The organism is Pseudomonas sp. R1-15, from assembly GCF_051132085.1.
Classification (GTDB): Bacteria; Pseudomonadota; Gammaproteobacteria; order Pseudomonadales; family Pseudomonadaceae; genus Aquipseudomonas.
This window is the reverse complement of sequence record NZ_CP071660.1, coordinates 5,726,546-5,781,317: the sequence shown is the minus strand read 5'-3', so window position 1 is coordinate 5,781,317 and position 54,772 is coordinate 5,726,546. Positions and strand designations below refer to the sequence as shown.

The window sequence follows — 54,772 nt, the reverse complement described above, 5'->3', positions numbered from 1 at the left end:
AGTGGCGTGTTTGGTGGACATGGGCGTTCGGGTTCCTATTGGACAGTTGCAGCAAAGCCGCGATGCAGACGCTTCGGCGTCCCGGCTTGTTGTGCAAAAGAATAGTCCCGACCTTATGGACCGTTGGGCCACTACCCGACCAATGCGTTTCCAATTCTTGCCTGCGCCCCCCTCAACCGGCCGCCAGAACCCGTCCGGCCCGCGTGATATCGGCGTCCTGCAGGTCCACAGAGCACATGCTGATCAGGTTACGTAATTTTTCAGCAATGACCTGGGCACGGTGCCAGCTTAGCCCATCCAGGACAATGTCCAGCTTCAGCAGGTCGTCTTGACGCTCGACGTGGACCTGCTGTGGCGTCAGGCCCTGCAAGGCGAACAGATTCAATGCTCGACACAGCACGTCCGGCTCGGCTTCGGCCTGCATCTGATAATGCACGCGGCAATGGGCGTTGGCGGCGAGCCAGGCGTCGGCGCGGGTCGGGGCGGCGGATACGGTTGCGAGTGGATGCATGTTCGGTCTCCTGGAGGTCGGGAGAAATATTTACATGCGCCGGAGGGTATTTCTTACCTAAGATGAGCTATTTCGAACCTATGTTGAATAAACTGATTCGCATATCGGAAAACTACAGGTTTATTTATGCACAATGAGCTGGATAGCTTCGACCGCAGGATACTGGCGTTGCTGCAAGAGGATGCTTCGCTGTCCAGCGCGCAGATCGCCGAGCAGGTTGGCTTGTCCCAGTCGCCCTGTTGGCGTCGGATTCAGCGGATGAAGGAGGAGGGGATCATTCGGGGACAGGTGACGCTGCTGGACCGCAAGAAAATCGGCCTGAACACGCAGATCTTCGCCGAAATCAAGCTCAACGCCCACGGTCGCTCGAATTTCACCGAGTTCACCGAGGCGATCCGCGGGTTTCCCGAGGTGCTGGAGTGCTACGTGCTGATGGGGTCGGTGGATTTTCTGCTGCGCATCGTCACGGCGGACATCGAGGCGTATGAGCGATTCTTTTTCGAAAAGCTGTCGATGGTGCCGGGGATTCAGGAGGTGAACTCGATCGTGGCGCTGTCGGAGATCAAGTCGACGACGAGTTTGCCGGTGGTGCGCTAGTTGGATCCGAGGTGTATGTGCCGGCCCCTTCGCGAGCAGGCTCGCTCCCACATTGGGATCTCGACATGATCCAGTGTGGGAGCGAGCCTGCTCGCGAAGGCGGTATCACAGGCGCAGCAAAGTCTTCCAGGCCCGATTCTGGTAAACCGCAATCGCCTGTTGCTTGCGCGCATCCAGGAGCTCGTCGGTGATCGGTTCGTTGGCCAATTGCGCCAGCTTGTTCAATTCGCCGTAAAGCCGGTCCATCTCAGGAATTTCCAGCACCTGGCGGGCATGATGCAGCCAGGCCTGGATACGTTCGATGCGCGGCAGTTGCTCGGCCAGGTCTTCCGGCTGTTGCTGGTAGCGTTGCAGTTGCAGCGACGAAGCTTCTTCGCTGAGCAGGCGCGGCAGCCAGCTGCCCAGTTGCGCCGCGCCCTGGCGATTGCCGCGGGTGTTGCGGTCGGCGGTCCAGCTGCGGGCCAGCAACCAACGCGAAGCTTCAAGAGAGAAGAGGCCCCAGCGCGGGTCCTGCAGCTCTTCGAGGAATTGCTCCGGCGCCGCCTTGCGCACGTCTTCGTCGTCGAGGCCAGCCTGGACCAGGGGACGCCAGTCTTCCAGCAGCGCATCCAGGGCGACGCGCAGATCATGGGTCGATTGACGCGGCGCGGCCTGGCCGAGGCTGCTGAGCAACGCGCGCAGTTCGGCGAGGTTTTCCACCCAGTCCTGCAACAGGCGCCAGTGGCCGTTGAAACGATATTGCTCGGCCAGGCGCTGGCTGCTGCCCAGCAGATGCCAGCTCAATGCGCCAAAAGCATCGTCCAGCGGCGTTTCGGCCGTCAGTTGCGGAGCCGGCAGGCTCAGGGCGTAACTGCTCGCATCATGCAGGCGATAGCCACGTTCAGCCTTGCTGATGTCGCAAGGCATCAAGGGCAGGGTCGCGGCCAGTTCGGCGGCCAGTTCCAGCAGGGCGGCGGGTTCGCCTTCGCGCAGTTCCAGTTCCAGCTCGCAGATTTCTTCCTTCTGCTTGCCGACCACCACGTGGCCCAGGTCCAAGGCGGCCTCGATGACCACCTTGGCTTTGCCGCGGCCCCAGGCAATTTCGGCGCGCTCGCGGACGAAATCAGTGGTGAAGATCGCCTTGAGGGTTTTTTTGTCCAGGTCCGCCAGTGCCTCGGGCCAGCATTCGCCGTCGAGCTTCTTCAGGTCGAGCTTGGCCTTGGGCAGGTGCCAGTCGTATTCGTTGCGCTCGGACAGGCCGGCAACGCTCTGGCCGCGGGTCTTGAGGGTCTGGATGACTTCTTCGCCATCGCGACGCAGGCGCAGGGCGACCTTGGCCCGGGCGAGGTCACGTTCCGGCGTGTCGAAGTACTGGTTCATCAATTCGTGGCGTTCCCAGCCACTCTTGTTGCGTTTTTTCAACAGCGGATGCTCGCGCAAGGCTGCCAGGGTCTCGCGGCTGACGCGGAGTTTGATTTCGGTTTCTTTCTGCATGGCCGGAAAATCCAGGAATCGGGTGCGCAGCCGGGGGAAGATGTGGCTGCCAGGGTCGTGCAGTGTACAGGACTCGTCGGCCCTCCGCGCCGAACGGTTCCATCCTTGCTCTCGATGGTTCTATGATGGACCCCATTTTGTAAGCCCCGGGAGCCAGCGATGCCTTTGCCGTCCATGAAAGATCAGTTCGCTGCCCTGATCGCCGCGCCTTCGGTCAGTTGTACCCAGCCCAAGCTGGACCAGTCCAACAGCGCCGTGATCGAGCTGCTGGCAGGCTGGCTGTCGGAACTGGGATTCTCCTGTGATATCCAGCAGGTCAGCCCCGGCAAGTTCAACCTTCTCGCCAGCTTCGGCACGGGGCCCGGCGGGCTGGTGCTGGCCGGGCACAGCGACACGGTGCCGTTCGATGGCGCGTTGTGGCAGACCGACCCGCTCAAGCTCACCGAGGTCGGCGGGCGCTGGGTGGGCCTGGGCAGTTGTGACATGAAAGGTTTTTTCGCCCTGGCCATCGAAGCGGTGCGGCCGTTGCTGGACCAGCCGTTCAAGCAGCCGTTGCTGGTCCTCGCCACCTGCGATGAAGAAAGCTCCATGGCGGGCGCCCGTGCCCTGGCCGAGGCCGGGCGGCCGCTCGGACGCGCGGCGGTGATAGGCGAACCGACGGGGCTGAAGCCGATCCGCATGCACAAGGGCGTGATGATGGAGCGTATCGACATCCTCGGGCGCAGCGGCCATTCCTCCGACCCGAGCCTGGGCCGCAGCGCGCTCGAAGCGATGCACGACGCCATGGGCGAGCTGCGTGGCCTTCGCCTGCAATGGCAGCGTGAGTTCCGCAATCCACAGTTCACCGTGCCGCAGCCGACCCTCAATTTCGGCTGCATTCATGGCGGCGACAATCCCAACCGGATCTGCGGCCAATGCTCCATGGAGTTCGACCTGCGCCCACTGCCGGGCATGGATCCAGAGGTGCTGCGGGCGGCGATCCGGCAGAAGCTCGACCCCATCGCCGAACGCCACCAGGTGAAGATCGACTACGCACCGCTATTCCCCGAAGCGCCCCCGTTCGAGCAGGCCGAGGACGCCGAGCTGGTGCGGGTGGCCGAACGGCTCACCGGGCATCGTGCCGAAGCAGTGGCGTTCGGCACGGAAGCGCCTTATCTTCAGCGCCTCGGTTGCGAAACCCTGGTATTGGGGCCTGGCGATATCGCCTGCGCCCACCAGCCTGGCGAGTACCTTGAAATGTCACGTTTGCAGCCTACCGTGCAGCTGTTGCGACAGTTGATCGGCCATTACTGCCTGACACCGTCCAGCGCCGGTTAAATTGTCCGCTTGCGGACCCGTATTCATGAGGAGAGCGCGCGTGTCGCCAAGCCTGTTCCGACGATAACCACCAGCCCGCTGTGCGTTCCGCTTCGTCTTTTTTAGGCTGTTATTTATTACAGGCCCAGGTTCATGCCCGAATACGTCAATTGGCTTCGTCACGCTTCGCCCTATATCAACGCCCACCGCGATTGCACCTTCATCGTCATGCTGCCTGGCGACGGGGTGGAGCACCCCAACTTCGGCAACATCGTCCATGACCTGGTGTTGCTGCACAGCCTCGGCGTGCGGCTGGTGCTGGTGCATGGTTCGCGTCCGCAAATCGAGACCCGCCTCGCTGCCCGCGGCCTGACGCCGCACTATCACCATGGCATGCGCATCACCGATGCCGCGACCCTGGAGTGCGTAATCGAGGCGGTCGGTCAGTTGCGCATTGCCATCGAGGCGCGCCTGTCGATGGACATGGCTTCTTCGCCGATGCAAGGCTCGCGGTTGCGCGTGGCCAGCGGCAACCTGGTTACCGCGCGGCCGATCGGCGTGCTCGAAGGCGTGGACTATCACCACACCGGGGAAGTGCGTCGGGTCGACCGCAAGGGCATCAACCGGCTGTTGGATGAGCGCTCGATCGTTCTGCTGTCGCCGTTGGGCTATTCACCGACCGGGGAGATTTTCAACCTGGCGTGTGAAGACGTCGCGACCCGGGCGGCCATCGATCTGGCCGCCGACAAACTCCTGTTGTTCGGCGCCGAGCAGGGCCTGATCGGTGAGGATGGGCGGCTGGTTCGCGAGCTGCGTCCGCAACAGGTCCCGGCTCATATGCAACGTCTGGGCAGTGACTACCAGGCCGAGCTGCTCGATGCGGCGGCGCAGGCCTGCCGGGGCGGCGTGGCGCGCAGCCACATCGTCAGCTATGCCGAGGACGGTGCGCTGCTGGCCGAACTGTTCACCCGCGATGGCAGCGGCACGCTCGTGGCCCAAGAACAATTCGAGGTGGTGCGCGAAGCCGCCATCGAGGATGTCGGCGGCTTGCTGGACCTGATCAGTCCTCTGGAGGAGCAGGGCATTCTGGTACGGCGTTCCCGCGAGGTGCTGGAGCGCGAGATCGAGCAGTTCAGCGTGGTCGAGCGCGAAGGCATGATCATCGCGTGCGCGGCGCTGTACCAGATCGCCGATTCGGATGCCGGGGAACTCGCCTGCCTGGCCGTGAATCCGGAATACCGCCACGGTGGCCGGGGCGATGAGTTGCTGGAGCGGATCGAAACCCGGGCCCGCGCCCAAGGGCTCAAGACCCTGTTCGTGCTGACGACCCGGACCGCACACTGGTTCCGCGAGCGCGGCTTCGAGCCCAGCAGTGTCGACCGCCTGCCGGCGGCGCGGGCTTCGTTGTACAACTATCAGCGTAATTCGAAAATCTTCGAAAAATCGCTGTAAATAACCCGCCTATCCCGTCACGCTGCCGCGACTTTCTTGATTTCAGACCATCAGCGACTAGTCTGGAGAGCCTCAAGATCGCGGCATGCGCACGCATTGGCATGTCGCGCGCGAGGCCCGACGAAACACCATTCAGGAATCCACGGCGTCGCCGATAAGCCGAGTCAGGGCTTGATGACGCTTTGATGGCAAGCATATGTCGAAACGAGCTGAAAACTGGTGAAACAATTCTTTTTGGATTTATAAAGAATCCTTTATTCTTCCGGCCGGTGTCGCGGGGTTAGACCATGGTCGTAGTCCGAAAGGGTTACGGTTGACTTGCCAGTCACGGTCTGGCGCTAATCGCGCATCCGCGGATTCCGGGCGTTCGAACCGGAACCAAAGACACACAAGAATTAGAAAACGAGAGGAGCGATACATGAAGAAGTCCACCTTGGCCCTGGCTGTGGCCGTTGGGGTAATGGCGCAGCAGGCAGGCGCCGCCGGTTTCATCGAGGACAGCAAGGCGTCCGTCAGTTCTCGCACCATGTACTTTGACAACGACAACCGTGAAGGCGCTGAAGACCAGCGTGAAGCGGCGACCGGCCTGAAGTTCGACTACAAGTCCGGCTTCACTCAAGGTGTCGTTGGTTTTGGTATCGACGCCCAGGCGATGGTTGGTCTTCACCTTGATGGTGGTAAAGGTCAGCGTCCAGACGCCAATAACTCCTTCTCGCCAAGTGACTCCGACGGGTCCGCGGAGCACAGCTGGAGCCGTGGGTCGGCCAACGTAAAGGCGCTTTTCTCCAAGACCGAGGCCCACCTGGGTGGTGCTCTGCAGCCTAACCTGCCGATCCTGGTCGCCAACGATGGCCGTCTGCTGCCGCAAACCTTCGAAGGTGGCACTATCACCTCCAAGGACCTGGACAACGTGACGTTCAACGCCGGTCAACTGGAGCGCGCCGTAGGCCGTGCCGGTACCAACAGCACGGGCTTGGCAGTGGCAGGTGGTACCGAGGACAGCAACCAGTTCCGTTACGCCGGTGCTGACTGGAAAGTCACCAAAGACCTGACCCTGCAGTACTACTACGCCAACCTGCAGGATTACTACAAGCAGCACTTCCTGGGTGCGGTACACGTTTTCCCGATCAGCGAAGGCCAGTCGTTCAAGACTGACCTGCGTTACTTCGACAGCAGCTCGGATGGCCGTAACGGCGACCCAGGCTATCGCTTCAACAACAACGGCGGTTATGCCAAGAACCCGGGCGAGGTCGATAACAAGACCTGGAGCGCCATGTTCACCTACACCCTGGGTGGCAGCGCGTTCCTGTTGGGTCACCAGCAAGTTGGCGACGATGGTGGCTTCGTCTACATGAACCAGGGCAACCTGCTCAATGACAGCGGCCGCAACGAAGGCGCCGGTGGATCGAGCTTCTACCTGTTCACCGACAGCATGATCCATCAGTTCGTCCGTGCGGGTGAGAACACCACCTTTGGTCAGTACTCGTACGACTTCACCGGCCTGGGCGTCCCTGGCCTGAAGGCAGCGATTGCCTACCTGCACGGTGACGACATCAAGTCTGCTACCGGCGGAAGCGAAACCTCCGAGTGGGAACGCGACATGCGCCTGGACTACGTCGTCCAGCAAGGCCCGCTCAAGGGCTTCGGCACTACCCTGCGTCATGGCTCCTACCGTGGCAGCAGCACCGGTATCGCCGACCAGGATCAGACCCGCCTGATCTTCAACTACACTTACAACTTCATGTAAGACGTAGCGAAGTAAAAAAGCCCCGCCCGGCAGCACGCCGGGCGGGGCTTTTGTGTTTCGGGGCGGGGATCCTTCTCGCGCTTGCGGCGCTTATCGCACCGACTCCGCCGCGTCTCCTATTCTTCCCGCACCCTGGCGACGCAACGCTCGATACTTGCTGCCTTGTTGATCAAAACATCATCGGCCATACACGCTGCCTTCTTCCTGAATATCCTTGAGCAAATCTGCCCGAGCCTCATCCAGAGCGGTTTTTTCGCTGAGAATGAAACATTCATACAAACCCGCCTGTACGTCTCTGGCCCAGAGCCGCTGGCCTCGGGTCACGATCTGGTATTGCATGACGGTCGTTGCCGCGCGTAGATCGATCAGGTCCACCGGACTGCCAGCGATATCCGCCAACTCTCCTGAGAGCTGCCACAGCGAAACAGGGTCGACCTCGCCGGACACGAGCACCGCCAGATCGACGTCGCTATCAGGTCCCGCGGTGCCCTGTGCATGACTACCGAACAGGTAAACCGCCAGCAGCCCAGGGAGATGGTGATGCAGATAAGACAACAAGGCTTGAGTGTTCATGCTGCCTATCCTAGCCGCTCATTCTGAAATCGCCGCAATAATTTGCGGAGTGCAAATGCAGAACAAAAAAAAGCCCCACCCGGCAGCACGCCGGGCGGGGCTTTTGCGTTTTGGGTCCGGCCCACCCCTGTAGCCTTCCCCGAACCTTCTCCTCTTTTCAGCAACTCGAGGCCTTCTCGAAACCTCGGCGATGATCTTGGTCTGCTATACCCCAAGGCGCCAGTGAACACTTTTTTATATTCAATCAAGATCTAAACAAATGGGTATTCATTCTTTTTCAAGCAATGAAAAGCGGTGCACAGTTGGGCCACAACTACTTAACCAGGAGCTGCACCATGAGCCTCAGACTCGGCGACATCGCCCCCGATTTCGAACAGGATTCCAGCGCCGGCAAGATTCGCTTCCATGAATGGCTCGGTGATAGCTGGGGCGTGTTGTTCTCCCATCCAGCGGATTTCACCCCGGTGTGCACCACCGAGTTGGGCCTTACCGCCAAGCTCAAGGATGAATTCGCCAAGCGCGGCGTCAAGGCCATTGCCCTTTCGGTAGACCCGGTGGACTCGCATCACAAGTGGATCGAGGACATCAACGAAACCCAGAATGCCGTGGTCAATTTTCCGATCCTGGCCGACGCCGACCGCAAGGTGTCCGACCTCTACGACCTGATCCACCCCAACGCCAGCGACACGTTGACCGTGCGTTCCCTGTTCGTGATTGACCCGAACAAGAAGATCCGCCTGACCATCACCTACCCGGCGAGCACCGGACGCAACTTCAATGAAATCCTGCGGGTGATCGATTCCTTGCAGCTGACCGACAACTACAAGGTCGCCACGCCGGCCAACTGGCAGGATGGCGATGAAGTGGTGATCGTGCCGTCGCTCAAGGATGAGGAGGAACTCAAGCAGCGCTTTCCCAAAGGCTATCGCGCCGTCAAACCATACCTGCGCCTGACTCCGCAGCCCAATCGCTGAGGCAAAACCAGAACCAGAACCTGTGGGCGAGCCTGCTCGCGAAGGCGGTCGATCAGCCAGTATTGAGGTCGAGTGACACACCGCTATCGCGAGCAGGCTCGCTCCCACAGTTGATCTTCTGTGCACCAAGGGTTTTGGCCGTTTCGACGGCCTTTTTTTATTGCCTCAAGGAAAGCTGACCGTATATCTCTAAAATGCATAACCAAATGAACAAATATGATTTAAAGATATATAAATGCCCTGTTATGGTTTGCTCCATACAGCGAGATCGCCCACCGCGAATCGCACGTGAATTCAAGGAATGGTTGGCATGTTGGTTGTCTCGCTCGGCGGCAGTCCCAGCCAGCGCTCCCGATCAGGAGTGCTGCTGGAGCGCTCGCAACAGTGGTTGCAGCAGCAAGGTGTGGAAGTGGTGAGCTATCAGGTGCGTGATTTTCCCGCCGAGGATCTGCTCCATGCCCGCTTCGATAGCCCCAAGGTACTGGACCTGCTGGCCCAGATCGAAAACGCCGACGGCCTGGTGATCGCTACGCCCGTCTACAAGGCGTCTTTCTCCGGCGCGTTGAAAACGGTACTGGACCTGCTGCCCGAACGCGCGCTGGCCCATAAGGTAGTGTTGCCCATGGCGACAGGCGGCAGCATCGCCCACATGCTGGCGGTGGACTACGCCCTGAAGCCGGTGTTGTCGGCGCTCAAGGCCCAGGAAATGCTGCATGGGATTTTCGCCGAGGACAACCAGATCGCTTACGGCGAAGGCAGCGCCCAGGCGCAATTGGCGCCGGCCCTGCAGCAGCGTCTGGACGAGGCGCTTGGACAGTTCTACAGCGCCATGGCCCGGCGGCCCAAGCCGCTGGATCCCAGCGTATTGAACGAACGTCTGTTGAGTGCTCGCTGGAGCATCTGACTCGTTACATCGCTGATTCAACTCCACCTTACTCAGCCGTCAACGGCCAAGCAGGTGCAGCCAAAACCCCACAGCAAAAAGGAGAGGCGCCATGCGCACTGTCATTTTGCGTCACGGGCTGGTCGCTCTGTTTGCTGCGGCTGTGTCCTTCGGCGCCATCACCCAGGCTCAGGCCGAAACCTTGCGGATCGGCTATCAGAAGTACGGCACGCTGGTGCTGCTCAAGGCCAAGGGCACCTTGGAAAAACGCCTCGCCGCCCAAGGCGTCGACGTGCAATGGACCGAATTTCCCGGCGGCCCGCAGCTGCTGGAAGGCCTGAACGTAGGCTCGATCGATTTTGGCGTGACTGGCGAAACCCCGCCGGTGTTTGCCCAAGCGGCAGGCGCGGATTTGCTTTATGTCGCCTACGAGCCACCGGCGCCGAACAGCGAGGCGATCCTGGTGCCCAAGGGCTCGCCGATCCAGTCGGTGCAGGAGCTCAAGGGCAAAAAAGTCGCGCTGAACAAAGGCTCTAACGTTCACTACCTGCTGGTACGCGCGCTGGAAGATGCCGGCCTGAAATATTCCGACATCCAGACGGTTTTCCTGCCGCCGGCGGATGCCCGTGCCGCGTTCGAGCGCGGCAGCGTGGACGCCTGGGTAATCTGGGACCCGTACCAGGCAGCCGCCGAACAACAGTTGCAGGCACGCACCCTGCGTGACGGCAAGGGCATTGTCGACAACCACCAGTTCTATCTGGCGACCAAACCTTACGCGCAAAAAAATCCCCAGGTCATCACGACGTTGGTGGAAGAGGTGCGTGCAGTTGGGGAGTGGTCCAAGGCCAACCCTGAAGACGTGACCCGACAGGTCTCGCCGCTGCTCGGCCTGCCGGCGGATATCACCCTGACGTCGGTGAAACGCCAGGGCTATGGGGCTCTGTTCCTGACGCCGGAGGTGGTCGCGGCGCAGCAGAAAATCGCCGACAGCTTCTATCAGCTCAAATTGATTCCCAAGCCCTTGAGCATCAAGGACGTGATCTGGACGCCGCCGGCGGCCGTTGCGAACGCGCAGTAATTCGATCCCTTAGGAGACCACTCCATGAGCCTCAATATTTTCTGGTTCCTGCCCACCCACGGCGACGGCCATTACCTTGGCACCGCTGAAGGCGCCCGCGCCGTCGATCATGGTTACCTGCAACAGATTGCCCAGGCTGCCGATCGGCTGGGTTTTGGCGGGGTGTTGATTCCTACCGGGCGTTCCTGCGAAGACTCCTGGCTGGTAGCCGCTTCGTTGATTCCGGTGACCCAGCGCCTGAAGTTCCTGGTTGCCCTGCGCCCCGGGATCATTTCCCCGACGGTGGCGGCGCGTCAGGCCGCGACGCTGGATCGGCTGTCCGGCGGGCGGGCGCTGTTCAACCTGGTGACGGGTGGCGATCCGGACGAGCTGGCCGGTGACGGGCTGTTTCTGGACCACGAGCAACGCTACCAGGCATCGGTGGAATTCACCCGGATCTGGCGTCGGGTGCTGGAAGGCGAGACGGTTGATTACGACGGTGAACACATCAGTGTGAAGGGCGCCAAGCTGCTCTATCCGCCGATCCAGCAACCGCGTCCGGCATTGTATTTCGGCGGCTCGTCGGAAGCCGCCCAGGATCTCGCCGCCGAGCAGGTGGAAATGGTCCTGACCTGGGGCGAACCACCCGCCGCCGTCGCGGAAAAAATCGCCCAGGTACGGGCCAAGGCCGAGAAGCTTGGGCGCACCGTGCGTTTCGGCATTCGCCTGCATGTGATCGTGCGGGAAACCAACGCCGAAGCCTGGCAAGCGGCCGACCGCTTGATCTCCCATCTGGACGACGAAACCATCGCCCGTGCCCAGGCGTCCCTGGCGCGCTTCGACTCGGTGGGCCAGCAACGCATGGCCGCGCTGCACGGCGGTCGCCGCGACAAGTTGGAAGTCAGTCCCAACCTGTGGGCCGGGGTCGGCCTGGTGCGTGGCGGTGCCGGGACGGCGCTGGTGGGCGATGGCCCGACCGTGGCTGAGCGGGTCAAGGAATACGCCGACCTGGGTATCGACACGTTCATTTTCTCGGGTTATCCACATCTGGAAGAATCCTATCGGGTGGCGGAACTGCTGTTCCCGCACCTCGATGTGGAGCGCCCGGAACTGCCGAAAAGCCAGGGTTATGTGAGCCCGTTCGGTGAAATGGTGGCCAACGATATCCTGCCCAAAGCTGCTTCACAGAGCTGAGGCGGCCATGAAAAAACTTATCCACAACCTCGCGCCGTGGGCGGTGCCGCTGCTGTTGTTGGCGGTGTGGCAATTGTCGGTATCGGCCGGCTGGTTATCCACGCGGATCCTGCCGGCGCCGGTGGCGGTGATCGAGGCCGGGGTGAACCTGGTGCGCAGCGGTGAGATCTGGACGCACCTGGCTATCAGCGGTTGGCGCGCGGCGGTCGGCTTCCTGATTGGCGGCAGCATCGGTCTGGCCCTGGGTTTTATCACCGGCCTGTCGAAATGGGGTGAGCGGCTGCTGGACAGCTCCGTGCAGATGGTGCGTAACGTGCCTCACCTGGCGCTGATTCCACTGGTGATCCTCTGGTTCGGTATCGACGAGTCGGCGAAGATTTTCCTGGTGGCGCTGGGCACGCTGTTTCCGATCTACCTCAACACCTACCACGGGATTCGCAATGTCGACCCGGCGCTGGTGGAGATGTCCCGCAGCTACGGTTTATCCGGCTTCAGCCTATTTCGCCAGGTGATCCTGCCGGGCGCCTTGCCTTCGATCCTGGTGGGCGTGCGTTTTGCCCTGGGTTTCATGTGGTTGACGCTGATCGTCGCGGAAACCATCTCGGCCAGCTCCGGTATCGGTTATCTGGCGATGAATGCCCGGGAATTCCTGCAGACCGACGTGGTGGTGCTGGCGATTCTGCTGTACGCCGTGCTCGGCAAACTGGCCGACCTTGCTGCTCGCGGGCTTGAACGCGTCTGGCTGCGCTGGCATCCGGCCTATCAGGTGAACAAGGGAGGTGTCGCATGACCGCCCAACAACCGCCGCGCCTGCTGCGAGGTATCCCGCTGGCGGTGCGCGATCTGCAGAAAACCTTTGGTTCGCGCCAGGTGTTGCGTGACATCGACTTGCATATCCCGGCCGGGCAGTTCGTCGCCGTGGTCGGCCGCAGCGGCTGCGGCAAAAGTACCTTGCTGCGCTTGCTGGCCGGTCTCGATCAGCCGTCGGGCGGTGAGTTGCTGGCCGGTTCGGCATCGCTGAGCGCTGCACGGGAAGACACACGCCTGATGTTTCAGGAGGCGCGTTTGCTGCCCTGGAAAAAAGTCATCGACAACGTCGGCCTTGGCCTCAAGGGCGACTGGCGACCACAAGCGTTGCAGGCGCTGGATGCCGTGGGCCTGGCTGATCGTGCACACGAGTGGCCAGCGGCGTTGTCCGGCGGACAGAAACAGCGGGTGGCCCTGGCCCGGGCGCTGATTCATCAACCGCGCCTGCTGTTGCTGGACGAACCTCTGGGTGCGCTCGATGCGCTGACCCGGATCGAAATGCAGCAACTGATCGAGCGTCTCTGGCAGCAACACGGCTTCACCGTGCTGTTGGTGACCCACGACGTCAGCGAAGCGGTGGCGATCGCCGACCGGGTGATCCTGATCGAAGACGGCCAGATCGGCCTCGACCTGGCCATCGACTTGCCGCGCCCGCGTGCTCGCGGCTCGCATCGCCTGGCGAGCCTGGAAACCGAAGTCCTCAACCGCGTGCTGTCCTTGCCCGGCCAACCGCCGGAACCCGAACCCGTTTCACCCTTGCCCACGCAACTGCGTTGGGCGCAATAACTTCATCCAGACAGGAACGACATCATGACTATCAAAGCCATCAACGTACGCAACCAGTTCAAAGGCACCATCAAGGAAATCGTCGAAGGCGACGTGCTGTCGGAAATCGACGTGCAGACCGCCTCGGGCATCGTCACCTCGGTCATCACCACCCGCTCGGTCAAGGAGCTGGAACTGGCAATTGGCAGCGAAGTGATTGCCTTCGTCAAATCCACCGAGGTGTCTATCGCCAAGTTGTGAACGATGCTTGACCTGCAGCCCCGGATGGCTGAGCCCTTCGGGGCTTTTTCGTTCCCACGCTCTGCGTGGGAACGATTCAATCAGAGCGCTTGGGCAGAAACGGAGGGAGATAGAGCCCCAGATACGCATCGAACACGCGCATGCCTTCCTCGGCCATGCGCGGGGTGATCTGGCCGTGCTGGTGTACCGAGCGGGCGTAGACGCGGTCGCCCAGTTCCATGGCCAAGGCGAACACGTCGACATCGGCAGGCAAGGGCGGCAGTTGGAAATGGCGGGCGAAGACGGTGTGCATCAGCTCGCTCAGTTCCAGGTCATGCTGGCGGTCGGCCTGGGTGACTTCAGTCAGGCCATGCTGGGCCAGGATCAGTTGGCGAGCGGCGGCGTCCTCGCTGTAGATCACCAGCATCCGTTGTTCCACCAGCCGCGACAGATCGTGCCAATGGTTCAGCGCTGCATGATCGATCGGTGTTTGTAGGCAGGCACGAAAGGCTGCATGGACGTCGGCGGTCAGGGCTTCGAGCAGGGCCGGGACGCTGGCGAAGAAGTGATAGACGGAGGAGGGCGGGATCCCGGCGCGCTCGGCGACGCTGTAGATCGACAGGCTGGCCACGCCTTCGGCGGCGAGCAGCGTGCGGGCGGCATCGAGGATCGAGTCGATCCGGGCCTGGCTGCGGGCGCGGGGTTTGCGAGGGGTGGCGGTGCGTGTCATGGAGCTCTCCTGCGGGGCTGCCGGGCATTGTACGCAGACCGGGAGGCTGGTCCATAACTGCACTCGTGAGGTGACGAGCTTTTGTGGCGAGGGAGCTTGCTCCCGCTGGGGTGCGGAGCAGCCCTCAAATCAGCCACTGCAACGATGCAGGTTTACCGCTTCAGTATCTTGGGGCCGCTACGCAGCCCAGCGGGAGCAAGCTCCCTCGCCACGGGAACGACGAAAACAAAAACGCCGCAGCCCTGGCGGCCTGCGGCGTTCCTTTCTACTGCAACCGCTTAAACGGTATGCAGGTACCAGTTGTACTCAAGGTCGGAGATGGAGTGTTCAAACTCTTCCAGCTCGCTTTCCTTGCAGGCCACGAAGATATCGATGTACTTGGGATCGATGTACTTGGCCATGACTTCGCTGTCGTCCAGTTCGCGCAGGGCATCGCGCAAGTTGTTCGGCAGGCTTTGCTCGTTCTGCTCGTAGCTGTTGCCTTCGACCGGCGCGCCGGGCTCGATCTTGTTGGTCAGGCCATGGTGCACGCCCGCCAGGACCGCCGCCATCAACAGGTACGGGTTGGCATCGGCGCCGGCGACACGGTGTTCCAGGCGTACGGCATCGGCGGAGCCGGTCGGTACGCGCAAGGCCACGGTGCGGTTGTCCAGGCCCCAGGTCGGCGAGTTCGGCACGTAGAACTGTGCGCCGAAACGACGGTAGGAGTTGACGTTCGGGCAGAGGAACGCCATCTGCGCGGGCAGGGTCTCGAGCACACCGCCGATCGCGTGACGCAGCGCGGCGTTCTGCTCGGGATCCTCGCTGGCAAAGATATTCTTGCCTTCTTTGTCCAGGATCGAGATATGGACGTGCAGACCGTTGCCCGCCTGGCCTGGATACGGCTTGGCCATGAAGGTGGTGTCCATTTCATGGTCGTAGGCGATGTTCTTGATCAGCCGCTTGAGCAGTACCGCGTAGTCACAAGCCTTGATCGGGTCGGCCACGTGGTGCAGGTTCACTTCGAACTGCGCCGGGGCACTTTCCTTGACGATGGCGTCGGCGGGAATGCCTTGCTCCTTGGCCCCTTCCAGGATGTCCTGGAGGCAGTCGACGTATTCGTCGAGGTCATCGATCAGGTAGACCTGTGTCGAGTGCGGGCGTTTGCCGGAGATTGGCGAGCGGGGCGGTTGTGGACGGCCGTTCACGTTCTCCTGGTCGATCAGGTAGAACTCCAGCTCGAATGCCGCGCAGATGGTCAGGCCCAGTTCATCGAACTTGGTCACGACCTGGCGCAGGACTTCGCGAGGGTCGGCGAAGAACGGATCGCCTTCAAGCTCGTGCATGGTCATCAGCAGTTGCGCGGTGGGGCGCTTCTGCCAGGGTTCGTTGCTCAGAGTGCCGGGGATTGGATAGCAGATGCGGTCGGCATCGCCGATGTCCAGGCCCAGGCCGGTGCTTTCCACCGTCGAGCCATTGATATCCAGGGCAAATAGAGAGGCCGGCAGGTTGATGCCTTTCTCGTAAACCTTGTGGAGGCTGGTGCGTTCGATGCGCTTGCCGCGCACCACACCATTCATATCCGCAATCAGAAGGTCAACGTACAGAACCTCAGGATGTTCCTTAAGGAACGCGTTCGCTTCGTTAAGCTGAACGGCACGCGGGGGTACCGACATGATGCAACACCTTTGTTGTTAAAAATATCAATCATTGATCTCTTCGAAAGCCAGTCAACCCGAACGGCATGCCGAAGTCAAGCAGGGCCTTTTTTGCCCTAAAAAAGCACCTGCAGGGCTTTTTTGAGGCAATTTGGGGCGTTTTTTTCCCTTTGAGGGGCTTGTCCCCCGCAGGCTTGAGCGGGCCGTGTTGTATTTTTTACGGGGGTGTTGTGTAAAAAAATGAACAAGGCTAAGCTCGATTCAAACCCATAACAGCAATAATACCGGGGTGCTTCATGTCTCGCCTGCCGTTAATCGGCATCACCACCTGCTCCAGGCAGATCGGTCTGCATGCGTATCACACCACTGGCGACAAATATGCGCGGGCTGTCGCAACGGCCGCCAAGGGCTTGCCGGTGCTGATCCCGTCCCTGGCGGATCTGTTTTCCCCGTCCGATATTCTGGACGCCCTGGACGGTATTCTTTTTACCGGCTCCCCTTCCAATGTAGAACCTTTTCACTACCAGGGCCCGGCCAGCGCGCCAGGCACCGCTCATGATCCTGCACGGGACGCCATTACCCTGCCGCTGATCCGCGCAGCGGTCGACGCGGGCGTTCCGGTGCTGGGCATCTGTCGCGGTTTCCAGGAAATGAACGTTGCCTTTGGCGGTAGCCTGCATCAGAAAGTTCATGAAGTCGGAACCTTCATCGATCATCGTGAAGACGACACCCAGCCGGTAGAGGTCCAATATGGTCCTGCCCATGCCGTGCATGTCCAGCCTGGCGGTATCCTCGCGTCTTTAGGGCTGCCGCCGCAGGTCGAGGTCAACTCGATCCACAGCCAGGGCATCGAGCGCCTGGCCTCGGGGCTGCGGGCCGAAGCGCTGGCGCCGGATGGCTTGATCGAGGCCGTCTCGGTGGTACAAGGCAAGGCTTTTGCTTTAGGAGTGCAATGGCACCCTGAATGGGCGGTAGGCTCCAACCCGCACTACCTTGCGATTTTCCAGGCATTTGGCGATGCCTGCCGAGCAAGGGCAACACAACGCGACGCCGATGCGTCAAACAACGCCTGACGACTAATAGCAGTCAGGAAACTCACGCCTAGAGGCATTTATGAGTAACAACCTCGACCAGCTCACCGATTGGTTGAAAGACCACAAGATCACAGAAGTCGAATGCATGATTGGCGACCTGACCGGCATTACCCGGGGCAAGATCTCGCCGACCAACAAGTTCATCGCCGAAAAAGGCATGCGCCTGCCCGAGAGCGTTCTGCTCCAGACCGTAACGGGCGACTATGTCGAAGACGACATCTATTACGAACTGCTCGACCCCGCCGACATCGACATGATCTGCCGCCCGGACGAAAACGCAGTCTTCCTGGTGCCTTGGGCCATCGAGCCCACCGCCCAGGTGATCCACGATTCTTACGACAAGCAAGGCAACCCCATCGAGCTGTCGCCGCGCAACGTACTGAAGAAGGTGCTCAAGCTCTACGCCGACAAGGGCTGGCAGCCGATTGTCGCGCCGGAGATGGAGTTCTACCTGACCAAGCGCAGCGACGATCCGGACTTTCCGCTGCAACCGCCGATTGGCCGTTCCGGTCGCCCGGAAACCGGTCGCCAGTCTTTCTCGATCGAAGCGGCGAACGAATTCGACCCGTTGTTCGAGGACGTCTATGACTGGTGCGAATTGCAGGAACTGGACCTCGATACCCTGATTCACGAAGACGGCACCGCGCAGATGGAAATCAACTTCCGTCATGGCGATGCACTGTCGCTGGCCGACCAGATCCTGGTGTTCAAGCGCACCATGCGCGAGGCGGCGCTCAAACACGATGTGGCCGCCACCTTCATGGCCAAACCGATGACCGGCGAGCCGGGCAGTGCGATGCACTTGCACCAGAGCATCATTGACAAGGAAACCGGCAAGAACGTCTTCTCCAACGAAGACGGGACCATGAGCGAGCTGTTCCTGCACCACATCGGTGGCCTGCAGAGATTCATCCCCGAGCTGCTGCCGCTGTTCGCCCCCAACGTCAACTCGTTCCGCCGCTTCCTGCCCGACACCTCGGCGCCGGTGAACGTCGAATGGGGCGAAGAAAACCGCACCGTGGGCTTGCGGGTTCCGGACGCCGGGCCGCAGAACCGTCGCGTGGAAAATCGCTTGCCGGGCGCCGACGCCAACCCGTACCTGGCGATTGCCGCCAGCCTGCTGTGCGGCTACATCGGCATGGTCGAGGGCATCGATCCGAGCGCGCCGGTAGTCGGCCGTGGTTATGAGCGCCGGAACCTGCGTTTGCCGCTGACCATCGAAGATGCCCTGGAGCGCATGGAAAACAGCTCCACCATCGAGAAGTACCTGGGCAAGAAATTCATCACGGGCTACGTCGCGGTCAAGCGGGCCGAGCATGAAAACTTCAAGCGCGTCATCAGTTCGTGGGAGCGGGAATTCCTGCTCTTTGCCGTCTGATGCGCCGGGCGGGGCCGCCGAAAGCCCCGCCCCCAATGGAATAAAAGGAGAATCCGCATGACCCGCAACAACCCGCAAACCCGTGAATGGCAGGCCCTGAGCAGCGATCACCATCTGGCACCGTTCAGCGACTTCAAACAGCTCAAAGAGAAAGGCCCGCGCATCATCACCCACGCCAAGGGCGTGTACCTCTGGGACAGTGAAGGCAACAAGATCCTCGACGGCATGGCCGGCCTCTGGTGCGTGGCCGTCGGTTACGGTCGCGATGAGCTGGCGGATGCCGCCAGCCAACAGATGCGCGAGCTGCCGTACTACAACCTGTTCTTCCAGACCGCCCACCCGCCGGTGCTCGAACTGTCAAAGGCCATCGCCGACATCGCCCCGGAAGGCATGAACCACGTGTTCTTCACCGGCTCCGGCTCCGAAGGCAACGACACCATGCTGCGTATGGTCCGCCACTACTGGGCGATCAAAGGGCAGCCGAACAAGAAAGTCATCATCAGCCGCAAGAACGGTTATCACGGTTCGACCGTGGCTGGCGCGAGCCTGGGTGGCATGACCTACATGCATGAGCAGGGCGACCTGCCGATCCCGGGTATTGTCCACATCGCCCAGCCGTACTGGTTTGGCGAAGGCGGCGACATGAGCCCCGAAGAGTTCGGCATCTGGGCCGCCAATCAACTGGAAGAAAAGATCCTCGAGATCGGCGTCGACAACGTCGGTGCGTTCATTGCCGAGCCGATCCAGGGCGCCGGCGGCGTGATCGTGCCGCCGGATACCTACTGGCCGCGCATGAAGGAAATCCTCGCCAAATACGACATCCTGTTCGTGGCCGACGAGGTCATCTGCGGTTTTGGCCGCACGGGTGAGTGGTTCGGTACCGATCATTACGGGTTGAAACCGCACATGATGACCATTGCCAAGGGCCTGACCTCGGGTTACATCCCCATGGGCGGCCTGATCGTGCGCGACGATGTGGTCGCGGTGCTCAACGAAGGCGGTGACTTCAACCACGGCTTCACCTACTCCGGTCACCCGGTGGCCGCTGCGGTGGCCCTGGAAAATATCCGTATCCTGCGCGAAGAAAAGATCATCGAGCGCGTCCACAGCGAAACGGCACCGTATTTGCAGCAGCGCCTGCGGGAACTGAACGATCATCCGCTGGTGGGTGAAGTGCGCGGCGTCGGTTTGCTGGGGGCGATCGAACTGGTCCAGGACAAGGCCACGCGCAAACGCTACGAAGGCAAGGGCGTGGGCATGATCTGCCGGCAGTTCTGCTTCGATAACGGGCTGATCATGCGTGCGGTCGGCGACACCATGATCATTGCGCCGCCGCTGGTGATCAGCAAGGCCGAGATCGACGAATTGGTGGCCAAGGCGCGGCAATGCCTGGACCTGACGCTCGGTGCGCTGCAAGGCTGAGTGCTAGGCTCTGTGCGAGGTGCCGACATGGGCCTCGCCCGGTGTGAATAAAGGCTGGGCTTGTGTTGAAAGCCTGCCCTGTAACTTGCCAGACTACCCCTGCTGTTCAAGTTGCCAGAGAGCCGGCTACTGAACCGTGGCCAAGAAGAATAACTGGAGCACTTTTTCATGAAGGCAATAAGCATGAAGACATTAGGTATGAAGATAGCTGGCAAGACCCTCCTCGCCATGTCCCTGGCGGGTGTGATGGCGGGCGCCGTCCAGGCGGACGACAAAGTGCTGCACGTCTACAACTGGTCGGACTACATCGCGAAGGACACGGTCGCCAAGTTCGAAAAGGAGACAGGGATCAAGGTCGTCTACGACGTCTTCGACAGCAACGAGACCCTGGAGGCCAAGCTGCTGGCGGGCAAATCCGGCTATGACATCGTCGTGCCGTCGAACAACTTCCTCGCCAAGCAGATCAAGGCCGGTGTCTATCAAGAGCTGGACAAGTCCAAGCTGCCGAACTGGAAAAATCTCGACACCGACCTGCTCAAGGCCGTCGGTGATGCCAGCGACCAGGGCAACAAACACGCCTTCCCCTACATGTGGGGCACCATCGGCATCGGTTACAACCCGGAGAAGGTCAAGGCCGCATTGGGCGTCGACAAGATCGATTCCTGGGACACCCTGCTCAAGCCGGAGAACATCGCCAAGCTCAAGAGCTGCGGCGTGAGCTTCCTCGATTCGCCGACCGAAATGATTCCGGTGGCCTTGCACTATCTGGGCAAGCCGACAGACAGCACGGACAAGGCTGATCTGAAAGCCGCCGAAGACCTGTTCCTCAAGCTGCGCCCATCGATCGGTTACTTCCACTCCTCCAAGTACATCTCGGACCTGGCCAACGGCAATATCTGCGTGGCCGTGGGTTACTCGGGTGATATCGAGCAGTCCAAGAGCCGTGCTGCCGAGGCTGGCGGCAAGGTGAAAGTGGCCTACACCATTCCGAAGGAAGGTGCCGGTTCGTTCTACGACATGGTCGCCATTCCCAAGGATGCCGAAAACGTCGAAGCCGCTTACAAGTGGATGAACTTCATCATGCAGCCGGAAATCATGGCGGAGATCACCGACGAAGTACGTTTCCCTAACGGCAACAAGGCCGCCACCCCGCTGGTGGACAAGGAAATCTCCGGTGACCCAAGCATTTACCCATCGGACGAAGTGAAGGCCAAGCTCTACGCGATTGCCGACCTGCCGGCCGCGACCCAGCGGATCCTGACCCGCAGCTGGACCAAGATCAAATCCGGTAAATAAAGCCGGCTTGAAGCAATCTCCTGTTGTCGACGTCGTCACGGCGGCGGCAACAGGCGCAATTAAATAACTAAAAGTTTTGCTGGATCGGTTTATCGAGGGTAAGTTGCGCGCCGGTTTTGTTGCAGGGCATTTCGTTGCCCGGTAACGGGGGCAACTTGGGCCCAACTATTTAAGAGGACCTCCACGTGCCTGTCTTTTCTTTGTTACGCAACGCTTTGCTGGTCGGTGCCGGCCTGACGCTCGCCGTCGGTGTCCAGGCCGCCTCCACCGTGCATATTTATAACTGGTCGGACTACATCGGCGAATCCACCCTGGCGGACTTCGAGAAAGCCACCGGGATCAAGCCGGTCTACGACGTGTTCGATTCCAACGAAACCCTGGAAGGCAAGTTGCTGGCCGGTCGTACCGGTTACGACGTGGTCGTGCCGTCCAACCACTTCCTGGGCAAGCAGATCAAGGCCGGTGCGTTCCAGAAGCTCGACAAGGCGCAATTGCCCAACTACGCCAACCTCGACCCCGCGCTGCTCAAGCGCCTGGAGAAAAACGACCCGGGCAACCAATATGCCGTGCCTTACCTGTGGGGCACCAACGGCATCGGCTACAACGTCGAGAAGGTCAAGGCGGTATTGGGCGTCGAGAAAATCGACTCGTGGGCCATGCTGTTCGAACCGGAAAATATCAAGAAGCTCTCCAGCTGCGGTGTTTCGTTCCTCGATTCGGGCGACGAGATGATCCCGGCCATGCTCAATTACCTGGGCCTGGACCCCAACAGCCAGAACCCTGAAGACTACAAGAAGGCCGAGGCCCAGCTCCTCAAGGTCCGGCCTTACGTCACCTACTTCAATTCCTCCAAGTACATCTCCGATCTGGCCAACGGCGAGATCTGCGTGGCCGCCGGTTTCTCCGGGGACATTTTCCAGGCCCGCGAACGTGCCAGCGAGGCCGGCAAGGGCGTCGACATCGCCTACGTGATTCCCAAGGAAGGCGGCAATCTCTGGTTCGACATGCTGGCGATCCCGCGCGACGCCAGCAACGCCAAGGAGGCCCATGCGTTCATCAACTACCTGCTCAAGCCTGAGGTCATCGCCCAGGTGAGCGACGTCGTCGGTTACGCCAACCCGAACCCGAAGGCTGGCGAACTGATGGACCAGGAAGTACGCACCGACGAAGCGGTCTACCCACCGCAAGCGGTCGTCGACAAGCTCTATGTCAACTCCGAGTTGCCGCCCAAGATCCAACGACTCATGACCCGCAGCTGGACCAAGGTCAAGTCGGGTAAATAGCGTTCAACGCTCTAACTTTCAGAAGGTTCGCCCGTCTTGGGCGAGCTGCAAATTTTGTGGGAGTTTCGTAAATGGCAGTTGCCTCCGGCGCCTATAAGAAAGCCCTCGAGGGCGACCAGACACCCAAGCAGGTGCTGGTCAAGATCGACCGGGTCACGAAGAAGTTCGACGAGACGATTGCCGTGGACGATGTGTCCCTGGAAATCAAGAAAGGCGAGATCTTCGCCTTGCTCGGCGGTTCGGGATCAGGCAAATCCACCTTGCTGCGCATGCTGGCAGGTTTCGAGCGGCCCACGGAGGGGCGGATCTTCCTCGATGGCGTGGACATCACCGACATGCCGCCCTACGAGCGGCCGATCAACATGATGTTCCAGTCCTACGCCTTGTTCCCCCACATGACGGTGGCGCAGAACATCGCCTTCGGCCTGCAACAGGACAAGATCCCGAAAGCCGAGGTCGATGCCCGCGTGGCCGAGATGCTCAAGCTCGTGCAGATGAGCCAGTACGCCAAGCGCAAGCCGCACCAGCTCTCCGGCGGCCAGCGCCAGCGCGTCGCCCTGGCCCGTTCCCTGGCCAAGCGGCCGAAGCTGCTGCTGCTCGACGAGCCGATGGGCGCCCTGGACAAGAAGCTGCGCTCGCAGATGCAGCTTGAGCTGGTGGAGATCATCGAGCGGGTCGGCGTGACCTGTGTAATGGTGACCCACGACCAGGAAGAGGCCATGACCATGGCCGAGCGCATCGCGATCATGCACCTGGGCTGGATTGCCCAGATCGGCAGCCCGATCGACATCTACGAAACCCCGACCAGCCGCCTGGTCTGTGAATTCATCGGCAACGTCAACATCTTCGAGACCGAAGTGGTGGACGACGCCGAGGGCCACGCGGTGCTGACCTGCAAGGACCTTGATCGCAATATCTACGTCGGCCACGGCATCAGCACTTCGGTGCAGGACAAGTCCGTGACCTACGCCATTCGCCCGGAGAAGCTGCTGGTCACCTCCGAGCAGCCAACCTGCGAGCACAACTGGTCCAGCGGTAAGGTCCATGACATTGCCTACCTGGGCGGCCACTCGGTGTTCTACGTCGAATTGCCAAGTGGCAAGCTGGTGCAGTCGTTCGTCGCCAACGCCGAGCGCCGCGGCCAGCGCCCGACCTGGGGCGACCAGGTGTTCGTCTGGTGGGAAGACGACAGCGGCGTGGTGCTTCGCTCATGAACATGCGCAAGCTCAAACGCCGACTCGCTCGAATAACGCCCGGTGGCCGTCAGCTGGTCATCGGGGTGCCCTTCATCTGGTTGTTTCTGTTCTTCATGCTGCCGTTCTTCATCGTCCTGAAGATCAGCTTCGCCGAAGCCGACGTGGCCATCCCGCCGTACACCGAGATCTACAGCTACGTCGACCAGAAGCTGCAAGTGCTGCTCAACCTCGCCAACTACGCGATGCTCAGCGAGGACGAACTGTACATCGCCGCCTATCTCGGCTCGCTGAAGATGGCCCTGATCAGCACCGTGCTGTGCCTGCTGATCGGCTACCCGATGGCCTACGGCATCGCCAACGCCCGCAAAGAGATGCAGACGGTGCTGGTATTGCTGATCATGATGCCGACCTGGACCGCGATCCTGATCCGCGTCTACGCCTGGATGGGCATCCTCAGCAACAACGGCCTGCTCAATGGCTTCCTGATGAGCATGGGCTGGATCAGCGAGCCCTTGCAGATCCTCAACACCAACCTGGCGGTCTATATCGGCGTGGTTTATTCCTACCTGCCGTTCATGATCCTGCCGCTGTACGCCAACCTGGTCAAACACGACCCGAGCCTGTTGGAAGCTGCGTCAGACCTGGGTTCGAGCACGTTCAACAGCTTCTGGAAAATCACCGTGCCGCTGTCCAAGAACGGCATCGTCGCAGGCTGCATGCTGGTGTTCATCCCGGTCGTGGGTGAGTTCGTGATCCCGGAACTGCTGGGCGGTCCGGAAACGCTGATGATCGGCAAGGTGCTGTGGCAGGAGTTCTTCAACAACCGTGACTGGCCGGTGGCATCCGCCCTGGCGGTAGTGATGCTGGCGATCCTGATCGTGCCCATCATCCTGTTCAACCGCAGTCAGGCCAAGGAAATGGAGGGCAAGGAATGAAGCGCTTCAGTTTTTCAAGCCTGATGCTGGTGTTGGGGCTGTTATTCATCTATGCGCCGATGCTGATCCTGGTGATCTTTTCGTTCAACGCCTCGAAACTGGTGACGGTGTGGGGCGGTTGGTCGGTCAAGTGGTACGTCGGCCTGCTGGACAACTCGCAACTGATGGGCTCGGTGGTGCGTTCGCTGGAGATTGCCTGCTACACCGCGATCGCCGCGGTGGCGCTGGGTACGCTGGCGGCCTTCGTGCTGACCCGTATCACCCACTTCAAGGGCCGCACGTTGTTCGGCGGCCTGGTCACCGCGCCGTTGGTGATGCCGGAAGTGATCACCGGCCTGTCGCTGTTGCTGCTGTTCGTGGCGATGGCGCAGATGATCGGCTGGCCACAAGAGCGTGGCATCGTCACGATCTGGATCGCCCATACGACGTTCTGCGCGGCCTATGTGGCGGTGGTGGTCTCGGCGCGCTTGCGTGAGCTGGACCTGTCCATCGAAGAGGCAGCCATGGACCTCGGTGCGCGGCCGTGGAAGGTATTCTTTTTGATCACCATCCCGATGATCGCGCCATCGCTGGCGGCGGGCGCGATGATGTCGTTCGCGTTGTCCCTCGACGACCTGGTGCTGGCAAGCTTCGTCTCCGGTCCTGGCTCGACGACGTTGCCGATGGAAGTCTTCTCGGCGGTACGCCTGGGGGTCAAGCCGGAAATCAACGCGGTGGCGAGCCTGATCCTGCTGGCGGTGTCGCTGGTGACCTTCCTGGTCTGGTACTTCAGCCGCCGCGCCGAAGAAAACCGCAAGCGAGCGATCCAGCAAGCCATCGAGGAAAGCGCCGCCGACTCCTGGAAACAACCGCAGGTGCGCCGGCCCGAGACCACTTCGGCCTGATTGAGGAGCGGAACCATGTGGGAGCGAGCTTGCTCGCGATAGCGATATTACCGTCAGTGAAGAGGTTGACTGTCAGTCCGTCATCGCGAGCAAGCTCGCTCCCACAGGTTTTATGTTGTTCCTAACTTTGCGACCTGGCTCAGATCCCCTGTGGGAGCGAGCCTGCTCGCGAAGGCGATAGCATCTGCCGGCTACTTCTTCAGCGCGTCATGGGCCTCCAGCGCCCGCAGCGAATAAATGTAAGCCGCGCCGGCGTTCAGCGAGACCGCCGTCGCCAGGGTCGCGGCGATTTCCTCGCGAGTGGCGCCGGCCTTGATGGCGGCATCGGTGTGCACGCCGATGCAACCATCACAGCGAGTGGTGATCGCCACGGCGATGGAAATCAGTTCGCGGGTCTTGGCATCGAGCACATTGTTCTCGGCCGCCGCTTCATCCAGGGCCATGTAGGCCTTGACCATTTTCGGATTGCTTTTTCCCAGGGCGCCAAAGGCGCTCTTGATGGTGGGCAGCAGCTCGGACCAGTTATTGAACATTGCATGGACTCCATTGAGGTAAACGGGGTTTGGGCCCCTGTAGTCTTGACCATCAATGGCGATCGAGCCTGCCGACGGTCAAGAAAGGATTCAGGGCTGTGCCCTGGCGGGCAACAGTTTCAAGGTGCCGCGGGTGTTGGCCGTGACTTCCTCCGCCGCGAGGTGGGCCTGGTGATACAGCCCTTCGATGTAGGCATCGGCCTGGTCTTCATAATGTTTGTCGAACGGCACGCCGCTCTGGCCGACCGGATTGATGGTGACGCTGTGGGTCGGGTCGGCGAAGTCGATGATGCGTCGAGTGGAGGGGCCGTAGGTCACCGGCCAGGGCGCCGGGCCGATCCTGGCCGAGAGGTTGTTGGGTACTTCATGGGTACCGGGGGCGGCGAACGGGCCGACGTTGAAGACCCGGTCCAGCGGTTTCTGCTGGCCCAAGGGATGTCCGTGGGTCAGGGTGTGGGCCTTGCCCCATTGCCATTGGCTGGCGTCTTCGCCCAAGGTGGCCTTCAAGTGCACCAGGCTTTTGTTCCACGCCTTGATCACCGTATCGGTACGGGTTTCAGTGCCCAACGTCGAGCGGTCGTCCCACCAAGGCGAGTCTTTTGCGGCGGCCAGGCGTGGCAGCGCGGCATCTATCACCCGGGTCGACAGTGCGGTTTCGAAGAAACCATCGCCCAGTTCATCGCGCAGGGCCGCGTTGGCCAGCTCGAACAGGAACTGGTTGAACAGCGTGGCGTTGACGGAATCCAGCGGGTAGTCGCCCTTCCATTCAGCCAGTTGTTCAAGCCACTTGCGCTCCTGGGGGTCGCTGACCGCTTCGCGCAGTATCGGCAACAGCGGCGCAAGCAGGCGCGGGCCATAGGCCGTGGTAGTGCCCAATTGCAGCTTCTGGGTGGTCTGGATATCCCATTTGGCCTGTTTTTCGCTCAACTGCCGATCCAGCTCCTGGCCCCGGTCGGCCAGGTTGTAATAGCCGGGAATCTCGATCCCGCTGGCCGGCACCGGCTGGAAATTTGCCGAGAGAACGTATCCCCTGGCCGGGTTCTCCTCCTGGGGATTGCTGGTGAAAGGCTGGAAGCCCGGTTTTTCCGCGTCAGCGCTACCGCCATCGAGAATAAAACCGGGCTTCACTCCCTCCGGGCGCTTGGGCAACTGCGCCGCGGCCCACCAGCCGATATCGCCCTTGGCGTTGGCCCAGACCACATTCAGGCCCGGCGCGTGAATCCTGGCCGACGCGCTGCGAGCCTTGGCGAGGGTGTCGGCGCGGTTGAGCTGGTAAAAGGCTTCGAGGATCGGGTTGCGGGTTTCCAGGAACCCCCACCACATGGCGATCGGCGTCTTGCCGGCATTGGCGCCGAGGGCATCGTTGACGATCGGGCCATGGGGCGACTGGCGCAGCACCAGGGTCAAGGGTGCCTGGCCTTTGACGGCGATCTGCTGTTCGCTGCGGGTCATGTCCACCCATTGGTCGCGATACCAGACCTGTTCGGGGTTGTCCGGGTTGGTCTTCTCGGCGATCAGGTCCAGGTCGTCGTTCTGAAACATGGTGATGCTCCAGCCGAAATCCTTGTTCATGCCCAGCGTCGCAAAGGGCACCAGCGCCTGGTATTGGCCGTAGAGCTCGAAACCCGGCGCCGACAAATGCGCCTCGTACCACACCGACGGCGCGGAAAAACGGATATGCGGGTCACCCGCCAGCAAGGGCTTGCCGCTGTGCGTGCGGCTGCCGGAAACCGCCCAGGCGTTGCTGCCTTCGAACTGCGGCAGGCCATTTTCGGCCAGGGCCTGTTCGCTCAGGCGCGCCAGGGCGTTGAGGTCTTTCCAGTCATTGCTGGTCAGGGACGGACCGCTTGCGGGATCTTGTTGAAGGACGCCCTGAGGCTGCCAATCGAGGTCGAAGATATTCAGGTACTCGGCACCGAGTTTGTCACGCACGTAAGTCAACAGCGGTTCGGTGCGAAAGGCGGCGGCGAAGCTGTACGCCATGTAGCCGATGATGCTGGCGGTGTCTTCAGCGGTGAAGGGCCGCTTGGGAATGCCCAGCACATCGAACTCCAGCGGCCGCGTATGGGTTTGCTGGTAGGTATTGATGCCGTCCAGATAAGCCTGCGTCGCGATCCACGCCGGCGACTGGCGATCCTGCTCGGCTACATGGCTGGCGGCGCGTTCGCGGATGCGCAGGCTGCGCATCAGCTTGTCGGTGTCGAGCAGCTTCGGCCCGAGGATCTCGGCCAGCTCGCCACGGGCGAGGCGGCGCATCAGTTCCATCTGGAACAGCCGATCCTGGGCGTGGACATAACCGAGGGCGCGGTACAGGTCGGTTTCGTTCTCGGCGCGGATATGCGGCACCCCACGTTCGTCGTAGCGCACCGTCACCGAGCCTTGCAGCCCCTGCAGCTGCACGGTGCCCTGGCGGGTGGGCTGCTTGCTGTAGAGGTAGCCGCCCGCGACGATGATGGCGGTGACAACCAGTGACAGGAAAGCGACGAGCAGGCGTTTCATGGTCATTCCTTATGCGAGTGGCAGCGGTCCCGTTGGTCCCCTGTTTAACACGCGAGCGCTTCCCGACGCATCGTTCCTCGGGAGGATTTTTCCCAACTCGAGCGAATCCCCGTGGCGAGGGAGCTTGCTCCCGCTGGGCTGCGCAGCAGCCCCAGAAGCCAGGCACCATGGTAATTCAGTCATACCGCATTGGCCGGTTTACGACTGCTTCGCAGCCGAGCGGGAGCAAGCTCCCTCGCCACGGGGGCGGTCGGAGTATGTCGCGAGGGCTGGCGCAGGGAAGTTCCTGCGGCCAGCGTGGAAGGAGGGATGCCGGGCCACCGAGCGATGGTCCGGCGGCTTTCTCAGTTAGGTCGAGGGGTGGGTGTTGGTTCGTTGGACGGTCCGCTCTGTGGCGGGGCTTCGCCGCGTTCTGCCAGCTCCATGTTGTCGCCAGCGGGCGCTTTTTTCCGATTCGTTACCAACCCCTTGGCAAAGTCGGAGGTGATGTTGAGCGCGGAGAGGCTGCCCTGCGGAACAATCTGGGTCAGCCCGCGGGTGACGTGATAGACGTTCTCCAGGTCGCGGGTCAAGCCTTCGGTCTGGGTGTGTGGCAGGGTGTCCCGGTTAGGGTTGGTTACGTTCTGCCACGGTACCTGCGCCCGCTTGGCAAGGTCGTCAGTGCCGTCGCTCAGTGCCTTGTTCTCGAGCGGTGCCGCCACGCTGTTGGCAAAGAATGGGAGCAGCGTCAGGCCGGACGAGAAGAAGGTAGTGACGATCTGCTCCATTTTTTCTTTGACTTCAGGGTCTTCACCCACCGCGGCGGCATCCCCAACTCCGGTGCGCATGGCGATCCCTGGGCCCACCCCCACGATCCGGTTGGCCAAGTCACTGACATTGGCCATGCTGATCGGGTTGAGCTTGCCAGTCGCCTCGGCAAACGCCTTGGGCAGGAGTTCTTTCCACTCGCGGTTTTCCTTCGTGACGCGGTAGGTGGGGATTTGCTCATCGCCATGGGTCTGGGCATATTTGGCAACCGCCTGTCCGCCCGCCATGAAGGTGCCGCCTACCGCAGAGGCGACACTGCGAGCCGCGATACCGGAGGCGTTGACGGACGTGAACTGATCTATCGTGTCCCTCACCGCATGAGCCGCGCCGAAGGCGAGGTAACCGGTGAAGTCGCCGCTCATGGTGCCAAAATTGTTGGCGTTCTGTTTGAGTTTGAAATCGGCTCGCTTTTCGCTCTGTGTCGCGTCGATGGTCTCACGTTGGGCGTTGGCAACCCGGCGTCCGTTCACGGTGATGTCTTGCAGGGCCTTGGGGTATACCGCCAGCGGGTCGACCTTTTCCAGCCCCCGGCCGATCGTCTTGTCGACGACGACCTGGACAAACGGGCGCAGGCCATCGCTGATTACCTTGTGGGCGGTACCCAGGACGGTTGACGTCGCCGCCACATGTTTCCCGAAGGACTGGTCCGCCATCGCCTCGTCGATCGCCGCGGTGGCGGCGCCGAAGTGTCCGGCAGACGCGAGGCCTTGGGGGATTCCTGCGTCGGCAAATACAGCCAGGCCTGTCACGAAGCCGCTGTGGGTCTTGAGTTCGGCCACGTAGTCCTGGCGTGCGACGTTCTTCAGCGCGGTGTCCAGCACCTCGTTTTTTTTCGTCGCCGCTGCCAGCTTGCTAGGTTTGTCGTCCTCCTTCTTCAGCAACCCGCCAAGCTCTTTGTTGACCTCACGCAACTGGCCTAACTCATCCCTCGCCTTGTCTCGATCGGCCTGGGGAAGGCTCTCGTTGTTCGCCGCTAGTTGCGCGTGCTCGATCCGGCTTTCCATGAACGTGTTCAGCCGCTGGGGCATGTCCTGCGTCATGGCTTGCGTGACGCCTTTGGCATAACCGCGAAAAGCTTCATGACTGCTGCGCAGCAGCTTGAGATCGCCTTCTCCCGGGGTTTGATCGATCACTTCCTGACACAGCGAATGATAGGCACCGAGGGTATTACCAACGCGTTCGCAGTGCTTGTCCCAGACCGCTTTGAAACCTCCGCTCTCTTCCCTGTCGCCCTCGTTCTTGGCCAGGTACTCGTTGAAATCCTTGGCGAATGCTTCGGTTTCTTCCTGGCCTGACAGCATCGGGTGGGGCGTGCCGCCGAGTTCGGCGAGGTGCTTCTGGATGTCTTGAAAACTGGTCCCTGGTGCGAAGTCCAGCACGGTGGCCTCCAGCGCCATATGCTGCCGCGCATAACCGATGGGGTCGTTATCAGGGCTTTTCTTGCCGAGGTCCTTGATCAATGCGGTCAGGCGATGCTGCCTGGTCTTGAGCGTGTCCTGGGTCTTGTCGCTCGCTTTCCCTTCAAAGTGGTAAGGCACCAAGGGCGTGGTGGATGGGCGGACCTGATCGGACAGGCTGGGTCTTACCGGCGTGATCCGATCGTCCTGTTGGGGTAACGGCGCCGAACTTGAGGTTCCGCCTACTGATACTGCTGGCATGTCGTGTTCTCCTTCCTAGATCGACAGGGCGTTGTTGAGCCCTGCGCTACGCGGGGTGGGTTTGGGCTGGGCGGTCTTGGCGGTGTCGTCTGGGCTGGCACCGTCGAAGAAATAGCCATCGCGCCAGATCAGCGCCATGTCGGCGGCACCCCCCATCAGCCCGAGCAGGCGCTCGGCTGTGAGGCCGTCCAGCGGGACGTGGCCGATCAGGACCACCTGTTTGCTGTCGCGGTTGTACGACAGCGATGGACAGAACGCGCCGCTGAGCAGATACAGGTTGGTTTCCAGCAGCCGTTGCAGGACCGCTTCGCGATTCGCCACGGGCAGGGGGCCGAAGCCGCAGTAGATAAAAACGTCTCCCTCGCCCACGCCAGGCGTGTGCTTCAAGGAAAAGTCCACATCCTTGACCGACAGGTTCGCCTCTTCATAGAACGCTGACGGGCTGGGAATCATCGTGAGTTCGCACAGCTGATCGATCAGCTTGCAATAGGTGGGTGACGCCATGATGGACCTCGCATTGTCATTCAGGCACCGACGAGCGCCTGCTGCCCCTGATGAGTGACAACCGAGGCATTTCGGTTCCACTGACCGGTGGAACCGCTGGCCGGTGATCTGCCACCCAATGGCGCCACCTCATTCAAGGTTGACCGCCCATGTCCCGATCACTTGCATCTTCGCCAGCTCTGCGATCCATCCCCAAAGGCTTGTCCATGCTGGCCATGGGGACCTTGCTGTACGGATGCCAGCATCTCGAACCGCAGTTGACCATTGGCGACCGTTTCGCCAACGAGCCTTACCGCGCGCAGCTACGCTGGCTTGAGCCGGCGCCCACGGACACGATCATCGAGATTGGCGAGTCATCCCCGCAAAGCGGCGGCAGCCTGTGGGCGCGCATGCGCCAGGGATTTTCCTTGCAGACCCGAACCCAGGGCGTGGCCCGCATCGACGAGCAGCGTCGCTGGTTGATGGAGCGCCCGGCTTTTCTTACCCAGACCGGCCGTGCCGGTAGCCGTTACCTGCACTTCATCGTGGGCGAGCTGAACAAGCGCAACATGCCCCTGGAGCTGGCTTTGCTACCGGCAATCGAAAGCGGGTTCAATCCCAATGCACGTTCGCCTGCGCAGGCGTTGGGGCTCTGGCAGTTCATTCCAGCCACCGGACGCCGTTACCAATTGCAGCAGCATGGTGACTACGATGAGCGCCGGGATATTCCATCCTCCACCCGGGCTGCCCTGGATTACTTGTCTTACTTGCACGATTACTTCGACGGTGACTGGCTGCTGGCGCTGGCTGCCTACAACGCCGGGGAAGGACGGGTACGCGACGCCATCACCCGTAACCGCGCCCGTGGCCTGGCGACCAGTTACTGGAATCTGTCGCTGCCCGGCGAGACCCAGAATTACGTGCCGCGGCTGCTGGCTTTGTCGCAACTGATCAACACTCCCGCAGACTACGGCGTGAGCCTGGCCCCGATTGCCGACCAGCCGTACTTCCAGATGGTCGCCTTGGCGCAGCCGGTGGACCTGGCGCAGCTGGCGCAGTTATCGGGGGTGCATGAGCGGGAGTTGCGCATGCTCAACCCGGCCGGCCGTGGCCGCGTAAGGGGGCGTCTGCTGATGCCGGTGGAAGCATCGCGCAAGTTGCTGGCGCAACCGGACATGATCGCCAAGGCCGCGTTGCCCCGGGTCGGCGATGGCGAAGAGCAAGTGGTCGCTTCGCCAGATACGGTCGAGCCGCAGGTGGCCGAGGCGGCAGTGCCACCTGGGGTGTGAGCGCACTGATGCAAATAGGATTCGCTTGTCGATATTTAACCCGTGGCGAGGGAGCTTGCTCCCGCTTGGGTGCGTAGCGCCCATCAGACAAATGGGATTGCTGCGCAATCCAGCGGGAGCAAGCTCCCTCGCCACGGATTGACCATCGCCGATTTCGGATTTTACAAACAATCCATCACGACATTCGCCAGGCCGCGTGCGCGAGGGTCCATCAGGACGTAGGAACCGATGGTGTTGCAGGCGAAGCCGAAGGCCACGCCGCGCTCCGGGTCGGCAAAGCCGATGGTGCCACCGGCGCCCATGTGGCCGAACGCGCTCGCTCCCATGCCGTAGCTGCCGTTCGCCACGTCCGGCTGATCGAGCATGATGCCCAGGCCGAAACGGGTGGCTGTCTGGATCGTCGGGTCGTATTCGGCGCTGTGCTCGCACAGCATTTCGTTGAGCAGCGGTGATTCCAGCAGGCGTCCGTCCAGCAGGCCGGCGTAGAACGCCGCCAGGCTGCGGGCGTTGCCGTGGCCGTTGGCCGCCGGCTGGGTCATGCGCTTCCAGCCGATTTCGTTACTGCGCCCCAGCACCATCGGCGGATTGGCGAAGGCCAATGAACTCATGGCCGTCGGCTCGTTGAGCACGAACTGCAGCACTCGACCAAAGGCCTCGTCATCGACGTCGTCCTTGGTGCGCGCCATGTAGGCGCATCGAGCGATGTCCGCGTCGTCCAGGCCCATAAGGAAATCCAGCCCGAGTGGCAGCGCCACCCGCTGGTGGATGCTTTGCGCCGGGGCCATGCCATCCACCCGGCGCAGCAATTCACCGAGAATCCAGCCGAACAGCAGCGGCGAATAGGTCTGCTGCTTGCCGGCGTCGGCCCAGGGCCGCTCCTCGGCGATCAGGTCGATCATGGTGTCCCAGTCATAAAGCGTTTCGGGCGCCAGGGGAGTGCGCAACGCCGGCAGCCCGGCGCGATGGCACAGTACCTGGCGTACGGTGATGGACGCTTTGCCGGCGTTGGCGAATTCGGGCCAGTAGCGGCAGACCGGCGTGTCGAGGTCCAGGCGTCCTTCGCCCACCAGCTGCATGATCGCCACTGCGGTGAACGGCTTGGTGCAAGAGAACAGGTTGAGCAGGGTGTCGCGCTGCCATTGGACGTCCGGTTCCGGCCCGGCAATTCCAGCCCACAGATCGATCACCGTTTCGCCGTCGATCTGGATGGACAGGGCGGCGCCGCGTTCGAAAGGGCTTTTCATCAGTTGGATAAAAGCCTCTCTGACCGGCTCGAAGCGAGGGTCACAGTGGCCATGGATGGCAAGTGCATGCGTCATGTCAGCTCCACGCGGGGTTGGGTTTCCCCTTGAGTGACGCTGGCCGGGCAAACGGTTCATCCGGTGGCAGGCAATAGGGGGCTGGTGGGCTGGTGGGCGAGCTTGCGCTGGCAGGGATCTTTTTACGCCAGTCCAGCCACTCATGGGCAACGATTCCTTCCTCTGGAGAGTGTTCATGGCGTACGAGCGGACCCTTGATTTGAATAGCGACGCGTTTCGCGGCGAGGCTTATCGGCACTATGCGGCGCTGCGCCAGGCGTCTCCGGTGTTCCTCAGCCAGCCCGACGGGCAGTTGCCGATGTGGTACGTCACCGGTGCCCGGGAAGTCGAAGAGGTCCTGCTGGACAACGAGCGCTTCGCCCGTGATCCGTCGCGCATCGATCCGCGATTCGCGGCGATGCTCGGCGGCGAGCAGTCCATCGCATTTCTCAATGAGCACATGCTCAACCGCGACGGGGAGAGCCATCGCCGCCTGCGTCGCCTGGTCAACAAGGCCTTCACCTTGAAGGCAGTGAACGCCATGCGACCGCGCATCGAACAAATCGCCGAGACGTTGCTGGACGCAATGCAATCGAGCGGACAGATGGACGTTGTGAGCCAATATGCCTTCCCTCTGTCGATTACCGTCATCGCCGAACTGCTGGGCGTCCCTGCTCAGGATCGCGACGATTTCCGGCGCTGGTCCCACATGATTGTCCGGCAGGTGGGCCATGACCTGAGCGAACTGCAGCGCTGCTACGAAGAATTTGCCCACTACATGCTCGCCTTGATCGAGCAGCGCCGGGCCCAACCGGCCGACGATCTGGTGTCGGCCCTGGCCCAGGTCGAGGAAGAGGGCAGTATGCTCAGCCGAAGTGAGCTGTGCAGCATGATCGCGCTGCTGATCATCGCCGGGCACGAAACTTCGGCATCGATGATTGGCAATGCCGTGCACACGCTCGTGCAGCATCCTGAGGCATTGATCCAATTGCGGGATGAGCCGACATTGATGCCCGACGCGGTGGAAGAGTTCTTGCGTTATGACTCGGCGGTGGAACGGGCCATGGTTCGTTTCGTCACCCAGGACACGGAACTGGCCGGACAGCGTTTGCAGCGGGGGCAACTGCTGGTGGCGGTGGTGGGGGCGGCCAATCGTGACGAGGCGATGTGCGCCGATCCGGATACACTGGACATCACTCGCCCGGCCTGCCCGCACATGTCTTTTGGCAAAGGTACTCATTACTGCCTGGGGGCTTCGCTGGCGAGGCAGGAACTGGAGATAGCTTTGGCGACCTTGCTGCGGCGTTGTCCCGGGCTGCAACTGGCGGTGGAGCCCAGCGCCGTGCGCTGGCGCTATGTACCCAATTTCAGGGGGCCGGATGCGTTGCCGGTGCGTTGGTCGGTGGATTGATCCGGGTGGCCAAATGGGCTTGCGGGTGAATCATCGCCAAGAAATCAGCGGTTGCCAGTGCAAAAAATGGCAACGGCTCGCCCGGCCTCTTGCCGGACGAGCCGTTGATTCAAGCCAGGCTGGCCTCCCTTGTCTGCGCAGGCACTGAAGCGCTGATGGGGGTGGTGTCGATAGGTATCAGGTCCAATCCATAGAGCACCACATCCGCACGTTTGTCAGCGAATCGGGCGATACCCGGAAAACGTCCCCATAGCGTCGCTCCCAATCCTTGCACGCCCCGCTTGCTCGCCTCGTTGTGCTCGATGATCCAGGCCACCAGCGTCTCGAAACCATAACGTCTGGCCAACACCACGGCAGCTTGGCCGAGGCGAATGCCGACGCCGCTGCCAATGTGGTCGTTGCGCACGTAGATCGATACTTCGCCGGTCAACCGGCAGGCCTGGGCACCCCAGCAGAAGCGGTTGACGATCAACCAGGCGACCACCTCGCCGCCGCGCTCGAGCACGTAGATCGGGTCACCTTCCTTGACGAAACAATCGACGAAGAACGTCATTTCCTTCAGGGAAAACGCTCTGAGTACGGGGGAACTGGTTCCCCCCAGAGCGCTTTCGTTGAAGATATCCGTCATCACCGGCAGGTCATCGGGCGTATAGCGACGTACGCCACGTGGCAGGTCGGCTCGGCTGTTCAAACGATTACTGGTCATGGCCGGGTTTCTCCATAGACGCTTTTCTTGAGTTGTTCACGGGCCCGAAACAATCGTGAGCGCACGGTGCCGATGGGCACGCCCAGCCGTTCGGCGGCATCGCGGTAGCTGCTCTCGGTGTCCACGGCGGTCCACAAGGTGTCGCGCATGTCCTTGGGCAGGGCGTCCATCGCCAGCAGCGTGCGGTCCAGCAGCCGCCGGTTGTCGCACAGTTCACTCAGGTCGATGTCGTCGCTGGATTCGTGAAAATCGCTTTCGTCGAACGTGCTCAGTGGCGGTTGCGCATAGAAACGGCGGAAGTGATTGCGTATCAGGTTCAAGGCGATGCCGCATAGCCAGGTGTCCGGCTTGGCCAGCCCCTTGAATTTTTCCTGGTTGCGCCAGGCTTCCAGATACGTGAGTTGGATGATGTCGTCGGCGTCGTCTTGATTGAGTACACGCTTTTGCACAAACAGACGCAGCTTACGCTCCTCGCCGAAGCTGACACCGGGCGCACTCGGACGTGTCGGTGAGGTTTGCGGGGGAAGCATGAGGTTCAGGCTGTTCATCAATAAATCCCTCTGAATGGGTTCCCTGGTGCCGACGGGTGTGTCGACTTTTCCCCTTCAGCAGGACCTGTGCCAAGCCGGATTTAACACTTATCTATTTGAAATTTAAGGTACTTTTATTGGTGCAAATGCTCTATTTGTGCAAGGCCGTGCACGGCTTTCCAGACGACCACTGCATGAAATTGCACCGACCGGCTCTTTGGGAAACGCCCCGCGGACGACTCGGTCGTTCGCTTTAGAAAAGCCCGTGATGGCGATGGAACCGAATGGTGGATCACCGCCACCCACTGAGCGTCCGAAACCACGCCCCCGGTCATCATGAAAGTAGAAGCCCCGACAAATGCGCACATTGCCGCCAATCTCGCCCAGGCCGTTTCGGCTGTCGCGGGCGTTGGCAGGCCTGTCGAGTCGTCGCAGGCCGCGCAGTCCAGTTCGATGGAGGAGGTCGGCATGACCTTCAGCCATCATGTGGAACGCAATACCAAGGCGCTGAACCAGCGCCGCATCCGTAATGCCCGCAGCGAGGTGGGCCAGGTGCGGGTCGAGACCCGTGAGCAACTGGAGGAGTGGTACGACCAACTCGGCCACCCCGGCAAGCAGAGCCTGGGGGCCATGGCTGCCCAGGCCGGCGTCCTGCTCGGTGGCCAGCCGGTACTTGAAGAACTGGTGCAATCGACTGGCGGAGATCCGGCCCGCACCGACCTGATCCTGAAGCAGGCACTGCTGGACGCCGAGACGCAGGGTCGTCTCGTCGAAGCCAAGCGTGCCCGCGACTATCTGCAACTGTTGCGCGAGCGTTATGGCGCGCAGATCCAGGCCGGCATGAACATCGCCGAGGCCCTGCGGGCCTCCGGTGGCGATCCGGAACTGCGCCAGGCGGTACGGCGCCTCTATTACGACACCGTGGTGCTCAAGCAATCCTTGCCCACCATGATGCAGGCGTTGCTTGGCCTGTTCGGCGAAGCGGCATTCGTCTCGGGGCTCGACATGATGCGCCGCGCGCTGGCTGATGACATCGCCGCCCATGCCCCTTCGCGGCCTACCGCTCTGTTGCGTACGTTGCTGATCGGCCTCGCTGCCTCGACGCAACTGAGCAGCGTGCTGCAAAGCTGTCGCCGTTTGCTCGAGCAACTGGCCTACAGTTGCCCGGCCAGCCAGCTCACGGCCGTGCTGTTGCTCCAGCGCATGCTGGGATTTGTCAGCAGCGGCCTGTCTTCGGCGGAAGTACGTCGCATCGGCCGGGAATTGGGCGGCGATCAGGAGCGCGACCAACTGGTCTCCTTGAACGGCTTGTACCCCTTGCTCAAGCGTTTGCCGCTGGCGCTCTGGCGCGACGCCAAAAGTCGCCAGAGCGCGCTGAAGAATCTGCTGGTGCTGCTCGATGAGCGTTCCCGTGGCGAGACCCGTGGACAGACCGCCGAGCCGGTCATTGGAGCGCGCCCATGATCGCCATGTTGAATAAAGTCGCCCAGGCGGCGGTGCAACGTATCGAGGTGGCCGGCGCGTTCGTGGTGCTCGGCATCGTGTTCATGCTGATCCTGCCGTTGCCGACTGCGGTGGTCGATGCGCTGATCGCCATCAACATCTGCATCTCTTGCCTGCTGATCGTGCTCTCGCTGTACCTGCCGCGTCCGTTGGCGTTTTCCTCGTTCCCGGCGGTGCTGTTGCTGACCACTTTGTTCCGGCTGGCGCTGTCGGTGGCGACCACGCGCTTGATTCTCCTCCAGGGCGACGCGGGTCATATCGTCCAGGCGTTCGGCAATTTCGTGGTGGGGGGCAACCTTGCGGTCGGGCTGGTCATCTTCCTGATCCTGACGGTGGTCAACTTCCTGGTGATCACCAAGGGCTCCGAGCGGGTCGCCGAAGTGGCGGCGCGGTTCACGCTGGACGCGCTGCCTGGCAAACAGATGTCCATCGACAGCGACTTGCGGGCGAACCTCATCGATGTCAGCGAAGCCCGCCGCCGCCGCGAGGAACTGAACAAGGAAAGCCAACTGTTCGGGGCGATGGACGGGGCGATGAAGTTCGTCAAGGGCGACGCCATCGCAGGCCTGGTGATCGTGGTGATCAACCTCATCGGTGGCTTCTCGGTCGGCATGGTCCAGCATGACATGAGCGCGTCCGACTCGATGCACTTGTACGCCGTGCTGACCATTGGCGACGGTCTGATCGCGCAAATTCCGGCCCTGCTGATTTCCCTGACCGCCGGCATGATCATCACCCGCGTCTCGCCGGAAGGACAGCCTGCCGGCAGCAGTGTAGGCAAGGAAATTGCCAAGCAGTTGACCGCCGAGCCCAAGGCCTGGGTCATCGCTTCGGTGGGAATGCTCGGCTTCGCCGCGTTGCCCGGCATGCCGACGCTGGTGTTCATCGTGATCGCCTTGATCACCGGCACGGCGGGCATCATCCAGTTGCATGGCCGGGCAAAACAGGCCCGCCAGGCGGAGCAGTCTGAAACGGTCGTCACCCCGGAACACAATGGCGCCGAGGACCTGCGCAGCTTTGACCCGACCCGGGCCTATCTCTTGCAATTTTCCAAGGCGATGGAAGGCAACCCGGCCGCCGAGGATGTTATCCAGTCGATCCGCAAAAAGCGCAACGCGCTGGTTGCAGGTTTTGGCCTGACCTTGCCGCCCTTCGAGATCGAATACAGCACGCAGCTGGAAGACGACGAGTTCCGGTTCTGCGTGCACGAAGTGCCGATGTTGCGGGCGACCTTCGGTGACCGCGTGGCGGTGGCGCGCGGGCCGCTGCCATTCGAGCCGCAGGATGCCCGGGTCGGCAGCGAAGTGCGTGACGAGCATCAATGGCTTTGGCTGGCCCCCGACGACCCGCTGCTGGCGGACGAGCGCGTGGAAGCGGTGCCGGCGGGGGAGCTGCTGGTGGAACGCATGAGCCGGGCCATGTTTGCCACCGGCCCGCAGTTCCTCGGGCTGCAGGAAAGCAAGTCGATCCTCAGCTGGCTCGAAGCCGGACAGCCAGAGCTGGTGCAAGAGCTGCAGCGGACCATGCCCTTGGCCCGTTTCGCCGCCGTGCTGCAACGCTTGGCAGGCGAAGGCGTGCCGCTGCGGGCGGTGCGATTGATCGCCGAGTCGTTGATCGAGCATGGGCAGCACGAGCGCGATGTCGGTGCGCTCACCGACTACGCCCGTATCGCCCTGAAATCGCAGATCTATCACCAGTACCGCGATGAAGACGGCTTGCACGTCTGGCTGCTGACGCCCGAAACCGAAGGGCTGCTGCGCGACGCGCTGCGCCAGACCCAGACGGAAACGTTTTTTGCTTTGGAAAGCGTACATACCCGCGCCTTGGTCTTGCAGCTGCGCGAAGGCTTCCCGTTGCGGGCCAAACGCGTGGCGGTGCTGTTGGTCGCCCAGGACTTGCGCGCGCCGCTGCGTGACTTGCTGCGTGACGAGTTCAATCACGTACCCGTACTTGCCTTCAGCGAGTTGCACAGCAATGCCCAGGTCACCGTGCTGGGGCGCTTCGATCTCGAGCAGGAACAACTGCGGATCGAGGACGCCGCATGAGGGTTTTTTCCCCTCGGCGCGTGGGCAGTGCTGCCACGGGTAACGATGTAAATCCAGGCGCGTTCGATGGCCTGGCTGTGACAGTGGACGAGGGCTACCCGTGCCCCGTCGTTCAACCTGATTGTGGGCGCACACCCGTCGCGCCTTGAGGAGTTGGCCATGTTCGAACTGCGTGTATTGAGTGGTCTGCACCGAGGTGCGGCGTTGCCGCTGGTGGGCGAGCAATGGGTAGTGGGAGCGGCGGAAGACGCCGACCTGGCGTTATACGATCCAGGTATCTGCGCACATCACGTGGCCCTCAGGCAGGTTCAGGGCCAATGGCTGCTGGACTCGCTGGAGGGGAAGGTCTGTGATGCACAAGGCCAGCCCTGGATTCCCGCCGGGGCGTTGCAAAGCAATGCGCCTTTCTCTATCGCTGGCGTCTGGTTGTGCCTGGCCCCGGCGGATCAGCCCTGGCCTGAAGAAGCAGCCCTGGATGATGCGGCGCACCTGGCGGTAGAGCGCGAACCGCAAAGGGCCGCGGCGCGGCCTTCCTGGACCAAGCGCCTGGGCATCGCTGCCGCGGTGATTACCGTTGCCTCCAGCGCCTTGGCCTTCACCAGCCAGCCGGCACCGACTGTGGCGCCCGGCGCGGTGCAACAGCTCAAGCCGGCCAAGGTGGCCCTGGACACTGTCGAGGCGGTCCGCCTGGAGCTCGATCGCATGCTTCAGGAGCGTGACCTGGATGCCCATGTGCAGACCGAGGTCCAGGACGGCCGACTGGCCCTGGTGGGTGAGTTGCCGCGTCAACGCCTGGCGATGGTCGAACGGCTGATCGAGCGTTTCCATGCCCGCTACGATACGTCGGTCGCGATCACGACCAACGTCAGGGAGCGGCTGAGTCAACTGCCGTTTCAGATCGCTCAGATCGTCGGCGGCAAACATGGCCACGTCGTCACGTCCGACGGCCGCCGGTTGTTTCTGGGCGACCAGATCGATGGGCTGCGCCTGACCGCGATCGATGCCGGCAAGGTCACCTTCGAAGGTGAGCAACGCTACGAGGTCACCTGGTGATGACGCAGGCGGCCATTGCACGGCTGGAGAGCTGGGAGGCCGGACAACGGGCGCATCTTCGCCGGTTCTCGCCGGTCATGGTGCGCGGACAGGTACAGCGGGTCAGCGGCATCTTGTTGCAATGCCGGCTGCCGGGAGCGCAGATCGGAGACCTCTGCCAGGTCGAACGTGACGCGCGCGAGCCGTTGCTCGCCGAAATCGTCGGCTTCGACCGCCACGATGCCTTGCTCAGCGCCTTGGGTGGCCTGGAGGGCGTGCGGGTCGGCGCTGTCGTGGAGCCGCTGGGCATGCCCCACCGGGTGACTGTCGGCCCGCAATTGCTTGGGCAAGTGTTGGACGGCTTCGGTCGGCCCCTGTTGGACGGTGGCGTGGGCGCTTTCGCCGGCGCGCAGGTGCTGCAGGCCTCGCAAGTGATTGGCGAAGCGCCTGCGCCGACCGCGCGACCGCGCATTCAACAGCCCTTGATGACCGGTGTACGCGCCATCGATGGCCCGCTGACACTTGGCGAGGGCCAGCGTGTCGGGTTGTTCGCGGGCGCCGGCTGCGGCAAGACCACATTGTTGGCGGAGATCGCTCGCAATGTTGACTGCGATGTCATTGTCTTCGGCTTGATCGGTGAGCGCGGGCGCGAGTTGCGCGAATTTCTCGACCATGAACTGGACGATGAATTGCGCGCTCGTGCAGTCCTGGTATGCGCCACCTCCGACCGGTCCAGCATGGAACGGGCCCGCGCGGCATTTACCGCCACGGCCTTGGCCGAGGGCTTTCGCGCCCGCGGCCAGCGGGTCCTGCTGCTCATCGACTCGCTGACCCGGTTCGCCCGGGCCCAACGGGAAATCGGCCTCGCCGCTGGCGAACCGCTGGGGCGCGGCGGCTTGCCGCCTTCGGTCTACAGCCTGCTGCCGCGTCTGGTCGAGCGGGCCGGGTTGAGCAATGAGGGGGCGATCACCGCGCTTTATACGGTGCTCATCGAACAGGATTCGATGAACGATCCGGTGGCGGATGAAGTGCGTTCGCTGCTTGATGGTCACATCGTGCTGTCGCGCAAACTCGCCGAGCGCGGTCATTACCCGGCGATCGACGTGTTGGCCAGTCTCTCGCGAACCCTGGCCAATGTCGCCGAGGCCGAGCACCTTCGAGCGGGCATCAATCTGCGGCGGTTGCTGTCGGCCTACGAGCAGATCGAACTGATGCTGCGCCTGGGGGAATATCAGGCCGGCGCCGACCCCTTGACCGACCTGGCGGTGGAGTCCCGCAGCGCCCTGGACGCATTCCTGCGCCAGGACTTGCGCGAGCCGGAGACGTTCACCTCGACATTGGCCCACCTCCAGCAATTGACCGCCTATGTCCCGGGCTGATCTGGACGCCCTGGCGCCGGTGCGCCGGCATCGCGAGGCGCAAGCCGAACGGGCCTGGCGCCAGCAGCGCGAGCTTTTGCGCGAGCGCCAGGCCGCGTTCGCCGCAGCGCGGGCGCGCTGGCAGGCAGCCTGTGAGCAGCAGGCGGCTCAGCGCGAGGCCCTCTACGGCGAGCACCGTGGCCGTGCGCTGAGCATTTGCGAACTCAATGCCTGGAGCACCGAGGAGCGGCGCTTGATCGGTGAGCTGGCGGAGCAAGCGCGGGCCTTGCAGGCGCTGGACGAGGAACAGGCGCAGCAGGCACGCCATACCGAAGCCGCGCAGCAGCGATTACAAGGGCGCAGGCGTGACCTGGAAAAGCTCGGCGCCATGATGGAGTACCTGACGGAGGTCCCCGATGATGAATGAACGCACGGTACGCGGTGGACCGCCGCTTGCATCCGCTCGCCACGCGCCGCGTGCGCATGAGTACGCGCCTGTTCAGGTGAGTCGGGCCACCCGTCCGGCGGCCCGCGAGCCTGCGCCCGCTTCCGAACGCGACCCCGAAGTGATCGCCGGGCGCAGTGACGGCTACTGGTTTCGCCAGTGGGTCGACGCACCTCGGGGCAATGGCGAGGACGACACCGCCGGCGCCGGCTCCCTGTCAGGGTGGGTGGGCCTGGAGAGCGGCGAAGTGGACGCCTTTGTCGATCAGCTTTCGCCACGTCTGCGGGCCACGCTCGACCAGCAATTGGACCTGCTGCTGCACCTTCCCCACCTGGGACGGATCAGGGTCTCTGCGCAGCGTCTGGCCGGGACCTCTGGCTGGGACATTGGCCTGAGTGGCGAAACCGAAAAAGTACGTGCGCGGTTATCGAGTCGGTCCGGGCGCCTGGAAGAGGCGTTGGGTCAGAGCCTGGGCCAGCCGGTGACGGTGCGCGTGGCATCCGCAGAGGAGGCGAGTGCGACATGAGCGTACGTGCACTGGCGCTGCGATCGATGTGCAGCGATGACGCCGCCGCCCGGCAGCGCTTGGGGGCTGGCGTCAGTCTGGCGTTCGAGGTGGCGGGCGAAGCGGGCGTGGTGGAACTGACCCCGGCCAGCGGCGCGGCGAGAGCGACGCCGTTTGTGCTGGAGTGTGCGCAAGGTGCCTTGGCCCTCGACGAGCCCGGTCAGGTACTCAGCCTGTTCGGTGAGTGCCCAGTGATCCTGCCCGCCGAGCCTTGCGCGGATGACGCCTGGTTCTGGGCGCTGTTCCAGCAAACCCTGAGCGAGTCCTTGCGGCACGCATTCGGTTTTCTGAGACCGCTGGCCGGTCACGTCGTCGAGGGCATCGCCTGCCGGATCGAGGTGAAAACAGGCGCGGCCCGTGCCACGAGCCATCTGCAAATCGCCGGGACGACCCTGCTGGGGGTGCTTGGCGCAGCGCCCTGGCAGCGTCGGAATGTGCCCTGGGGCGATGACCTTGCGCTGGATGTTCCGCTGCCATTGGGGCACCTGACGTTGGCCGCCAGGCACGTGGCCGCGCTGCGCCCCGGTGACGTGCTGGTTCCGGAGTCCGCCCTGTTCGATCCATCCGGCCAGGGAATCATTCGCCTGGGCCGGCAATGTGCGCGGGTGCGGGTGTACGACCGCGCCGCGCCGTTGCGCCTGACCTTGCTCGCTCTGGAGGAAACCGCTATGAGCACCACCGCCGACACCGACATCCTGACGCCCGACTGGGACGACACCACTCGCTACGAACCCGACGTTCAGGCACCTGAAGTCGACGAGCAACCAGCGCCTTACCCCGTCGACTCCGATGCCACGCAGGCGCCGGTTGCAGATCCTGCCGCCATCCGCGAGCGTTTCGACGACCTGCCATTGGCGCTGACGATACGTTGCGGCCACTTGAGCCTGACCCTCGGCGAGTTGCGCGACCTTGCACCCGGCTCGGTGCTCCAGGTCCAGGGCGTGGCGCCGGGCGCGGCGGCGTTGTTCCATGGCGAACGGGCCTTGGCCCACGGCGAACTGGTAGAAGTTGATGGCCGGCTCGGTCTGCAGATCACTCGCGTGGATGTGGCTGGATGAGCTTCCAGGGGGTCGACCCCTTTCTGCTGGCGCTGTTCATCGGCGGGATCTCATTGGTTCCCTTGTTGCTGATCATTTGCAGCGCCTTCCTGAAGATCGCCATCGTGTTGACGATTACCCGCAACGCGATCGGCGTGCAGCAGGTGCCGCCGAATATGGCGCTGTATGCCATTGCGCTGGCGGCGACGTTGTTCATCATGGCGCCGGTCGGCCACGACATCGCCGAGGAGCTGAAGGAGCGGCCACTGGATTTCAGCAATACCGAGGCGTTGCAGGGTTCTGCCTTGAACGCGGTAAAACCGCTGCAAGCCTTCATGTCGCGCAATACCAACCCGGACATCCTCACTCACCTGCTGGAAAACACCCAGCGCATGTGGCCCAAGGAGCGCGCCGAGCAAGCCAGTCGCGACGACCTGATGCTGCTGATCCCGGCCTTCATGTTGTCGGAGCTCGAGGCGGGCTTCCAGATGGGCTTCCTGATTTACATCCCGTTCATTGTCATCGACCTGATCGTGTCCAACCTGCTGCTGGCGCTCGGTATGCAGATGGTCGCGCCGATGACCATTTCGTTGCCGCTCAAGCTGCTGGTGTTCGTCCTCGTGCAAGGCTGGACGCAATTGCTCGACAGCCTGTTCTACTCCTACCTATGAGGGCATGCGATGGACGCGATGACGTTGTTCAAGGAAGGCATGTTGCTGGTGGTCCTGCTGTCCGCGCCGCCCCTGATCGTCGCGGTGATCGTCGGCGTGCTGACTTCCCTGGTGCAGGCCTTGATGCAGATTCAGGACCAGACCTTGCCCTTCGGCATCAAGCTGGTGGCCGTGGGGCTGACCTTGCTGGTCACCGGTCGCTGGATTGGCGCCGAGCTGCTGGGCCTGTTGCGTCGGGCTTTTGAACTGATGGCCAGCACCTGATGATGACCCAGGCCTTCCTTCCCTATTTCGACTTGCTGCTGTCGATCGCCCTTGGCATGGCGCGTATCTATCCGGTGGCTTACCTGGTCCCGGTGTTCTGCTTCCAGCATTTGCGAGGCCTGCCGCGCCATGCCGTGGTGTTCGCCCTGGGCATGTTGCCGGCGCCGGGCATCCGCCAGGCCCTGATTGATGCCCAGGTCAGTTGGCTGACCCTGGCTGGGTTGATGTTCAAGGAGGTGGTGCTGGGCCTGCTGCTCGGGGTGCTGCTGGCCATGCCGTTCTGGCTGTACGAATCGGTGGGGGCCTTGCTCGATAACCAGCGCGGTGCGCTCATCGGCGGCCAGTTGAACCCGGCACTCGGCACGGATACGACGCCGTTGGGCCACCTGTTCAAGGAGATGACGATCCTGTTGCTGGTCGCCACCCTGGGCATCGGCACGCTGACCCAGGTGATCTGGGACAGCTACCTGGTCTGGTCGCCCACGGTCTGGTTTCCGTTGCCCGGCGCGGATGGTTTCGGGGTGTTCCTCGGGCTGCTCGCCGAAATGTTCATGCACATGATGCTTTATGCGGCGCCCTTCATCGGCTTGCTGTTGCTGGTGGAGTTCGCCTTGGCCTTGCTCAGCCTGTATAGCCCGCAATTGCAGGTCTTTGTCCTCGCCATGCCGGCGAAAAGCCTGGTCGGGCTGGGCTTCCTGCTGTTCTACCTGCCCACGTTATGGGACGCGATGACCGGCCGTCTCGGCCGTTACGGGGAAATCCGCAACCTGCTCCACCTGCTGTTGCAGGCGCCTTGAAGGAAGGGCTCGTTCATGAGTGAAGACAGCGGGGAGAAGACCAAGCGCGCGACACCGAAGAAAATCCGTGACGCCCGCAAAAAAGGCCAGGTCGGCCAGAGCCAGGACTTGAGCAGCCTGTTGGTACTCACGGCAGTCACCGAAGTGGCATTGACCCAGGCTGACAACAGCATGCAGGCGTTGGGTGAAATGGTTTTGTTCCCGTTGCACCGGCTGGACGGCGACTTCGTGCGCGCCTTCGAGGAAACCCTGGCCCATGCCGGTGGCGTGTTGCTCAGTTTCACCTTGATGACCGTCGGGTTGGCAATCGCCACGCGCCTGATCGCCGGTTGGGTACAGTTCGGCTTCCTGTTCGCGCCCGAAGCCCTTCACCCCGATCCGAACCGTTTGAACCCGTTGAACCAGGCCCAGCAGATGTTTTCCGCCCAGGCGCTGATCCAGCTGTTCATGGGGCTGGTCAAGGCGGTGTTCATCGCCAGCGTGCTTTACCTGGTGACTATGCCTGCCCTCGGGTCGTTGATCAGCCTGGTCAACGGTGACCTGCATGGCTATTGGCGCGGGCTCGCCAGCCTGTTCCGGCACATCATGCACATCTGTCTGGGCGTGTTGCTGGTGCTGGCGATTCTCGATTTTGGCCTGCAGAAATATTTCTTCGCCAAGCGCCTGCGTATGAGCGAAGAAGAGGTGCGTAAGGAATTCAAGGAAATGGAGGGCGATCCCCACGTCAAGATGCATCGACGCAGCCTGGCCCGGCAGTTGGTCGACCAACCTGCCAGCAAGGAAACCAAGCCGGTGGAAGAGGCCGATGTGTTGGTGGTCAACCCCACGCACTTTGCCGTCGCGCTGCTTTATCGACCGGAGGAGACGCCGTTGCCGCAGCTCATTACCAAGGGCGTCGATGCCGATGCGCGTGCCCTGATCGAGCGAGCCAAGGCGGCGCGTATCCCGGTCATTCAATGCATCTGGCTGGCGCGAACGATCTACAAGGAAGACGTAGGCGGATATATCCCGCGGGAAACGCTTCAGGCGGTTGCGCACATTTATCGGGTCTTGCGCGAGCTGGATGACGAGGCCAAGGGCGAGGTGATCGAAATCCCGGAGCTGAACCTGCGCTGAGGTCGATGGAACCGGTGCGCACCGGGATGCCACTCAGGTAGTGAGCCCGGGATCGCCCGGGCGAAGCCGGCTTGCCGGTAGTCCCACCGCACACACCGACTCGTGGAGATTCCCTATGCCTGAACCCAACTCACTGGCCAATTCCATAAGGGGCACGGGTGCCCTGCATGGCGTCGACGGCTTGCACTCGTCGCGCTCGCCCTCGTTGAGCCAGCAGCCTCGCGACGCCCAGCAGCGTACCGGCACTCAAAGCCTGCATGGGCGGGGTCGCTCGTCTTCGTCGCCCCCTGCGGTTCACCAGCGCGGCCGGACCCGGACACGGGGTGCCGAGCGCGCGGCTACGCCGTCTGACGATCGACCGCTGGATGACACCCAAAGCCCCGGTTCCACCGCGCCGCCTCGCACGCCCGACTCGTTCATGAGCGAGATGGAAACCCGTCAAAAACAGTTGATGGAAAAGCAGTTCGATATGCAGATGCGAATGGAGGAGCGTCAGAGCGAAATGATGATCGTCAAGAGCTCGGCCGACATGGCCAAGTTGATGAGCGACACGGTGACGGAAGTCACCAAGGGCTTCATGGACACTGCGAGGAGAGTCATGCAGGAGGGAGGTGAGGCGATGAAACTTCGGTAATACACGCAATGACTTGGAAAACGCTGTACCCGTGGCGAGGGAGCTTGCTCCCGATGGGCTGCGCAGCAGCCCTTTTTTGTGAGGGCTTCGCCCTCAAGCGGGAGCAAGCTCCCTCGCCACGGTTTTTTGTTGTCTAGCCGAGTCGTGTGCGACTTGCGTTGAGCGAGGCCGGGCGTGGGCCACCAGGCGTAGCGGACGGCATCAAGCGTGCGCGCACCTCGCCGACCTGGCCGATGAAACCGACGATCCAATGGCAGAACTGCGCCTCATCGAGCATCGACAACGGGCAATGGGCACACAAGCGAACGCTGCCCTTTTCGTCCAGGGCCAGCCAACTGCCGCCGAGCAGATCCAGTCGAAAGTTGAGCTCCAACAGGCGTTTATGCAGGCCAGGTGCATGGGCTGGCACATCGATCGCGCAATGGAGGATGGCCACATCGCCGTGATCGGGCAGCTCGATGATCACGGCTTCCCGGTTGCTTGCGTCATACAGCGCGCAGACGCCGCCCTCCAGTTGCAGCTGCGCATGCAGGTGTTCCGCGAGGGCCGAGATCAAGCGCTGGGCGAGCGGTGTGGTGGTCATGCAAAGCCTCCCTCGGCCACGGGCCTTCAGTAAGTAACCGAATAATCGTCAAGGTCTTCCAGGCCCAGCAACGACAATTGCCGGGACTGGATCTCGTCGAGCATCTGCGGCGAGATCGGTGACTCGGGCAGCGCCTGCCAGACCACCAGCGCGCGTTGCGGATCGAGAAACAGGAACAGTTGCGCGTAGTCACTCGGGTGGGCGAAGCGTCGTTCGAGCGCCCGTCGCACCTGACTCACGCCTAGCGCCTGGCTTTGTATCTGTAACGCGAGCCCCAAGCTGTGGGGCTCGCGTCGCAGGCAGAACTCGATGCCCGGGGCTATTTCCCAATACGTCGCGATGCCGGCGATGATGTTTTTCTGAAAGGCCTGGCGGGTGCTTACGCTGTGTACCGAAAAAGACATACCGTTTCAGTTCTCCAGTGGAACGACCGAATGGTCGAGCGGATGTTCGGGGGAGCCCAGGCCGCCGCGCATACCCGGCGACCACCAGATCACCAGACGGCCGTTGTCGGGTTCGGCGCGGCTACAGGCATCGCCCTGGCAGCCCCAACGGTTTGCGCAGCCGGCGAAAACCGGCAGGCACAGCAACAAGACGAGCAGCATCGGGGTGCGACTCATGGCGTGATCCTCGCACTGGTTTGCAAGAGGGAAGAGCGCCCGCCACCTGGTGTGCGCTTGGGTTGTCTCATGACGACGAACACTTCGGTTTCCTCACCGGGCTCGAGCCACACCTTCGGCCAGGCGGAGGTGGCCATGGTCCAGCGGGTGCTGCAACTGGCCTCGTCGAAGCGCAACCGTCGGTCGCCATCGTTGCGCACCACGCCCACGGCGATGCCGTAGTCCGGCCCGGCAAACCACTGGGCGCGCCCGGCGTCCAGCGATAGCCCCGGTTGCAACGCGCACAGCGTGTCGGCCGAGTAAGGAATCGAGGCGGCTTGCTTGAACGTCGGCGGAATGTTGCCATCGGCCAATTGGGCGAGCACGTCGCTGATCTCGATGCGACCGATGGGGCGAGTGCCGTTGCGCCGCTCTTCCAGGCGTGCCATTGCGCTGTCCACCTGTTCACGATCGAGCTCGGAGATGTAGCGGGCCGGGTCGACCTGGTCGCCAATCAGACGGGGCGTCAGGATGAATACGCGTTCACGGCGGCTGGTCTCGCGGGTGGTCGAGGAAAACAGCAGCGGTCCGATCAGCGGGATGCGTCCGAGCCATGGCACCCGTTCGAGGTTGTCGCCGGTTTCCTCGGTATGAAAACCACCCACCACCAGTGATCGGCTTTCCCCCATCACCGCCTGCGTACTGACCACTCCTCGCCGAACGCTGGGCGTCTGCTGACCGACCTCCGAGGGCTCGATCTTGCCGTCTTCGATGTCCAGGAACATCTGGATCTGGTTGCGGCCGCCGGTCTCGATGGTGTGGGGCACGACCTGCAGGCTGGTGCCGGCCGTGATGGGCTCGACGGTGGCCACCCGTTCGCCAATGGCGGAGATGTACTCGGTGCGGCTGAAGTCGATGACCGCCGGCTGGTTTTCCAGGGTCAATACTGATGGATTCGCCACGACCGAGGCCAGGCCGCGACCTTCCAGTGCTCGCAGTTGCGCGGAAAAGTCGCCGTAGTCCTGGATGAATACCGTCGAGCTGGCGCCTGGGCGAATCATCGAGGCGCCGCCGATCAGATCGCCGCTCTCGACGTTCCAGTTCGACGCCAGTTCGGCCAGTTGGGTGCGGTCGATGTCGAGAATGATTGCATCGATTTCTACCAGTTTGCGTGGCACGTCCACGTCACGGATCAGCGGCGTGTAGATCTCCCGACGCTTGGGCGAGTCGTAGATGAGCACTGCGTTGTTGCGCACGTCGGCTTCGACGCGGATCCGACCGCGGCCGCCCTTGCCAGCGCTTTCCGGGCCTTGCACGCGGTTGGTGTTCGGGCGGCCCATGCCGCTCAATGCCAACTGCTCGATATTGCCCATCGTCATGGACTGCTGGGCCTGCATGTTCTGGAACGAGGCCTGAGGCGAGGTCGCCTGCATTCCACCGGACACCGCACTGCGACTTTCCAGCAGCCCTTTGAGGATGCTGGCAACCCCGGGAATCACCAGCGTATCGCCGCGGTACTTGATGCTCCGGTCGGCGGCGGTGGCATAGCGCAGCGGGAAGCTGATCACCTCCTGCTTCTCTTCAGGTGTCTTGCGCGCCTCGGCAAACTGCGCCACCAGGCGCACGTAGCGTTCCGGGCCGGAGACCAGCACCACGCCTTCGTCGGGTAATTCACCCCAACCGAAACGCGGGTCCAGCAGGCCGATGTCGGTCAGGGCTTGCTTGATGTCCGGCGCGGCATCGGCGGACACTTCCAGGCGCGTGGAGTCCTGGTTTTGCAAAGGGCTGACGTACAGGGTGTTGCCGTACATGAACCACTGGAAACGATTTTCCAGACCGAGCCGGTCGAGGAATGCCTGGGGGCTTTCGGCGCGCATCCGGCCATCGACGCTGCCTTTGACGGTGCCATCGAGCACTAGTTGCACCCCGAAAGTATTGGCAAAGTCGCCAAGTACCTTGGGCAGGGGCGTGTTCTGGGCATCGTAGGCGTAGGGCGTGTTTTTCCAGTCGGTCGGTACCGCCGCTTCGACCGGCATGCCCGCGCCCAGCGCGCCGGCCAATGCCAGTGCAAGCAGCGATGTCTTGGTCCAGCGACGGACGATGGACCGGCGAAAGTGTACCTGGCCGGCGGCCATCGAGCGGTACGGTGCAAGCCACCTGTTAGGCATGGCGGATTCCTGTTCCGAGCGAGTGAAAGTGCGAGGGGCGTCGCGCCACGGCACGTTGTTCTTTATGGAGAATCGATTGCCAGGTGTCCCGCTGGTTGAGCAGCGCTTCGAGCACTTCGACCAGGTCGTCGATGTGCGCGTCTGTCGCCAGTTGCGCCAGTAGCCATAAACGCTCGTCCTGAGGCGAAAGGGCCAACGCACCGGGGAAACGCGAGAGGCTTGGCTGCGCCAGCCGCAGAAGGTCTTCCAGGGACCCTTCGTTGCCCGGCGGGAAATTCAACTCGACCGATACCAGTAGGCCGTCATCCAGCTTCTTGAAGATCGCTTCGCCATCATCGATGACGATGGCGAAATGTTCCGCGCCGTCGACGTCGGCGTTCCAGCGAGCGAGCTGTATGCGCAGCTCATGGCATTGCATCGATGATCGCCTTGGCGAGGTTGTGGTGGGCGGTGGTCTGTTGAGTGGCCGCGTTCACCGCGACCGACATGCCGTTCATGCTGGTCACGAACGAGTGCATATCGTCGAGTGACTGGCTCTCGGCGGCGTTCATTGCAGCGTTGTTGACGTTGTCGCTGGCGCGTTGGAAATAGGTATCGAGACGGCGCTGGATGGCATCGATAGAAGACATGGCGGTTGCTCCGAGGTAAGCGTATTCACCGGATGAGTGGTGATTACGCCGATGACGGTTCCGCGAAAAGTGAGCAAAAGATCAGGAGGGGCGAGGATGGATTTGTCAAACATCCGAATCCCCGTGGCGAGGGAGCTTGCTCCCGCTCGGCTGCGCAGCAGTCGCAAAACCGGCTGATGCGGTCTGCCTGAATAAAATTTGAGCCCTGCTGCGCAGGGCAGCGGGAGCAAGCTCCCTCGCCACGGGTTCCGGGTCGTTTGGGCTACCGCTGCGGTTCTGGCAGGCGCAACGCTTCAACAGCCGTGGCCCAATCGAGCAGGAACGTGCCGCCTGGTGTTTCCAGCTTCAGCTGATGCGCCTCCATGCCGGGATCCGCCACCGGCGTCCAGGGACGTTCGCCAGATGAGTCCAGACTTTGGCTCAGCTTCGCCAAGTCGTCGGGATGACAGCGAAGAGTCGCACTGACCGAATCATGCTGGCGTGAGGCAAGCTGACGAACGAGTGCATCGATGCGGGCCTGGTCCGGGACTTCGTTCAACAGCATTCCCAAGGCCTCGTTGACCAACTGCGCGGCGCTGGCCTCGATCCGTTCCCACATGGCCTGGCGCTCGGCTTCCCAGCTGGCGAGCACGGTTTCGGCCGTTTCCCAGAACTGCGCCTGTGCCTGGAGCACTGCGGTGTCCGCCTCTTCGGCGGCACCCTGGATCAGCTGCGTGGCGTGGGCCTGGGCCTGTTCGAGAACGGCTTGTGCTCGGCCACAATCCACAAGGGTTTCGCGAGGGATACAGGGCTGCAACAGGCCCTGGCCACCGGGACGTAGGTCAAGCGAGCGCCGAGCGAGCATCGTGCATCTCCGTTTGGGGGGGCGCTGGCGCCAGGCTTTGCTCGGCTTTCCAGCACGCGGACTGCCAGAGCGTGTTGAGCTTGGCGGCAGGCGGCCGTGGGGTGGGCTGTGATTCGAGGGCAATGATCCTGCTGCGCGGGAAGGCCAGGCGCGTACGCTCCCAGGTCCGCTCCCCCAGCCAGGCGCGCAGCAGTGCAAGCGGGTCGTGGCCGGGTTCGAGCCAGTGTCCGGGGCGCAACGCCTTGGCGGTGCGCTCGCACCACGCCCGGTCCTGCGGCGAAAGCATGTCCATCGTCGTCAACGGCGAGCAGGTGTTCGCCACTAATTGGCAGGCCAGGGCCAAGGTTCGGGGCGTGCCGCAACAGAGTGACAACACCGCCGGGTCGGGCTGTGGCGGTGTGCACGGCGTCATGCCGAAACCGCGGGCCAATGCGGCGTGATGCCCGCGGGCCAAGGCGTCGATTTGTGGCCCGGTCAGCAGGCCGAGCGCGGGTGGATACCAATCACGGTCTGCTTCGCGCCACGCCAGGCTCCACCAGCGAGCCCATTCAAGCGCCGCGTTCATGCAGCAGTCCCCTTGCTGTCAGGCTTGGCGCCCGGGTTCTTCACCGCGAACAGTGGTGGCGCCGTGCCGTTTTGCGCGCCCGCCGGCGCTGTGCCCTTGCGCTCGAAAAATCGCGGCAGCACCAGTATGCCGTTGCGCCACAACCGGTAGAGGCCGTACGAGGCGCCCAGCAGGAGGGCGAGCAAGGTTAGGCCGGCCGCCAGGGTTACTCCCCGCCAATAGCCGATGTCGTCGGCCTGCATGAGGAAAGGCCCGAAATACGCCATTTTGCGCCGTTCCTGATAAGCCGCCGCGGGAACGAAGACCACCGAAAGCTTGGCCGGGTTCTGGGCCGCGTCAGCCATGCCGGGAATTCCGCTGGCGACCAGGTTGCGCACTCTCGGCGTGATGCTGTCAGGATCCAGCGCGCTGGTGTGCTTGATAAACACCGAGGCCGACGCGGGCTGGACCGGCTCGCCGGGAGCGACCCGTTCCGGCAGCACCACATGGACCCGGGCGAGCACCACGCCATCGATTTGCGACAGTGTCGATTCGAGCTCCTGAGACAGCGCGTAGAGGTAGCGGGCACGCTCTTCCATCGGTGTGGAAATCACGCCTTCCTTGCGGAAGATCTCCCCCAGGCTGGAGCGCGATCGACGCGGCAGCCCAGCGGCTTCGAGAACCTGTACCGCGCTGTTCATGTCCGCTGGCTCGACCAGCACGGTCAGCCCGTCCTTATCGACCTGCTTGCTGGCCTCGACGTTCTTGTCCGCCAGTTCCGCGATCACTTCATTGGCATCCTGCTCGGAAAGATGGCTGTGCAGCGCTGTCCTCTCGTCGCATCCGGCGAGTAGCAGGCACAGCACTAAGGGTGAGAATGCGCGCATGAACATGACCGGCTTTCCCTTACTGGAGATTGGTGAGCTTCTCTATCGCCTGGGAGCCCTTGCTGACGATCTTTGCGGTCATCAGGCTTTCCAGGTGAAAGGAAGACAGCGACCGGTTGGACTGCAACATGTCCTGGGGATCGGCGGTGCGGATGGCCTTGAGCATGTCCCGGTTGGCGCGATCGTCCAGCCGTTGCAATTCGCCGGAGCGGCTGGACAACGAATCGATGATCCTCGCCGCGACATTGTTTTCACTGTCGGGGGCGGGGGCTTTTTCGCGCATTTGCGCGTTGAACCAGCTGACATCGCTGGTCTCGGCACTCGGCCGCGCACTGGCGCCAGGTTTGGTTGCGGTGGAAACCACGCTGGTGGTGTCGATGGCTTGTACGGTCATGGCATATCTCCGATTACAA

56 protein-coding genes and 1 pseudogene (1 of these 57 only partly in view) are annotated in these 54,772 nt (G+C 62.2%); 33 read left to right on the top strand and 24 right to left on the bottom strand.

Annotated elements, in window-relative coordinates; genetic code table 11:
- Both J3P97_RS26195 and J3P97_RS26190 read right to left on the bottom strand, forming a co-directional pair.
- On the bottom strand, positions 1-21 hold the 5' end (the start) of the coding sequence (locus J3P97_RS26195) for a GspE/PulE family protein (RefSeq protein WP_305498037.1). Its footprint begins 1,764 nt before the window's first position; 21 of the gene's 1,785 nt are visible here — the first part of the coding sequence; the start codon lies at positions 19-21; the stop codon falls past the left edge of the window.
- A gap of 151 nt (positions 22-172) precedes the next feature.
- On the bottom strand, positions 173-511 hold the full coding sequence (locus J3P97_RS26190; protein WP_434673083.1) for a hypothetical protein: 339 nt from the start codon (positions 509-511) through the stop codon (positions 173-175).
- 126 nt (positions 512-637) lie between these two features.
- Between J3P97_RS26190 and J3P97_RS26185 the strand changes: the two genes are divergently transcribed.
- A complete protein-coding gene (locus J3P97_RS26185) occupies positions 638-1,108 on the top strand; it encodes an Lrp/AsnC family transcriptional regulator (RefSeq protein WP_434571043.1) in 471 nt (156 codons plus the stop codon).
- Positions 1,109-1,213: 105 nt separating this feature from the next.
- On the opposite strand, the gene J3P97_RS26180 is transcribed toward J3P97_RS26185, so the two are convergent.
- Entirely contained in the window at positions 1,214-2,581 is a 1,368-nt protein-coding gene (locus J3P97_RS26180; RefSeq protein ID WP_434571045.1) for an inorganic triphosphatase, read from the bottom strand.
- 159 nt (positions 2,582-2,740) lie between these two features.
- Between J3P97_RS26180 and argE the strand changes: the two genes are divergently transcribed.
- The 3 genes from argE to J3P97_RS26165 all read left to right on the top strand — a co-directional run bounded on the left by argE (position 2,741) and on the right by J3P97_RS26165 (position 7,076).
- Positions 2,741-3,898, top strand: coding sequence for an acetylornithine deacetylase (argE, locus tag J3P97_RS26175; RefSeq protein WP_434673082.1), 1,158 nt, complete (start codon positions 2,741-2,743; stop codon positions 3,896-3,898).
- 132 nt (positions 3,899-4,030) lie between these two features.
- Complete coding sequence (argA, locus tag J3P97_RS26170) at positions 4,031-5,329, top strand: amino-acid N-acetyltransferase (RefSeq protein ID WP_434673081.1); 1,299 nt, start codon at positions 4,031-4,033, stop codon at positions 5,327-5,329.
- Positions 5,330-5,747: 418 nt separating this feature from the next.
- Entirely contained in the window at positions 5,748-7,076 is a 1,329-nt protein-coding gene (locus tag J3P97_RS26165; protein ID WP_434602188.1) for an OprD family outer membrane porin, read from the top strand.
- Between the two features lie 119 nt (positions 7,077-7,195).
- Here the strand turns inward: J3P97_RS26165 and J3P97_RS26160 are convergent.
- Together J3P97_RS26160 and mntA are read right to left on the bottom strand one after the other, a co-directional pair.
- Positions 7,196-7,264, bottom strand: a pseudogene (locus J3P97_RS26160) (type VII toxin-antitoxin system HepT family RNase toxin); the annotation flags it as partial.
- Positions 7,254-7,649 (bottom strand): type VII toxin-antitoxin system MntA family adenylyltransferase antitoxin, encoded by a 396-nt coding sequence (mntA, locus tag J3P97_RS26155; protein WP_434673080.1) that lies wholly within the window; start codon positions 7,647-7,649, stop codon positions 7,254-7,256. The gene mntA and the pseudogene J3P97_RS26160, both read right to left, overlap by 11 nt.
- A gap of 335 nt (positions 7,650-7,984) precedes the next feature.
- Between mntA and J3P97_RS26150 the strand changes: the two genes are divergently transcribed.
- The 7 genes from J3P97_RS26150 to J3P97_RS26120 all read left to right on the top strand — a co-directional run bounded on the left by J3P97_RS26150 (position 7,985) and on the right by J3P97_RS26120 (position 13,590).
- Positions 7,985-8,623, top strand: coding sequence for a peroxiredoxin (locus J3P97_RS26150; protein WP_003206652.1), 639 nt, complete (start codon positions 7,985-7,987; stop codon positions 8,621-8,623).
- 310 nt (positions 8,624-8,933) lie between these two features.
- Positions 8,934-9,527, top strand: a complete 594-nt coding sequence (gene ssuE / locus J3P97_RS26145) for an NADPH-dependent FMN reductase (RefSeq protein ID WP_434673079.1) — start codon at positions 8,934-8,936, stop codon at positions 9,525-9,527.
- A 91-nt stretch (positions 9,528-9,618) separates the two neighbouring features.
- Complete coding sequence (locus J3P97_RS26140) at positions 9,619-10,584, top strand: sulfonate ABC transporter substrate-binding protein (protein WP_434673078.1); 966 nt, start codon at positions 9,619-9,621, stop codon at positions 10,582-10,584.
- Positions 10,585-10,608: 24 nt separating this feature from the next.
- On the top strand, positions 10,609-11,757 hold the full coding sequence (gene ssuD, locus J3P97_RS26135) for an FMNH2-dependent alkanesulfonate monooxygenase (protein WP_434673077.1): 1,149 nt from the start codon (positions 10,609-10,611) through the stop codon (positions 11,755-11,757).
- 7 nt (positions 11,758-11,764) lie between these two features.
- Entirely contained in the window at positions 11,765-12,547 is a 783-nt protein-coding gene (gene ssuC / locus J3P97_RS26130; RefSeq protein ID WP_434673076.1) for an aliphatic sulfonate ABC transporter permease SsuC, read from the top strand.
- Positions 12,544-13,350 (top strand): aliphatic sulfonates ABC transporter ATP-binding protein, encoded by an 807-nt coding sequence (gene ssuB / locus J3P97_RS26125; RefSeq protein WP_434673075.1) that lies wholly within the window; start codon positions 12,544-12,546, stop codon positions 13,348-13,350. The genes ssuC and ssuB overlap by 4 nt, the downstream gene beginning before the upstream one ends.
- 24 nt (positions 13,351-13,374) lie before the next feature.
- On the top strand, positions 13,375-13,590 hold the full coding sequence (locus J3P97_RS26120; protein ID WP_003177394.1) for a TOBE domain-containing protein: 216 nt from the start codon (positions 13,375-13,377) through the stop codon (positions 13,588-13,590).
- A 76-nt stretch (positions 13,591-13,666) separates the two neighbouring features.
- On the opposite strand, the gene J3P97_RS26115 is transcribed toward J3P97_RS26120, so the two are convergent.
- Positions 13,667-14,299 (bottom strand): TetR/AcrR family transcriptional regulator, encoded by a 633-nt coding sequence (locus tag J3P97_RS26115; RefSeq protein ID WP_434571059.1) that lies wholly within the window; start codon positions 14,297-14,299, stop codon positions 13,667-13,669.
- Between the two features lie 278 nt (positions 14,300-14,577).
- Entirely contained in the window at positions 14,578-15,954 is a 1,377-nt protein-coding gene (locus tag J3P97_RS26110; protein ID WP_305498052.1) for a glutamine synthetase family protein, read from the bottom strand.
- 278 nt (positions 15,955-16,232) lie between these two features.
- Between J3P97_RS26110 and J3P97_RS26105 the strand changes: the two genes are divergently transcribed.
- The 8 genes from J3P97_RS26105 to J3P97_RS26070 all read left to right on the top strand — a co-directional run bounded on the left by J3P97_RS26105 (position 16,233) and on the right by J3P97_RS26070 (position 25,424).
- A complete protein-coding gene (locus tag J3P97_RS26105; RefSeq protein ID WP_434602180.1) occupies positions 16,233-17,009 on the top strand; it encodes a gamma-glutamyl-gamma-aminobutyrate hydrolase family protein in 777 nt (258 codons plus the stop codon).
- 40 nt (positions 17,010-17,049) lie between these two features.
- Entirely contained in the window at positions 17,050-18,408 is a 1,359-nt protein-coding gene (locus J3P97_RS26100) for a glutamine synthetase family protein (RefSeq protein ID WP_434602179.1), read from the top strand.
- A 57-nt stretch (positions 18,409-18,465) separates the two neighbouring features.
- Positions 18,466-19,830: an aspartate aminotransferase family protein gene (locus tag J3P97_RS26095; RefSeq protein ID WP_434673074.1), complete on the top strand. Its 1,365-nt coding sequence runs from the start codon at positions 18,466-18,468 to the stop codon at positions 19,828-19,830.
- 198 nt (positions 19,831-20,028) lie between these two features.
- Positions 20,029-21,126: a polyamine ABC transporter substrate-binding protein gene (locus J3P97_RS26090; RefSeq protein WP_434605230.1), complete on the top strand. Its 1,098-nt coding sequence runs from the start codon at positions 20,029-20,031 to the stop codon at positions 21,124-21,126.
- 185 nt (positions 21,127-21,311) lie between these two features.
- A complete protein-coding gene (locus tag J3P97_RS26085; protein ID WP_434673073.1) occupies positions 21,312-22,409 on the top strand; it encodes a polyamine ABC transporter substrate-binding protein in 1,098 nt (365 codons plus the stop codon).
- Between the two features lie 71 nt (positions 22,410-22,480).
- Positions 22,481-23,623 (top strand): ABC transporter ATP-binding protein, encoded by a 1,143-nt coding sequence (locus J3P97_RS26080; RefSeq protein ID WP_014340741.1) that lies wholly within the window; start codon positions 22,481-22,483, stop codon positions 23,621-23,623.
- Positions 23,620-24,540 (top strand): ABC transporter permease subunit, encoded by a 921-nt coding sequence (locus J3P97_RS26075; protein ID WP_434571068.1) that lies wholly within the window; start codon positions 23,620-23,622, stop codon positions 24,538-24,540. The genes J3P97_RS26080 and J3P97_RS26075 overlap by 4 nt, the downstream gene beginning before the upstream one ends.
- Complete coding sequence (locus J3P97_RS26070) at positions 24,537-25,424, top strand: ABC transporter permease subunit (RefSeq protein ID WP_305498066.1); 888 nt, start codon at positions 24,537-24,539, stop codon at positions 25,422-25,424. The genes J3P97_RS26075 and J3P97_RS26070 overlap by 4 nt, the downstream gene beginning before the upstream one ends.
- Before the next feature lie 191 nt (positions 25,425-25,615).
- On the opposite strand, the gene J3P97_RS26065 is transcribed toward J3P97_RS26070, so the two are convergent.
- The 4 genes from J3P97_RS26065 to J3P97_RS26050 form a co-directional block, all read right to left on the bottom strand.
- Positions 25,616-25,957 (bottom strand): carboxymuconolactone decarboxylase family protein, encoded by a 342-nt coding sequence (locus J3P97_RS26065; RefSeq protein ID WP_014340738.1) that lies wholly within the window; start codon positions 25,955-25,957, stop codon positions 25,616-25,618.
- 90 nt (positions 25,958-26,047) lie between these two features.
- Positions 26,048-28,456: a penicillin acylase family protein gene (locus J3P97_RS26060; protein WP_434673072.1), complete on the bottom strand. Its 2,409-nt coding sequence runs from the start codon at positions 28,454-28,456 to the stop codon at positions 26,048-26,050.
- 344 nt (positions 28,457-28,800) lie between these two features.
- Positions 28,801-30,801: a type III effector gene (locus J3P97_RS26055; RefSeq protein WP_434674590.1), complete on the bottom strand. Its 2,001-nt coding sequence runs from the start codon at positions 30,799-30,801 to the stop codon at positions 28,801-28,803.
- Positions 30,802-30,936: 135 nt separating this feature from the next.
- Complete coding sequence (locus tag J3P97_RS26050) at positions 30,937-31,425, bottom strand: CesT family type III secretion system chaperone (RefSeq protein ID WP_434654857.1); 489 nt, start codon at positions 31,423-31,425, stop codon at positions 30,937-30,939.
- 149 nt (positions 31,426-31,574) lie between these two features.
- On the opposite strand from J3P97_RS26050, the gene J3P97_RS26045 reads away from it, so the two are divergent.
- Entirely contained in the window at positions 31,575-32,693 is a 1,119-nt protein-coding gene (locus J3P97_RS26045; RefSeq protein WP_434627264.1) for a transglycosylase SLT domain-containing protein, read from the top strand.
- A gap of 161 nt (positions 32,694-32,854) precedes the next feature.
- Here the strand turns inward: J3P97_RS26045 and J3P97_RS26040 are convergent, their stop codons facing one another.
- Positions 32,855-34,012 carry a serine hydrolase domain-containing protein gene (locus tag J3P97_RS26040; protein ID WP_434673071.1) on the bottom strand — a complete coding sequence of 386 codons (1,158 nt, stop codon included), beginning with the start codon at positions 34,010-34,012 and terminating at the stop codon, positions 32,855-32,857.
- Between the two features lie 175 nt (positions 34,013-34,187).
- On the opposite strand from J3P97_RS26040, the gene J3P97_RS26035 reads away from it, so the two are divergent.
- Positions 34,188-35,402, top strand: a complete 1,215-nt coding sequence (locus J3P97_RS26035; RefSeq protein ID WP_434673070.1) for a cytochrome P450 family protein — start codon at positions 34,188-34,190, stop codon at positions 35,400-35,402.
- A gap of 109 nt (positions 35,403-35,511) precedes the next feature.
- On the opposite strand, the gene J3P97_RS26030 is transcribed toward J3P97_RS26035, so the two are convergent.
- Together J3P97_RS26030 and J3P97_RS26025 are read right to left on the bottom strand one after the other, a co-directional pair.
- Positions 35,512-36,108, bottom strand: a complete 597-nt coding sequence (locus J3P97_RS26030; protein WP_434673069.1) for a GNAT family N-acetyltransferase — start codon at positions 36,106-36,108, stop codon at positions 35,512-35,514.
- A complete protein-coding gene (locus J3P97_RS26025; RefSeq protein WP_305498082.1) occupies positions 36,105-36,656 on the bottom strand; it encodes an RNA polymerase sigma factor in 552 nt (183 codons plus the stop codon). Before J3P97_RS26025 ends, J3P97_RS26030 begins: the two co-directional genes overlap by 4 nt.
- 318 nt (positions 36,657-36,974) lie before the next feature.
- Here J3P97_RS26025 and J3P97_RS26020 point away from each other — a divergent pair, with 318 nt between their 5' ends.
- From J3P97_RS26020 to J3P97_RS25965, 12 genes are all read left to right on the top strand, one after another.
- Positions 36,975-38,102: a TyeA family type III secretion system gatekeeper subunit gene (locus J3P97_RS26020; protein ID WP_434673068.1), complete on the top strand. Its 1,128-nt coding sequence runs from the start codon at positions 36,975-36,977 to the stop codon at positions 38,100-38,102.
- Positions 38,099-40,186, top strand: coding sequence for a type III secretion system export apparatus subunit SctV (sctV, locus tag J3P97_RS26015; RefSeq protein WP_434627275.1), 2,088 nt, complete (start codon positions 38,099-38,101; stop codon positions 40,184-40,186). The genes J3P97_RS26020 and sctV overlap by 4 nt, the downstream gene beginning before the upstream one ends.
- Positions 40,187-40,345: 159 nt before the next feature.
- Positions 40,346-41,239: an FHA domain-containing protein gene (locus tag J3P97_RS26010; RefSeq protein WP_434571089.1), complete on the top strand. Its 894-nt coding sequence runs from the start codon at positions 40,346-40,348 to the stop codon at positions 41,237-41,239.
- Positions 41,239-42,597, top strand: a complete 1,359-nt coding sequence (locus J3P97_RS26005; protein ID WP_434673067.1) for a FliI/YscN family ATPase — start codon at positions 41,239-41,241, stop codon at positions 42,595-42,597. Before J3P97_RS26010 ends, J3P97_RS26005 begins: the two co-directional genes overlap by 1 nt.
- Positions 42,584-43,003, top strand: a complete 420-nt coding sequence (locus J3P97_RS26000; RefSeq protein ID WP_434571092.1) for a hypothetical protein — start codon at positions 42,584-42,586, stop codon at positions 43,001-43,003. Before J3P97_RS26005 ends, J3P97_RS26000 begins: the two co-directional genes overlap by 14 nt.
- On the top strand, positions 42,993-43,547 hold the full coding sequence (locus J3P97_RS25995) for a type III secretion protein (RefSeq protein WP_434673066.1): 555 nt from the start codon (positions 42,993-42,995) through the stop codon (positions 43,545-43,547). The genes J3P97_RS26000 and J3P97_RS25995 overlap by 11 nt, the downstream gene beginning before the upstream one ends.
- A complete protein-coding gene (gene sctQ, locus J3P97_RS25990) occupies positions 43,544-44,644 on the top strand; it encodes a type III secretion system cytoplasmic ring protein SctQ (RefSeq protein WP_434673065.1) in 1,101 nt (366 codons plus the stop codon). Before J3P97_RS25995 ends, sctQ begins: the two co-directional genes overlap by 4 nt.
- Complete coding sequence (sctR, locus tag J3P97_RS25985) at positions 44,641-45,294, top strand: type III secretion system export apparatus subunit SctR (protein WP_305498095.1); 654 nt, start codon at positions 44,641-44,643, stop codon at positions 45,292-45,294. The genes sctQ and sctR overlap by 4 nt, the downstream gene beginning before the upstream one ends.
- 9 nt (positions 45,295-45,303) lie before the next feature.
- A complete protein-coding gene (gene sctS / locus J3P97_RS25980) occupies positions 45,304-45,558 on the top strand; it encodes a type III secretion system export apparatus subunit SctS (protein ID WP_305498097.1) in 255 nt (84 codons plus the stop codon).
- Positions 45,558-46,355, top strand: coding sequence for a type III secretion system export apparatus subunit SctT (gene sctT / locus J3P97_RS25975; RefSeq protein ID WP_434673064.1), 798 nt, complete (start codon positions 45,558-45,560; stop codon positions 46,353-46,355). Before sctS ends, sctT begins: the two co-directional genes overlap by 1 nt.
- A 15-nt stretch (positions 46,356-46,370) precedes the next feature.
- On the top strand, positions 46,371-47,471 hold the full coding sequence (gene sctU, locus J3P97_RS25970; protein WP_434571101.1) for a type III secretion system export apparatus subunit SctU: 1,101 nt from the start codon (positions 46,371-46,373) through the stop codon (positions 47,469-47,471).
- Between the two features lie 115 nt (positions 47,472-47,586).
- The gene (locus J3P97_RS25965; protein WP_434673063.1) at positions 47,587-48,105 is read left to right on the top strand and encodes a type III effector; all 519 of its coding nucleotides are present in this window, start codon (positions 47,587-47,589) and stop codon (positions 48,103-48,105) included.
- A gap of 133 nt (positions 48,106-48,238) precedes the next feature.
- Here J3P97_RS25965 and J3P97_RS25960 read toward each other — a convergent pair whose 3' ends face one another.
- The 10 genes from J3P97_RS25960 to sctI form a co-directional block, all read right to left on the bottom strand.
- Entirely contained in the window at positions 48,239-48,688 is a 450-nt protein-coding gene (locus J3P97_RS25960) for a type III secretion system chaperone (RefSeq protein ID WP_434673062.1), read from the bottom strand.
- Positions 48,689-48,714: 26 nt separating this feature from the next.
- Entirely contained in the window at positions 48,715-49,092 is a 378-nt protein-coding gene (locus tag J3P97_RS25955) for a type III secretion protein HrpV (RefSeq protein WP_434673061.1), read from the bottom strand.
- Positions 49,093-49,098: 6 nt separating this feature from the next.
- Positions 49,099-49,308: an HrpT family type III secretion system protein gene (hrpT, locus tag J3P97_RS25950; protein WP_434571108.1), complete on the bottom strand. Its 210-nt coding sequence runs from the start codon at positions 49,306-49,308 to the stop codon at positions 49,099-49,101.
- Positions 49,305-51,455, bottom strand: a complete 2,151-nt coding sequence (gene sctC / locus J3P97_RS25945; protein ID WP_434602156.1) for a type III secretion system outer membrane ring subunit SctC — start codon at positions 51,453-51,455, stop codon at positions 49,305-49,307. Before sctC ends, hrpT begins: the two co-directional genes overlap by 4 nt.
- The gene (locus J3P97_RS25940) at positions 51,448-51,873 is read right to left on the bottom strand and encodes a type III secretion system chaperone (protein WP_434673060.1); all 426 of its coding nucleotides are present in this window, start codon (positions 51,871-51,873) and stop codon (positions 51,448-51,450) included. The genes sctC and J3P97_RS25940 overlap by 8 nt, the downstream gene beginning before the upstream one ends.
- Positions 51,860-52,084, bottom strand: a complete 225-nt coding sequence (locus J3P97_RS25935) for a serine kinase (RefSeq protein ID WP_305498110.1) — start codon at positions 52,082-52,084, stop codon at positions 51,860-51,862. The genes J3P97_RS25940 and J3P97_RS25935 overlap by 14 nt, the downstream gene beginning before the upstream one ends.
- A gap of 262 nt (positions 52,085-52,346) precedes the next feature.
- Positions 52,347-52,928: a type III secretion system stator protein SctL gene (gene sctL, locus J3P97_RS25930; RefSeq protein WP_434673059.1), complete on the bottom strand. Its 582-nt coding sequence runs from the start codon at positions 52,926-52,928 to the stop codon at positions 52,347-52,349.
- A complete protein-coding gene (locus J3P97_RS25925) occupies positions 52,906-53,493 on the bottom strand; it encodes a hypothetical protein (protein WP_434673058.1) in 588 nt (195 codons plus the stop codon). Before J3P97_RS25925 ends, sctL begins: the two co-directional genes overlap by 23 nt.
- On the bottom strand, positions 53,490-54,365 hold the full coding sequence (gene sctJ / locus J3P97_RS25920; RefSeq protein WP_434673057.1) for a type III secretion system inner membrane ring lipoprotein SctJ: 876 nt from the start codon (positions 54,363-54,365) through the stop codon (positions 53,490-53,492). Before sctJ ends, J3P97_RS25925 begins: the two co-directional genes overlap by 4 nt.
- Positions 54,366-54,378: 13 nt before the next feature.
- Complete coding sequence (gene sctI, locus J3P97_RS25915; protein ID WP_434673056.1) at positions 54,379-54,753, bottom strand: type III secretion system inner rod subunit SctI; 375 nt, start codon at positions 54,751-54,753, stop codon at positions 54,379-54,381.
- Between the last annotated feature and the right edge of the window lie 19 nt (positions 54,754-54,772).

What these genes read in the sequence shown, in the direction of transcription:
- sctV (WP_434627275.1), top strand. Translation starts at nt 38,099, where the DNA reads ATGATCGCCATGTTGAATAAAGTCGCCCAGGCGGCGGTGCAACGTATC.
- ssuB (WP_434673075.1), top strand. Translation starts at nt 12,544, where the DNA reads ATGACCGCCCAACAACCGCCGCGCCTGCTGCGAGGTATCCCGCTGGCG.
- ssuC (WP_434673076.1), top strand. Translation starts at nt 11,765, where the DNA reads ATGAAAAAACTTATCCACAACCTCGCGCCGTGGGCGGTGCCGCTGCTG.
- J3P97_RS26025 (WP_305498082.1), bottom strand. Translation starts at nt 36,656, where the DNA reads ATGAACAGCCTGAACCTCATGCTTCCCCCGCAAACCTCACCGACACGT.
- J3P97_RS26045 (WP_434627264.1), top strand. Translation starts at nt 31,575, where the DNA reads ATGTCCCGATCACTTGCATCTTCGCCAGCTCTGCGATCCATCCCCAAA.
- J3P97_RS26150 (WP_003206652.1), top strand. Translation starts at nt 7,985, where the DNA reads ATGAGCCTCAGACTCGGCGACATCGCCCCCGATTTCGAACAGGATTCC.
- J3P97_RS26005 (WP_434673067.1), top strand. Translation starts at nt 41,239, where the DNA reads ATGACGCAGGCGGCCATTGCACGGCTGGAGAGCTGGGAGGCCGGACAA.
- J3P97_RS25940 (WP_434673060.1), bottom strand. Translation starts at nt 51,873, where the DNA reads ATGCAATGCCATGAGCTGCGCATACAGCTCGCTCGCTGGAACGCCGAC.
- sctJ (WP_434673057.1), bottom strand. Translation starts at nt 54,365, where the DNA reads ATGTTCATGCGCGCATTCTCACCCTTAGTGCTGTGCCTGCTACTCGCC.
- J3P97_RS25925 (WP_434673058.1), bottom strand. Translation starts at nt 53,493, where the DNA reads ATGAACGCGGCGCTTGAATGGGCTCGCTGGTGGAGCCTGGCGTGGCGC.
- J3P97_RS26050 (WP_434654857.1), bottom strand. Translation starts at nt 31,425, where the DNA reads ATGGCGTCACCCACCTATTGCAAGCTGATCGATCAGCTGTGCGAACTC.
- ssuE (WP_434673079.1), top strand. Translation starts at nt 8,934, where the DNA reads ATGTTGGTTGTCTCGCTCGGCGGCAGTCCCAGCCAGCGCTCCCGATCA.
- sctS (WP_305498097.1), top strand. Translation starts at nt 45,304, where the DNA reads ATGGACGCGATGACGTTGTTCAAGGAAGGCATGTTGCTGGTGGTCCTG.
- argE (WP_434673082.1), top strand. Translation starts at nt 2,741, where the DNA reads ATGCCTTTGCCGTCCATGAAAGATCAGTTCGCTGCCCTGATCGCCGCG.
- mntA (WP_434673080.1), bottom strand. Translation starts at nt 7,649, where the DNA reads ATGAACACTCAAGCCTTGTTGTCTTATCTGCATCACCATCTCCCTGGG.
- J3P97_RS26070 (WP_305498066.1), top strand. Translation starts at nt 24,537, where the DNA reads ATGAAGCGCTTCAGTTTTTCAAGCCTGATGCTGGTGTTGGGGCTGTTA.
- hrpT (WP_434571108.1), bottom strand. Translation starts at nt 49,308, where the DNA reads ATGAGTCGCACCCCGATGCTGCTCGTCTTGTTGCTGTGCCTGCCGGTT.
- ssuD (WP_434673077.1), top strand. Translation starts at nt 10,609, where the DNA reads ATGAGCCTCAATATTTTCTGGTTCCTGCCCACCCACGGCGACGGCCAT.
- sctU (WP_434571101.1), top strand. Translation starts at nt 46,371, where the DNA reads ATGAGTGAAGACAGCGGGGAGAAGACCAAGCGCGCGACACCGAAGAAA.
- J3P97_RS26000 (WP_434571092.1), top strand. Translation starts at nt 42,584, where the DNA reads ATGTCCCGGGCTGATCTGGACGCCCTGGCGCCGGTGCGCCGGCATCGC.
- J3P97_RS26010 (WP_434571089.1), top strand. Translation starts at nt 40,346, where the DNA reads ATGTTCGAACTGCGTGTATTGAGTGGTCTGCACCGAGGTGCGGCGTTG.
- J3P97_RS26110 (WP_305498052.1), bottom strand. Translation starts at nt 15,954, where the DNA reads ATGTCGGTACCCCCGCGTGCCGTTCAGCTTAACGAAGCGAACGCGTTC.
- sctL (WP_434673059.1), bottom strand. Translation starts at nt 52,928, where the DNA reads ATGCTCGCTCGGCGCTCGCTTGACCTACGTCCCGGTGGCCAGGGCCTG.
- J3P97_RS26165 (WP_434602188.1), top strand. Translation starts at nt 5,748, where the DNA reads ATGAAGAAGTCCACCTTGGCCCTGGCTGTGGCCGTTGGGGTAATGGCG.
- argA (WP_434673081.1), top strand. Translation starts at nt 4,031, where the DNA reads ATGCCCGAATACGTCAATTGGCTTCGTCACGCTTCGCCCTATATCAAC.
- J3P97_RS25965 (WP_434673063.1), top strand. Translation starts at nt 47,587, where the DNA reads ATGCCTGAACCCAACTCACTGGCCAATTCCATAAGGGGCACGGGTGCC.
- J3P97_RS26115 (WP_434571059.1), bottom strand. Translation starts at nt 14,299, where the DNA reads ATGACACGCACCGCCACCCCTCGCAAACCCCGCGCCCGCAGCCAGGCC.
- J3P97_RS26100 (WP_434602179.1), top strand. Translation starts at nt 17,050, where the DNA reads ATGAGTAACAACCTCGACCAGCTCACCGATTGGTTGAAAGACCACAAG.
- J3P97_RS26020 (WP_434673068.1), top strand. Translation starts at nt 36,975, where the DNA reads ATGAAAGTAGAAGCCCCGACAAATGCGCACATTGCCGCCAATCTCGCC.
- J3P97_RS26030 (WP_434673069.1), bottom strand. Translation starts at nt 36,108, where the DNA reads ATGACCAGTAATCGTTTGAACAGCCGAGCCGACCTGCCACGTGGCGTA.
- sctT (WP_434673064.1), top strand. Translation starts at nt 45,558, where the DNA reads ATGATGACCCAGGCCTTCCTTCCCTATTTCGACTTGCTGCTGTCGATC.
- J3P97_RS26180 (WP_434571045.1), bottom strand. Translation starts at nt 2,581, where the DNA reads ATGCAGAAAGAAACCGAAATCAAACTCCGCGTCAGCCGCGAGACCCTG.
- J3P97_RS26060 (WP_434673072.1), bottom strand. Translation starts at nt 28,456, where the DNA reads ATGAAACGCCTGCTCGTCGCTTTCCTGTCACTGGTTGTCACCGCCATC.
- J3P97_RS26120 (WP_003177394.1), top strand. Translation starts at nt 13,375, where the DNA reads ATGACTATCAAAGCCATCAACGTACGCAACCAGTTCAAAGGCACCATC.
- J3P97_RS26140 (WP_434673078.1), top strand. Translation starts at nt 9,619, where the DNA reads ATGCGCACTGTCATTTTGCGTCACGGGCTGGTCGCTCTGTTTGCTGCG.
- J3P97_RS25960 (WP_434673062.1), bottom strand. Translation starts at nt 48,688, where the DNA reads ATGACCACCACACCGCTCGCCCAGCGCTTGATCTCGGCCCTCGCGGAA.
- J3P97_RS26040 (WP_434673071.1), bottom strand. Translation starts at nt 34,012, where the DNA reads ATGACGCATGCACTTGCCATCCATGGCCACTGTGACCCTCGCTTCGAG.
- sctQ (WP_434673065.1), top strand. Translation starts at nt 43,544, where the DNA reads ATGAGCGTACGTGCACTGGCGCTGCGATCGATGTGCAGCGATGACGCC.
- J3P97_RS26080 (WP_014340741.1), top strand. Translation starts at nt 22,481, where the DNA reads ATGGCAGTTGCCTCCGGCGCCTATAAGAAAGCCCTCGAGGGCGACCAG.
- J3P97_RS26035 (WP_434673070.1), top strand. Translation starts at nt 34,188, where the DNA reads ATGGCGTACGAGCGGACCCTTGATTTGAATAGCGACGCGTTTCGCGGC.
- J3P97_RS25935 (WP_305498110.1), bottom strand. Translation starts at nt 52,084, where the DNA reads ATGTCTTCTATCGATGCCATCCAGCGCCGTCTCGATACCTATTTCCAA.
- sctC (WP_434602156.1), bottom strand. Translation starts at nt 51,455, where the DNA reads ATGCCTAACAGGTGGCTTGCACCGTACCGCTCGATGGCCGCCGGCCAG.
- J3P97_RS26185 (WP_434571043.1), top strand. Translation starts at nt 638, where the DNA reads ATGCACAATGAGCTGGATAGCTTCGACCGCAGGATACTGGCGTTGCTG.
- J3P97_RS26095 (WP_434673074.1), top strand. Translation starts at nt 18,466, where the DNA reads ATGACCCGCAACAACCCGCAAACCCGTGAATGGCAGGCCCTGAGCAGC.
- J3P97_RS26190 (WP_434673083.1), bottom strand. Translation starts at nt 511, where the DNA reads ATGCATCCACTCGCAACCGTATCCGCCGCCCCGACCCGCGCCGACGCC.
- J3P97_RS26065 (WP_014340738.1), bottom strand. Translation starts at nt 25,957, where the DNA reads ATGTTCAATAACTGGTCCGAGCTGCTGCCCACCATCAAGAGCGCCTTT.
- J3P97_RS26075 (WP_434571068.1), top strand. Translation starts at nt 23,620, where the DNA reads ATGAACATGCGCAAGCTCAAACGCCGACTCGCTCGAATAACGCCCGGT.
- J3P97_RS25995 (WP_434673066.1), top strand. Translation starts at nt 42,993, where the DNA reads ATGATGAATGAACGCACGGTACGCGGTGGACCGCCGCTTGCATCCGCT.
- J3P97_RS25955 (WP_434673061.1), bottom strand. Translation starts at nt 49,092, where the DNA reads ATGTCTTTTTCGGTACACAGCGTAAGCACCCGCCAGGCCTTTCAGAAA.
- sctI (WP_434673056.1), bottom strand. Translation starts at nt 54,753, where the DNA reads ATGACCGTACAAGCCATCGACACCACCAGCGTGGTTTCCACCGCAACC.
- sctR (WP_305498095.1), top strand. Translation starts at nt 44,641, where the DNA reads ATGAGCTTCCAGGGGGTCGACCCCTTTCTGCTGGCGCTGTTCATCGGC.
- J3P97_RS26090 (WP_434605230.1), top strand. Translation starts at nt 20,029, where the DNA reads ATGAAGATAGCTGGCAAGACCCTCCTCGCCATGTCCCTGGCGGGTGTG.
- J3P97_RS26105 (WP_434602180.1), top strand. Translation starts at nt 16,233, where the DNA reads ATGTCTCGCCTGCCGTTAATCGGCATCACCACCTGCTCCAGGCAGATC.